This window comes from Pseudomonas sp. 3MAES_34.3B, from assembly GCF_058145875.1.
On sequence record NZ_CM176960.1, the window covers coordinates 4,774,857 to 4,829,243 of the forward strand.

Consider the following 54,387-nt stretch of genomic DNA (forward strand, 5'->3'; position numbering starts at 1 on the left):
GTATGTCTACCGTGCCACTGAGCAGCCGGTGGATCGGGCAGGCATTGGCCACCTGCAGCAGGCGTTGGCGCTGGGTATCGTCGAGGTCACCCTGCAGCGAGATCTGCCGTTGGATACGAGTAAGGCCAGCGGCGGGGTCTTCGACCGTGATCTCCAGCGCAACGTGAATGCCTTCAAGTGGTAGCTGCTTTCGCCGGGCGTACAAGCCCAGCGTAATCGCCGTGCAGGCACCCAGAGAGCTCAGCAGCAATTCATGAGGCCCGGGGCCTGCGTTTTCAGTGCCTTCCTGTGCGATGTCGGCAAGCCATTGGTGGGTGCCGTCCGACAGGGTGACCTGATAAGGCACGGAGGCGGAAGTGGCGGTGACCTGGGAGGGCATGACGGGCTCCGACAGAGGGAAACTGCGATGGCGCTGACTATGACCCATGCTGCCTTGAGACTTCTTGCACGGCTGTGCTCATTTGCCTGCCGATAAGCCTGCCGTCATCCCTGAGTATGATTGCCGGGGCGAAGTTCATGCACTACCGTTCACGGGATTGAACGAACTTCTCCCGAATGAATCGCATAGCGCGGAAAACCCATGATCCAGCTCGGTAATGCGTCGATTTCGCTCGAGCGCCGCGAGGCTTTCCTCGATGGCCAGGCCCTGCGCCTGGGAGGTCGCGCCTTCGATATCCTTGCACTGCTGCTTCAGGCGCCTGGGCGGCTGGTGACCAAGGACGAATTGCTGGAGCAGGTATGGCCCGGCATGGTGGTAGAAGAAAACAACCTTCAGGTGCACATCTGCACGCTGCGAAAGGTTCTGCGGGTAGGTACCCAGGTCATTGAAACGGTCCCACGACGCGGTTACCGCTTGAACCTGTCGGACGCACCGGTCACTCACCCGGTCCTTGCAAAGGCCCCGCCCCTTATGGCCGCGATCGACGCCGATCATGGCCTTATCCCATTGGTGCATATTGTCGACGATGATCCTGCCGTGTGCGCCGCCATTACGCGCCTGCTACGGTCCGAAGGGTTTGAAGCGGCGAGCTATACCGATGCCGCAGCTTTTTTGCGGCAAACCTCCGGCGAGCGCCCAGGTTGCGTGCTGCTGGACGTGAACCTTACACAAGGCACGGGCTTTGACGTGCAGGACGCGCTGCTGAGGCGCGGAGCCTGCCTGCCGATCATTTTCATGACCGGCTACGGCACTATCGCGATGTCAGTAAAAGCCATGAAAGCGGGCGCCGAAGAGTTTCTGACCAAACCCTTCAATGATGACCGCCTGTTGGATGTGGTCCGCAATGCCATTGAACAGGCCCGGCAAGCATTGACGCGCCGACGCCGCCATTCCCAGGTCGCACAGCGGCTGACATCGCTGACCATGCGCGAACGGGAAGTGCTCGAATGGCTCATCAAGGGCCGGCAAAGCAAGCAGATTGCAACGCTGCTCGGCACCCGGGAAGTGACGGTCAAGGTTCACAAAAAGCACGTAATGGCCAAAATGCGCGCTCGCACGTTGGTCGAGTTGGTGAACCTATGCACAATGCTCGGCATGGTGCCTGACGTCGCCGAGCTTGAGTTGATCTGAACGCTCGCGACGCACACACCGAGTGGCCCACGCCGCTGTCCCCTCTTGCCGCAAAGAGCCCTGCCCATGCATGTGGTGTGCGTCGTCGACGACGATTTTTCCGTGCGAAAAAGCCTCGCCAACCTGCTCAAGTCCGCAGGTTACCAAGCACTGTGTTACGACAGTGGCGAGGCTTTTCTCGCCTCGCCTTCCGTGGATACGGCGGCGTGCCTGGTACTTGACCTGTGCATGCCCGGGCTTTCCGGCCATCAGGTACAACAGGCGCTGCGCGCACGGGGCAACGCGTTGCCGGTGGTGTGCATCTCGGCCAATGGCAATGACGCCGACGCGCGCTCGCTGGCCGAAGGCGCCGTGTGCTTTCTCGCCAAGCCCTTCACTGGCGAGGCACTGCTGAACGCCATCGAAGCCGCCGTTCAGGGCCGGCCTTAAGCTTCAAGCTGTAAGCTACAAGCTTCAAGCGGCAAGAAGATTGAGGCGGCCAGCCATGCGCGGATTGTAGCTTGTTGCTTGTAGCTTGCCGTTTCGGCCCGCCGCCTGTTTAAGGTTCTCTAAAGTACTTCCTTCCCCCATCCCGCCACACTGGCTCCGTACCCCCTAGCCAGGAGCCCCGGGCATGAATGCATTCACGCAGCCGTCAACCCTCACCCTCGACGCGGTGTCCTACCGCCTCATCGAGTCTCTGCGCGAAGCCTTGTGCACAGCGGAAGGCGGCGCGCCACAGGCCGTGTACCAGAAGGGTTTGAAGCTATGCGCGCACTTGCTTGCGCAGTATGCGGCACCTGTCGTCGAGGCTCCGGTCAGGGTTGCCCTGGCTCCGTGGCAGGAGCGCAAGGCGAAGGCGTTGATGAGCCAGGGTATGGCCACGCCGTTGTCCATCGCCGAGGTAGCCCAGGCCTGTGCCCTCTCGCGAAGCCATTTTTCCCGCGCCTTCAAAAAGAATACCGGCGTGTCCCCGAGGGATTGGCTGTTAGGCGCCCGCGTAGACCGTGCCAAGCAGCTACTGGCCAGCAGCCCCCTGCCCATTGCCCAGATCGGTGAAGAATGCGGTTTCGCCGATCAATCCCACTTTACCCGTACGTTCAGCCGCCTGGCGGGCTGTACCCCGCTGAACTGGCGTCAGGCCCAGGCCGGTTCGATACCTGCGGCGCCGCGCCAGCGCGCCGGGAGTATTACCCCTGGGGATAATACCTTCAGGGATACGGTGGGCCCCTGGTCCCTGCCGAAACAAAGCACACCGATGCAAGCCACCCGGTGAAGGCTCACGGAACATGACCTTATCCTCTCCGGCGACCTGCGCGTGCTCTGGCCCGGGCCCTGCCGCCAACCGTTCAACCGCTCTACAGGAACGCCCATGTCCGCAGAACTGATTCTCCTCAACGGCAGTTTCCATACCGTCGACCGCCAACAGCCAACCGCAAGCGCGGTGGCGATCAGCGGCGGCAAGTTCGTTGCCGTAGGCAGCGAAGCCGAAGTGCTGGCCCTGCGCACCGATGCTACCCAGATCATCGACCTCAAGGGCCGCACGGCCATCCCGGGCCTGAACGACTCCCACCTGCACTTGATCCGGGGCGGCCTTAATTACAACCTGGAACTGCGCTGGGAAGGGGTGCCGTCGGTAGCCGATGCCTTGCGCATGCTCAAAACCCAGGCAGACCGCACGCCGTCACCCCAATGGGTACGCGTGGTGGGCGGATGGAACGAATTCCAGTTCGCCGAGAAGCGCATGCCCACGCTCGAAGAGCTGAACCAGGCCGCGCCAGACACCCCGGTGTTTGTGCTACACCTCTATGACCGTGCGCTGCTCAACCGCGCTGCGCTCCGTGTGGTCGGGTATACCAAAGACACGCCAAACCCACCCGGTGGCGAGATCGTTCGCGACAGCCGGGGTGAGCCTACTGGCATGCTGATCGCGCGGCCGAACGCAATGATCCTCTACGCTACCCTGGCCAAAGGGCCCAAGCTGCCGCTGGAATACCAGGTAAATTCCACCCGCCAGTTCATGCGTGAGTTGAACCGGCTGGGGCTCACCAGCTGCATCGACGCTGGCGGGGGCTTCCAGAATTACCCGGACGATTACGAAGTTATCCAGACCCTCGCACGCGAGCAGCAGCTGACCGTACGTATCGCGTACAACCTGTTTACCCAAAAGCCCAAGGAAGAGCTGGCTGACTTCAAGCACTGGACCGGCAGCGTGAAGCTTCATCAGGGCGACGATTTCCTGCGCCACAACGGCGCCGGCGAAATGCTGGTGTTTTCCGCGGCCGATTTCGAGGACTTCCTCGAACCCCGCCCGGACTTGCCGCAGAGCATGGAGGACGAACTGGAGCCGGTTGTGCGGCACCTGGTGGAGCACCGCTGGCCCTTCCGCCTTCACGCCACCTACAACGAATCCATTTCGCGCATGCTCGATGTATTCGAGAAGGTGAACCGGGACATTCCGTTCAATGGCCTGCCGTGGTTCTTCGATCACGCCGAAACCATTACTCCTCAGAACATCGAGCGTGTACGCGCGCTGGGCGGTGGTATCGCCATTCAGGACCGCATGGCGTTCCAGGGCGAGTACTTTGTGGAGCGCTATGGCGCGGCTGCGGCTGAAGCCACGCCACCTGTGAAACGTATGCTCGCCGAAGGAGTACCGGTTGGCGCCGGGACCGATGCCACACGCGTCTCCAGCTATAACCCCTGGACGTCACTGTACTGGATGGTCAGCGGTCGCACTGTGGGCGGGCTCGAGCTGTATCCCGAAGGGCTGCCACGGTCCACCGCGCTGGAGCTGTTTACCCACGGCAGCGCGTGGTTCTCGTCCGAACAGGGCAAGAAGGGCCAGATCAAGGTCGGGCAACTCGCCGACCTGGCGGTGCTCTCGGCGGACTTCTTCAGCGTGGACCCTGAAGCCATCAAGTGGATCGAGTCGGTGCTTACCGTGGTTGGCGGCAAGGTGGTGTATGCCGACGGTGATTTCCGCCAGCTGTCGCCGCCAGCGATCCCGGTGGTGCCAGAGTGGTCCCCGGTGGCGCTCGTACCGGGCCATTACCGCCCCGCTTCGGCACCGATGGCGGCTGTTCACCAATGCCAGGGGGCCTGCGCGGTGCACGCTCATAGCCACGACCGCGCCAGGCTTTCCAATGTACCTGTCAGCCGCTTCCAGGAGTTCTGGGGGGCGTTCGGCTGCTCGTGTTTCGCGTTCTAGGGCGTGCCTTTGCGCCCCTTTTTAACTACTTCGAGGAGCAACACCATGACGATCCCCTACAAGCGCCTGAACAAGGATGACGCCGTTGTATTGCTGGTAGATCACCAGACCGGCCTCATCTCGCTGGTGCAGGATTTTTCCCCAAACGAGTTCAAGAACAACGTGCTGGCCCTCGCGGACCTGGCCAAGTTCTTCAACCTGCCAACCATCCTCACCACCAGCTTCGAACAGGGGCCCAACGGCCCTCTGGTGCCTGAGCTGAAAGCTGCCTTCCCGGATGCGCCTTACATCCCTCGCCCTGGCCAGATCAATGCCTGGGACAACGAAGACTTCGTCAAGGCGATCAAGGCCACCGGCCGCAAGCAGTTGATCATCGCTGGCGTTGTAACCGACGTCTGTGTGGCCTTCCCGACGCTGTCGGCCATCGCCGAAGGCTTTGATGTGTTCGTGGTCACTGACGCCTCGGGCACCTTCAACGAAACCGTGCAGCAGGCGGCGTGGGCTCGCATGACCGCTGCCGGGGCACAATTGATGAACTGGTTCTCGGTCGCCTGCGAACTGCATCGCGACTGGCGCAACGATATCGAAGGGCTGGGCAACCTGCTTTCCGAGCGCCTGCCAAACTACCGTAACCTGATGAACAGCTACAACGTCCTCACCTCTCGCTGAGGGGCTTGAGCGTCGCCGTCTGCGATGACGGCGGCGCCCTGCTGCACTTTTGCAGCACTGGCGTGAGAAATCGCTGCGCGAAACCCTGCGCTTCGAAGCCTAGGATGGAGCCATCACGGTCGCTTGGGCCGTTCCTCCGACAGGATTCGAACATGCACGCCTCCTCCCCGCATTCAGCCCCCGCTACGCCATGGCTGGCCATTTTCGCCGGCCTTTGCGCGAGCCTGGTCAGCATCGGCCTGGCGCGCTTCGCGTATACCCCACTGATTCCATCGCTGATCGAAGCACACTGGTTCGCCGAAGCCCAGGTGGTGTACCTGGGCGCTGCAAACCTGGCGGGCTACCTGATCGGCGCGCTGGTGGGCCACCCATTGGCAAGGCGCTGGTCCAACACCTCGGTGCTGCGCTGGATGCTGCTGGGCGTGACCCTGTCGTTCTTCGCCTGCGCCTGGCCCCTCTCCACCACGTGGTTTTTTGCATGGCGGCTGCTCTCCGGCATTGCCGGTGGCGCGATCATGGTGCTGGTGGCCGCTACCGTGCTGCCTCATGTGCCGGCCGCACGCAGGGGCCTGGCCAGCGGCGCAATTTTCATGGGGGTGGGCGTAGGTATCGCCGCCTCTGGCACATTGGTGCCTGCCTTGCTCCAGTTCGGGCTGCAGGCGACCTGGCTGGGCCTGGGCGCATTGGCATTGCTGCTGACCGCCTTGAGTTGGTTCGGCTGGCCCGCGCCACACCGCGAAGCCGCGGCCAGCCATGGGCGCATGCCTGGCAACCCGGCGCTGCGCCTGCTGTTCGGGCAATACGCACTGATGGCCGCGGGGCTGGTACCGGCCATGGTGTTTCTGGTGGATTACGTCGCTCGGGGGTTGGGCGCTGGCACTCACCAAGCGGCGCTTGTGTGGGTGTTCTACGGCCTCGGGGCCATTGTTGGGCCAATGGTGTATGGCGCACTCGCCGACCACATGGGCGCTCGCCCGGCGATCCGGCTGGTGCTGATCGCGCAAGCGGCCGCCGTAGCCGTGTTACCCCTGGCGCAGGCGTTCTGGTTATTGGCCATGGTGGCCGTCGTCATTGGTTCGTTCCCGCCGGGCATCGTGCCGCTGGCACTGGCCCGGGTACACGAGCTGTGCCCCACACATGCCCAGCAGCAAGTGGCATGGAGCCGCGCGACGGTAAGCTTCGCCAGCTTCCAGGCGCTGTCGGGTATCGCTTACTCGGTGATATTCAACGCAACGGGCGGCCATTACCGCGTGCTGTTTGGCATCGCCAGTGCGGTTTTGGTACTGGCCTGGCTGGCTCAGGAAGGGGCGGCGCGCTGGCCGGTGCGGGCCAGCGATGTGCCGCCAGGCACGGCCAGCCCCGTGCGTGGCCGGTGAGCGCTACTTGAGCAACGGCACCTTGGCGGCGGGCTGGTAAGGCCCATAGAGCACTGGCGCCCAGTGAAAGACTTTGCCCGCCCGGGTGATGTGGCCTGTACCCGGGAATGGCAAGTGTGCCGCAGCAACCCATACGTGCTCGTCGGCCAACTGGCCAAACACTGCATTGCGCGCCTTGATCGCCTCCGGGCCGCTTACGTCGAAACGAATCCCCGCCTCGGGATGCTCGAACTGCACGGCCAGGCTATGCACCAGGTCTCCGATGAACACGATGGATTGCCCGCCCGAGGTAAACCGGTAGGTGGTACTGCCGGGTGTATGCCCCGCTTCGAGACGGGCCTGTACTTCGGGCACGGGGTTCGCGGGCGGGGTGAAGGTTTGCAAGCGACCGGCGGCCTGATAGGGCGCTACCGAGCGCTGCGCCACCTTGAAGTATTCCTGCGCAGCGGCAGGCGCCTTGGCCATCACCGCCGGGCTCAGCCAATAATCTGCCTCGGCCTGCTCCACATGCACAGTGGCCTGCGGAAACACCGCAGCCCCCTCTTTATCCACCAGCCCGCACACATGGTCCAGGTGCAAGTGGGTCAGCAGAATGGTGTCTACCTGGGCAGGCTCATATCCGGCCGCCTTGAGGTTGCCGACCAGGCTCCCCGCCGTTTCGCCGATGCACTGGCCGGCGCCTGTATCTACCAGTACCAGATGCGTGCCGGTGTTCACCAGAAACGCATTGAAGTGGGTGCGCATGCCCTGCCCGTCCATGCTCTGGCGAGCCAGCAGCTCACGGATGCGTGCCTTGTCCAGCCCCTGCAACAGGTCAGGGGACAAATCGTTATAGCCGTCGAACAGGGCGGTTACCTCGTAATCACCCACTGCCAGCCGGAAATACCCCGGCACCTGGGTTTTTACCGGCGGTACCGGTTGGGCCTGGACCAACCCTGCAACGGCCAGCGCCAGCAGGCCAAAGGCCAGATAGGGGAAGGGATGCGCACGCATTTAAATTGCCTCACTAAAGGTCACCATTGAAGTAGTGATCAGCATCGCGGCTCGGCGAGCCTGCGGCTTGAACAGGTGTGCCTGCATGGAATGCCCGTGCCGGGATCTTCGCGCCTATGTGGCGTTTGCGCGGTACACGCCGTAGGCTCACAGCTTGCCCACCAGACAAACCTTCACCATGCACAGCAGTTTCATCGGCGCTTTCACCTCATGAACTGGGACGACACTCGGGTGTTACTGGCACTCAGCCGCCACGGCACGCTGCGGGCAGCCGCCCGTGCCTTGAAGGTGGACCAGGCCACGATTGGTCGGCGCCTAGCCGCTCTCGAGCAGGCGCTGAACACCACGCTGTTCCTGCGCACCTCCCAGGGCTACGTGTTGACCCCCTCCGGCGAGGTTGCGCTGGACGCGGCGAGCAGCATGGAGAACGCCGCACTCGCCCTGCAGCGGCAGGTGGAAGGGCTGGATGAGCGGCTGCAGGGGGTGGTACGGGTAGCCTGCACCGAAACCATGGCCATGGATGTGTTGATCCCGGCCATGGCGCGCCTGGCAAGGCGGCATCCCGCGCTACGTGTACAACTGGATGCTTCTACGCGGATCGTGAGCCTGAGCCGGCGGGAAACGGATGTCGCCATCCGCAACGTCAAGCCAGACAACCCCGACCTTATCGCCAGGCGGCTGACGACCTGGCCGGTTGGTTTGTTTGCCTCGGCGGAATATCTGGAGCGGCAGGGTGAGCCCGTGGCTGGTAGCCGTTTCGCCGGCCACCAACTGGTGATGTACCAGCCCTACCTGGAGCGTGCCGGCGGCGCCACCCTGGCAGGTGAGGCCATTGATCACGGCCAACTGGTCGCAACCGTAAACTCGAGCCTGTTGGTACGTCGGTGTGTTGCGCTGGGCATGGGCCTTGGCGAGCTGCCTGTGATACCTGCGGAGCAGGCCGGCCTGGTGCGTGTATGGCCCGACCGCAGCACGGTACCTGGCTACGACCTGTGGTTGGTAACCCATGCGGACCTTCGCCATAGCGCCCGGGTACGTGCCGTTATCGATGAAGTGGCCAGCGCCTTTGCAGCGTGTGCGGCGCTGGCCTGAACTGCAGCATTCAGCCTTTGCTATGCGTGGGGGAGGACGGCCCGGGGTTCATCGCGCGTGGCCCCATGATGCCCCAGATCACCAGGCCTACCACCGGCAGGATAAAGATCAGTACAGTCCAGCCCACCTTGGTGCCGGAGGCTTTGTCACTGCGCCATACGCTGACGATCGCCCAGATGTCGGCCAGCAGAATCACGAGGCCTATCAGCCCGGAAAGTAATGAGTCCATGGTTGTATCCCTCATTGCTGAAAGCGCGGGCGACCCCTGTCGTCCGTTACTACTGTCGGTACTCAACACGGGCGATGGTTCCAGAACCAGGCGGCGACATCTGACGAGCGGCCTGCGTGTTCGCGAATGCGGAACGGTTTGCCCTCCACGCTGCTCAAAGGGCAAATCCGAGGACGCCGGCGACCATGGACAACGACGACGAGCTTGCCAACCGCACTTACCCCATTGTCGAGGACATGGGCAGGCAACGCCGCGCCTGGGCCATCGAGCATATCGGCTGGTGCCTGCTGATGCTGGTTGTGCTGTTGACCTTGCTAGGGCTGTTCTCCAAGGGCCCGTTATCGTCGATGGACGTTGCCAGCACGGATGGTACGTTACGGGTGGAATACGAGCGCTTCAGCCGCAACGGCGCGCAAGACAACATGGTGATCACGGCTAAGGGCCAACCCGGTCAACTGCTTGAAGTAACGCTGGGCGCAAGGCTGCTGGAAGGGGTAAGCATCGAAGCACTGTACCCTGAAAGCGGCCCGGCCCACAGCCGCGGCAGGGACCTGGTGGTTCCGCTTCTCACCGATGGAAACGGCACAGCCACGCTCTACCTCACCCTGCGCAGTGATGGCGCCTGGCTTTACCATGGCGACATCGCCCTCTCCACCGGCGCCCGTGTGGCGATACCCAAGTTTATCTACCCCTGACCCCCGGAGCTGCCATGGACGCTGCCTTGCGTGCAGGTGCGATGTATATCGCGCTGATCATCCTGTTCAAGATTGCCGGACGCCGCTCGTTGGTCGACCTCACTACCTTCGACTTCGTACTGCTGCTGATCATTGGCGAGGCCACGCAACAGGCGCTGTTGGGGGATGACTTTTCGTTTACCAATGCCGTGCTGGTGATCGCGACGCTTATCGCCATGGATGTAGGCTTTTCATTGGCCAAGCAGCGCTTCAACCGTTTGTCCCGGCTACTGGATGACGGCGCCATGATCCTCGTCGAAAATGGACGGCCGCTCGACAAGCGACTGGCAAAGGCCAGGCTTACCGAGGCCGACATCATGGAAACCGCACGGTCGAACCAGGGCGTTGAGCGCATGGAAGACATCCGCTACGCCATCCTCGAGCGCAACGGCAATATTTCGATCATCAAGAACTGAAGCGCTGCCTTGCCCCGGTTTGCCCCCCTTGCCCCGCTCTGCTAACGTCGCGCGGTTGATCAAGACTGCCGAGAATCCCGCCATGGCCCGTAAGAAAACCGCTCTGGACTTCGAGCAATCGCTCACAGACCTTCAAACGCTGGTAGAGCGCCTGGAGAACGGCCAGCTGTCCCTGGAAGATTCGCTGACCGCCTTCGAGCAAGGCATTCGCCTGACCCGCGATTGCCAGGATGCCCTTGCAGCGGCAGAGGTAAAGGTGCAGCAACTGCTTGAACGCGACGGCCAGCTTGTCGAAGCGCCGCTGGACGTGGACGAAACCGAATGATCGCAAGCTACCAAGCGCAGTGCCAGGCCCGCGTGGATGCGGCCCTGGAGCAGCTGTTCCGCCCTCACCTGGCTGAAGCGGCAAGGCTGTACGAAGCCATGCGCTACAGCGTGATGAACGGCGGCAAGCGGGTGCGGCCATTGCTGGTGTATGCCGCCTGCGAAGCGTTGGGAGGCCTGACGGCGAATGCCGACGGCGCCGCCTGCGCAGTGGAGCTTATCCACGCGTACTCGCTGGTACATGACGACCTCCCGGCCATGGATGACGATGACCTGCGCCGTGGCCAGCCCACAACGCACAAGGCATTCGATGAAGCCTGCGCGATCCTCGCCGGTGACGGCCTGCAAGCGATGGCCTTCAGCGCGCTGAGCGATGCCGGCGCAGACACGCTGAGCGACAGCACGCGCCTGCACATGGTACGTGCGCTCGCCACCGGGGCGGGCCCGGCCGGCATGGTGGGTGGCCAGGCCATTGACCTTGGCTCGGTGGGGCTCAAGCTCGACCAGGCCGCGCTGGAGCAGATGCACCGGCACAAGACCGGTGCGCTGATCGAAGCCAGTGTGGTGCTCGGTGCGCTGGCCAGCGAACGGGCCGGCCCCGCCGATCTCAAAGCGCTGAGGGTTTACGCCCGCGCCGTGGGGCTTGCCTTCCAGGTGCAGGACGACATCCTGGATGTGGAAAGCGACACCGCTACCCTCGGCAAGCGCCAGGGCGCCGACATCGCCCGGGACAAGCCGACCTACCCGGCGCTGTTGGGCATGGACGCCGCCAAAGCCTATGCACAGGAATTGTGTGACCAGGCGCTTCACGCCTTGCGCCCCTTCAACGCCAGCGCCGAGCCGCTGCGTGAGCTGGCCCGCTATATCGTTGAACGCCGCAACTGACGTCCTGGCTTGCCGCCGATATGCCATCAGCGGCAAGCCAGGCTCCTACAGCTCGGCGCCATAGGGTAAACTCTTGTCCTTTATGGCTTCCAAAACGATCCGCCCGATGCCTACGACGTTCCAAGAGATCCCCCGCGAGCGCCCGCTGACCCCGCTGCTGGACCGTGCCGACACGCCGGCCGGGCTGCGCCGGCTGGGCGAGGCCGAGCTGGAAAGCCTTGCCGATGAACTGCGCCTGGAACTGCTCTACAGCGTTGGGCAGACCGGGGGGCATTTCGGCGCCGGCCTTGGAGTGATCGAGCTTACTATCGCGCTCCACTATGTATTCGATACCCCCGAGGATCGCCTCGTATGGGACGTGGGCCATCAGGCCTACCCGCACAAGATCCTCACCGGGCGCCGCGAGCGGATGCACAGCCTGCGTCAGAAAGACGGCCTGGCCGCCTTCCCGCGCCGCAGCGAAAGCCCCTACGATACCTTCGGTGTAGGGCACTCCAGCACGTCCATCAGCGCGGCGCTCGGCATGGCCATCGCCGCCCGCCTGCAAGGCAGTGACCGCAAGGCGATCGCGGTAATCGGCGACGGCGCGCTAACCGCAGGCATGGCGTTCGAGGCCCTCAACCACGCGCCGGAAGTAAACGCCGACATGCTGGTTATCCTCAACGACAACGACATGTCCATTTCGAGGAACGTGGGCGGGTTGTCCAACTACCTGGCCAAGATCCTTTCCAGCCGCACCTATGCGAGCATGCGCGAAGGTAGCAAAAAGGTACTGTCGCGCCTGCCGGGCGCCTGGGAAATCGCCCGCCGCACCGAAGAGTACGCCAAGGGCATGCTGGTGCCCGGCACCCTGTTCGAAGAGCTGGGCTGGAACTACATCGGGCCCATCGACGGCCATGACCTGCCAACGCTGATCGCCACCTTGCGCAACATGCGTGATCTCAAGGGCCCGCAGTTCCTGCACGTGGTCACCAAGAAGGGCAAGGGCTTCGCGCCCGCCGAAGTCGACCCTATTGGCTACCATGCCATCACCAAGCTGGAGCCTGCCGCGCCCGCTGCGGTGCCGGTGAAAAAGCCCAGCGGGCCAAAATACTCCAGCGTGTTTGGCCAGTGGCTGTGTGACATGGCCGCCGCGGATGAGCGCCTGGTCGGCATTACGCCTGCCATGAAGGAGGGCTCGGACCTGGTTGCGTTCAGCGAGCGCTTCCCGAAACGCTATTTCGATGTGGCCATTGCCGAACAGCATGCGGTTACCCTGGCCGCGGGCCTGGCCTGCGATGGCATCAAGCCGGTGGTTGCGATCTACTCCACCTTCCTGCAGCGTGGCTACGATCAGCTGATCCACGACGTGGCCGTGCAGGGGCTGGATGTGCTGTTCGCCATCGACCGCGCCGGCCTTGTGGGTGAGGATGGCCCCACTCACGCAGGCAGCTTCGATCTTTCCTACCTTCGCTGTGTGCCAGGGCTGGTGATCATGGCGCCCAGCGACGAGAACGAACTGCGCCTGCTGCTCAGCACAGGGTTCCACTATCCAGGGCCGGCGGCCGTGCGCTATCCCCGGGGCACCGGGCCGAACGCGCCACTGGCCCCGGGCCTGGGTACCGTGGAAGTGGGCAAGGGCGTGATCCGCCGCCGTGGCGAAGGCGTGGCCATCCTGGTATTCGGCGTGCAACTGACCGAAGCGCTGGCCGTGGCCGAGCGGTTGAACGCTACCGTGGTGGACATGCGTTTCGTGAAGCCGCTGGATGAAAGCCTGGTGCGTGAGATGGCGAGCAACCATGGGTTGCTGGTCACCCTCGAAGAAAACGCCATCATGGGCGGCGCCGGGTCGGCCGTGGGCGAGTTCCTGGCCAGCGAAGGCACCGCCGTGCCGTTGTTGCACCTGGGCCTGCCGGATACCTATGTGGAGCACGCCAAGCCAGCGCAGATGCTCGCCGAATGCGGGCTGGATGAAGCCGGGATCGAAGCGGCAATCAGGGCGCGGCTGGCGTAGCCGCGTACCGCTCATTACATGGATGTGGGGGCAGGCGAAGCTCACGGAACTCTTCGCTTCGCTCCCGCCCTTCAGCTACCCATCATGTGCCCAAGCTTCCCGGCCTTGGTCGCCAGGTAATACTTGTTGTGGGGGTTGTGCCCGGTGTGCAGTGGCACTCGCTCAGCCACCGCAATGCCCATTTCGGTCATGGCTTTCACCTTGCGCGGGTTGTTGGTCATCAGCCGCAGCGACTTCACACCTAGGTGTTCGAGCATCGGCTGGCAAATGGAATAATCCCGCTGGTCGGCGGCAAAGCCCAGCCGCTCGTTGGCTTCCACGGTATCAGCCCCCTCATCCTGAAGCTCGTACGCGCGGATCTTGTTCAACAGGCCAATCCCTCGGCCTTCCTGGCGCAGATACAACAGCACGCCCCTCCCTTCGCGGGCGATCGCCTGGAGCGCAGCCTCCAGTTGCGAGCCGCAGTCACAGCGCTGGCTGAACAAGGCATCTCCGGTGAGGCATTCGGAATGAACACGGCCCAGCACGGGCTGCCCGTCGGCAACATCGCCCAGGCTGAGAATGACATGTTCGCGCCCGGTCGCCTTCTCTAGAAAGCCGTGCATGGTAAAGGTGGCAAATGGCGTGGGCAGCTTGGAAGCGGCGACAAAAGCGACGGGCACCTTGTGCTCCTATCTGTGTTAAAGCCGAAAACGTGCGCTGTGGCCTGGCAATAGGCGCAGGCCGCGGCGCCGGAGATGTCACATTGTAACATCTGTGCTTTGCGCTGACTCAGCTCGAATTTTCGACCTTACCTATCGAGCGGTTCTATCAAGGCGCCTTTGAAGCGGGTTCATGCTCGAAGGGATAGGGCATTTTCCACCGCCTGTAGAGCGGCCGCAGTTGCCCACTGGCCACCAGCTCGTCCATGCGCTTGTCGAACACATCGCGCAGTTCTCGCCCACGCGCGTTGTTGGCAAAGCCCAGGTACAGCGGCAGGTCGATCAGGTGCGTCAGCCGAAATGCGGAAAAGTCCGAGGCGTGCTCCCGGATATAGTCCATTTCCTGCTCGGCATCGATGTAGTAGTCGGCATGCCCCCGCTTGAGCATTTCCAGAATACCGTCGCGCCGGCGCACTTCTTCATATTGCTTGGCAGCCGGCAAGTAACGCTGGAACTCGTACCCGCGCACCCATGCCAGGCGATAGTCACCCAGGTTCGCCTGGGTAGGCACCGGGAGGCGGGCCAGGCTAAGCGCGTAGATATGGTCGGTATCGTAATGCCAGCGCGGATAAAGCGAGGTTTGCTCGTCCTTGTATGAGCCGACCCAGGCGTCGGCTTCGCCGCGCTGCACCAGCCCTACCGAGCGCAAATAGGGCTCTATCCGCCATACCAGCTTGTAGCCTGCCGGCTCGAAAATGATGCGCATCAAGTCCCAGCCAAGCCCGGTACCATCAGCCCCGGTATAGTCATTCCAGGCTTCGCTGACGATGACGACCGTGCCCGGCTCGGGCTCGGCAGCCTGCGCAGTACTCAGCCAGGCGGCCAGCAAGCCGCACAACAATGGCGATACCCACTTGAACATTGCCCCCTCCGTTTGGCGCAATTCATGTTTGCTGATGGCTCAGGTGAACAGCACCACCAGCCCTTGCATCGCCAGCCAGGCGAATACGCCCGCCAGTACGTCGTCCAGCATGATCCCGATACCCCCGTGTACATGCCGGTCAATCCAGCGAATCGGCCACGGCTTGAGAATGTCGAAGAAGCGGAACACGAGAAACCCTGCAAGCAGCCAGTACCAGCCTTCAGGTACCAGCCACAGGGTAATCCACATGCCCACCATTTCGTCCCACACGATACCTTCATGGTCGTGTACCCGAAGGTCATCGGCTACCTTGCCGCACAGCCAGAAGCCGAACAGCATGGTGACGCCCAGCATCAGCCAGTAGCCCCAGTCGGGAAGCATCTGCCATAGCGGGATGAACGGTACGGCCACGATCGAGCCCCACGTACCCGGGGCCTTCGGGAGGGTGCCCGAGCCAAACCCGAACGCGATGAAGTGCCACGGGTTACGCCACACCGATGGCGGTACGAACTCTGCGGGCACCTGGTTCGGATGGTCTGTCACGGTTGCTCCTGAAAATGTTGATAGCCGCGCTGCCTTGGCGTGATGTCCTGGCCCTGGTCATCCAGCACGTACACGCCTTGACCCTCCGCCACATGGCCAATCACCACAGGCTCATGGCCACGCTGACGCAGCGGCGACAGGTGATGAGGCGCCAGGGTGAAGGCAAGGACATAATCGTCGCCACCACTCAAGGCGGCCTCCATCGCAGCCTGACCGCCCGCGAAACCTTGCAAGGCATCTGACAGCGGCACGCTTGATTGTTCGATATGCAATGCCACTCCTGAAGCCCTTGCGATATGCCCACAGTCGGCGAGCAGGCCGTCGGAGATATCCAGGGCGGCGGAGGCCAGGCCGCGCAGCGCCAACCCCAGGCTGAATTGGGGGCGTGGCGCCCAATAATGCTCGAGCAATGGCTCGCTGTGTTCGGGGCTCGCGGTGCGTAGGCCAAGTACCAGAGGCAGCGCCCCGGCGGCGTTGCCCAAGTTGCCGCCTACGCATAGTAGATCGCCCGGCCGGGCGCCAGCCCGGGTCAACGCCTGCCCTGCGGGCACCGTTCCGAACACCGTGACCGTGAGGCTCAGGGGCCCGCGGGTAGTGTCACCGCCCACCAGCCGCAACCCACAGGTAGCAGCCATGGCGTCCAGGCCATCGGCGAAATCGCGCAGCCAGGCGGGGGACACTTCGGGCAAGGTAAGGGCCAGGGTAAAGCCGAGCGGCAATGCGCCCATGGCGGCAAGGTCGCTGGCGGCGACGGCCAGCGAGCGCTGGCCCAGCAGGCGCGGCGGCGGGCCATGCGGGAAGTGCACGCCCTCTACCAGCGTATCGGTGGAAACCGCCATCTGCTCCCCCGGCGCAAGGGCAAGCAGGGCACAATCGTCACCGATACCCAATGCCACCCCGTCGCTGGCGCGCGCGCATACCGCCGCCGCGAAATAGCGACGGATCAGCTCGAACTCACCGAGCGCCACGGCCACTCAGCGCTTGTTTGCGTTGACTTCCGGCGCGCGCAGGCGCGGCGCCAGTTTATCCAGCACACCGTTCACGAACTTGTGCCCGTCGGTTGCGCCGTAGATTTTCGCCAGCTCGATGCCCTCGTTGATGACCACCTTGTAAGGAACATCCACCCGCTTGAGCAGCTCGAACGTGGACAGGCGCAACACGGACAACTCGACCGGGTCCAGCTCGTCGAGGGTCAGCTCCATGCAGGGCTTGAGCTGATCGTCGATCTCGGTCTTGTTCGCGGCTACGCCGTGCAGCAGTTCGCGGAAGTAGGCACCGTCCACGTCGCTGAAGTCGTTGTCCACACGGAACTGCGCTTCGATCTCGTTGAGCGAATGCTTCGCGATGTGCCACTGGTACAGGGCCTGGGTAGCCATTTTCCGAGCTTCGCGCCGCTTGGCGCTCTTGCTCTTGGCGGTGGCTGGGTCCTTGGGTTCGCGAGGGTTGAAACGCTCGTTTTCGTCGTTGATCACTTGGCCTCCAACTGCGACAGCAGGCTGACCATCTCAAGCGCGCTCAGGGCGGCTTCGGCACCCTTGTTACCGGCCTTGGTACCGGAACGCTCGATGGCTTGTTCGATGGTGTCGACGGTCAGTACGCCAAAGGCGACTGGCACGCCAAACTCCATGGACACCTGGGACAGGCCCTTGGTGCATTCGCCTGCAACGTATTCGAAGTGAGGGGTGCCGCCACGGATCACCGCGCCCAGCGCGATGATGGCGTCGAACTCACTGCGCTGAGCGACTTTTTGGGCAACCAGCGGGATTTCGAACGCACCCGGCGCGCGAATCACGGTGATGTCGCTTTCGTTGATACCGTGGCGAACCAGGGCATCGACGGCGCCGCTGACCAGGCTCTCCACGACGAAGCTGTTGAAGCGGCCAACCACCAGCGCATAGCGCCCTTTGGGGGCAATGAAGGTACCTTCGATGGTCTTCAGGGTCATTCGGTGTTCTCGTATTTAAAGAGCCAGGCCGCACACGGCGGCCTGTAGGTAAGTTAAGTCGAAAAGCAGGCGCCGCGGCCTGTTTATTCGGAGGGCACGTATTCTACAACTTCCAGGTCGAATCCGGATATCGCGTTGAACTTCATCGGCGAACTCATCAGGCGCATCTTGCGCACGCCCAGGTCCCGAAGAATCTGCGAGCCCGCCCCTACGATGCTGTAGGTATTGGGCTTTTTCGGCGGCACGTGCTCGGCCACTTCGCGGATGTGCGCCAGCAATTGGTCGCCATCCAGCGGGTGGCCCAGCAGCAGCACCACACCGGCGCCCGCTTCGGCCACGTGGGTCATGGCGGCGCGAAGGCTCCAGCGGCCAGGCTGGCGCACCATCAACAGGTCGCGCAGCGGGTCCATGTTGTGCACCCTTACCAGGGTAGGCTCGTCGGGCTGAACCTTGCCCAGGGTAAGCGCCATGTGCACGTCGCCTTCGACCGAATCCCGGTAGGTCACCAGGTTGAACTGGCCCAGGTCGGTATCGAGCGGCTGCTCGGAAACCCGGGCCACGGTGCGCTCGTGGATCATGCGGTAGTGAATGAGGTCGGCGATGGTGCCGATCTTGATTCCATGCTCGGCGGCGAATGCTTCCAGTTCGGTACGGCGCGACATGGTGCCGTCGTCGTTCATCACCTCACAGATCACGCCCGCAGGCTCGAAGCCGGCCATGCGCGCCAGGTCGCAAGCAGCCTCGGTGTGCCCGGCGCGAGCCAGGGTACCGCCCGGTTGAGCCATCAGCGGGAAGATGTGCCCGGGGCTTACGATGTCTTCGGCCACGGCCTCCTTCGCCGCTGCGGCCTGAACGGTACGCGCGCGATCCGCGGCGGAGATACCGGTGGTCACGCCTTCGGCCGCTTCGATGGACACCGTGAACTTGGTGCCGAAGCCGGAACCGTTACGCGGCGCCATCAATGGCAGCTTCAGCGCCTCACAGCGCTCGCGGGTCATCGGCATGCAGATCAGGCCACGGGCGAAGCGCGCCATGAAGTTGATGTGCTCGGCCTGGCAGCATTCGGCGGCCATGATCAGGTCGCCTTCGTTCTCGCGGTCTTCGTCATCCATGAGGATGACCATCTTGCCCTGGCGGATGTCTTCAACCAGCTCTTCGATCGTGTTGAGCGCCACGCGGCACCCCCTTGCGTATTATTTGAGGTAGCCGTTGGCGGCCAGGAAGCTTTCGGTGATACCGCCCTGCCCCGGGTTGGCGGCCTTGTCGCCGAGCAGCAGGCGCTCCAGGTAGCGGGCCAGGAGGTCGACTTCGAGGTTTACCCGCCGGCCAGGCTGGTAGCTGGCCATGATGGTTTCGGCAAGGGTGTGGGGCACGATGGTGAGTTCGAACTCCGCGCCGTTTACCGCGTTTACGGTGAGGCTGGTGCCGTCTACGGTAATCGAGCCCTTGTGGGCGATGTAGCGGGCCAGTTCAGCCGGCGCCCGCAGGGTGAACTGCACGGCTCGGGCATTCTCGCTGCGGGCCACCACTTCACCCACACCATCCACGTGGCCGCTGACCAGGTGGCCACCCAGGCGGCTGCTGGGCGTGAGTGCCTTTTCGAGGTTCACCGGGCTGCCGGTTTTCAGGTCGTTGAAAGCGGTGCAGTCCAGGGTTTCGCGGCTTACGTCCGCCCAGAACCCATCGCCCGGCAGTTCCACGGCCGTAAGGCACACACCGTTCACCGCAATACTGTCGCCAAGTTTCACGTCGGTGAGGTCCAGCTTCCCGGTGCTCACATACACACGCACGTCACCGCCCTTGGGCGTGAGCGCGCGGATACTGCCAATGGATTCGATGATGCCGGTGAACATGGAGGACCTCCGGAAAACGGGGAATTATACGGGGCGAGCAGGCGCTGGCACGGCAATGACCTGCCAGTCGTCGCCCACCGCACGCATTTGAACGATTTTCAGCGCTGGCGCCTCGGCCATTGTCGCCAGGGGCCAGTCCAGCAAGGGCCGAGCACTGGAGCCCATGAACAAACCAGCCACGAACAAGCGGTACTCATCCACCAGCCCTGCCTGGGCCAACGCTCCCGCCAGGCGCGGGCCAGCTTCCACAAGCACTTCGTTCGCGCCACGACGGGCGAGCTCACGCAGCAGCCCGGGCAGATCGACCTGGCCGTTGGTACCTGGAAGCAGCAACGTATCGGCAGCCACCGCTTCGTAGCCTTCCGGGCTGGCGGGAGCCTGAGCGCAGACCACCAGCGAGGGCCCTGCAGCGAAGAAGGCAGCATTCGTAGGCACACGCAAACGGCCGTCAATCAGCACGCGCAACGGCGGCCGGCCGGCGGCCAGCGTGGCCATGGGTTCCGGCAGGCCCAGCTCGCCCGGGCGCACGGTGAGCCGCGCTGCATCGGTGAGTACCGTATCGGCCCCGCTGAGCACCACGCTGGAGCGGGCCCGCAACCGCTGTACCGCGCGGCGAGCATCGGGGCCGGTGATCCACTGGCTTTCGCCACTGGCCATGGCGGTACGGCCATCCAGGCTCATGGCCAGTTTTACCCGTACAAACGGCAAACCGTGCTCCATACGCTTGATGAAGCCGGGGTTGAGCGCCCGCGCCTGCGCTTCAAGCACACCCGAGCTTACAACAACACCCGCCGCTGCCAGGCGGGCCAGGCCTTGGCCGGCTACCTGAGGGTTAGGGTCCTGCATGGCTGCGACCACGCGCCCTACCCCGGCGGCCAGCAAGGCGTCGGCACAGGGCGGTGTGCGGCCATGATGGCTGCAGGGTTCAAGCGTCACGTACGCCGTGGCGCCACGAGCGGCTTCGCCGGCCTGGCGCAAGGCATGAACCTCGGCATGGGGCTCGCCGGCGCGCACATGCCAGCCTTCACCCACTACCTGCTCGCCCCGGACGATGACGCAGCCCACACGCGGGTTGGGGTCGGTGGAATAGAGGCCCTGCTCGGCCAGTTCCAGCGCACGGGCCATGAAACGGTGGTCGAGGGCGCTTTGCGCGGCGTTGCTCATTTGGTGGCGGGTTCCCGTGCGAGGCGGTCGAGTTCTTCACGGAACTCATCCAGTGCCTGAAAGCGCCGGTACACCGAGGCAAACCGGATATAGGCGACTTCGTCGAGCTTGCGCAGCTCGGCCATTACCAGTTCCCCTACTACCAGAGACTTGACCTCACGCTCGCCGGTGGCCCGCAGCTGGCCCTTGATATGGCCCAGCGCCGCCTCGAGCCGCTCGATGCTGACCGGGCGTTTTTCCAGCGCGCGCTGCATGCCGGCGCGCAGTTTCTCTTCATCGAATGGCTGGCGGCTGCCGTCTTGCTTGATCAGCCGAGGCAGTACCAGCTCGGCGGTTTCGAAGGTGGTGAACCGTTCGCCACAGGCAAGGCATTCGCGACGGCGCCGTACTTGTTCGCCTTCGGCGACCAGGCGGGAATCGATGACTTTGGTGTCGTTGGCACCGCAGAAGGGACAGTGCATGGTGGCCGGCATGTTCTGAAATGGACGCCAATGTTAGCGCATCGCCCGCCCAAGACACAGCCTTGGCCGCAAGACAGCGGCAGGCCTTTGCGGTATACAGGCCATGCGCGATGATGCGATTGCCCCATGCCTACAGGAACAGGCTTCCCATGACAGTACGTTCACTTGCCTTGCTCTGCTGCCTCGGCCTGCTTGCCGCCTGCGCCGGCGAGCCGCCCAAGCCACAGCCTGCGCCAGCACCCGTGACAAAGGCCGCGGCGCCGGACATTCGCGATCCCGAGCCCCTCGGCCCCTTGCCTGCATACCAGCGTGAACTCAGCGGCAACCTCACCGCGATCCCCGGCGGAGCCGAAGTGGAGCTCGCGTTACTGGTAGTCGACGAACGTGGCCGCCCACAACAGTTGCTGGCCAACACCACGCTGGCCGGCACCGGCCGACCGCTGCCATTCCGCCTGCGCTTCAACCCCGACGCCTTCCCTCAAGACGCGCGCGTAGAGCTGCGCGGCCGGGCAAGCCAGTCCGGGCAGTTGATTTTGCACCTCACGCCACGGCAGATCGGTGGGCCGACCACCCAGGCGCTCGGTACGCTGGAAATGACCAAGGCGCCTTGATCCATGCCCTTGGAATGCTTGCACGCCGCGCTGGGTGAACTACTGGGAGATGCGCGGTTGGCGCCGACGGCGTTACCTTCAAGCGACTTGCGCCTATGGCTGCTGGACCCCGCCCACATGGTGCGCCCCTTCAGCAGCGACGAAACCCGGCGCATTCTGGAGGCGCCGCCGTACTGGAGCTTCTGCTGGGCCAGCGGGCTGGCGATGGCGCGCTTTCTGGCGGAGCAGCCGCAGTGGGTGCAAGGCAAGCGCGTGCTGGATTTTGGCGCCGGCTCGGGCGTGGTAGCGATTGCCGCAGCCCGCGCGGGCGCTGCCGAAGTGATGGCCTGCGACCTGGACCCGCTGGCGCTGAGCGCCTGCCGCGCCAACGCGGCGCTGAACAACGTCACGCTGCGTTACTGTGACGATTTCTTCGGCGCACCCGATGATTTCGACCTGGTGCTGGTGGCGGATGTTTTGTACGACCGTGAAAACCTGCCGCTGCTAGACGCCTTCTTCGAACGCGCCGGCGAGGCACTGGTGGCAGATTCGCGCGTGCGGGACTTTCACCATCCTAGGTACACGCGACTCGCACAACTCCAGGGCCTCACCCTGCCGGACCTGGCCGAACCGGACGAGTTTCGCCACGTGAGCCTGTACCATGGGCGGCGCCAGTGACTTTCGGCCCGGCAGCGCAGCCTTTATAGTGTTGCCAACCTTGTCTTCTTTCGAGATTCACCATGAGTCAGGACACCCCGTACATTTTCGACGCCACCGATGCCAATTTTCAGCAAGTGGTTATCGAGAACTCGTTCCACAAGCCGGTATTGGTGGACTTCTGGGCCGACTGGTGCGCGCCCTGCAAAGCGCTGATGCCGATCTTGCAGAAGATCACCGAGGGCTATCAGGGCGAGCTGCTGCTGGCCAAGGTGAACTGCGACGTGGAGCAGCAAGTGGTCGCGATGTTCGGCGTACGCAGCCTGCCGACCGTGGTGCTGTTCAAGGATGGCCAACCGGTGGATGGCTTCGCTGGCGCCCAACCGGAATCGGCCATTCGCGCCCTGCTCGCTCCGCATGTCGCAGAACCTGCGCCCGCCGCGGCGGACCCGTATGAACAAGCGCAAGCCTTGTTTGCCGAAGGCCGCTACGGTGAAGCGGAGGGGGTGCTGCAAGGGCTGCTAAGCGTGGACAACAGCAACGCTGGGGCGCTGATCCTTTACGCCCGTTGCCTGGCTGAACGCAACGCGTTGACCGAAGCCGAAACCGTGCTCAATGCTGTTACCGGTGACGAACACAAGGCTGCACTGGCAGGTGCCAAGGCCCAGCTGACCTTCCTGCGCCAGGCTGGCGACCTGCCCGATGCCGCCGACCTGAAAACCCGCCTGGCGCAAAACCCCGGTGACGACGAAGCCGCCTACCAGTTGGCGGTGCGTCAGCTGGCACGGCAGCAATACGAAGCCGCGCTCGATGGCCTGCTGAAGCTGTTCCAGCGCAACCGTGGCTACAACGAGGGCTTGCCCCACAAAACCTTGCTGCAGGTGTTCGACGTGCTGGGCAACGATCACCCACTGGTAACCACGTACCGCCGCAAGCTGTTCGCCGCGCTTTACTGACCCGCCCAGGTGTAGAGCGGTGCATCGCCACCGCTCACCACGCGCACCTGATCACAGTGGCGCAAGCGCACCAACAAGCGCTTGCCCGCCGCCGGGCTGCCCGCCAGGCCTTCCAGTTGATCGAACAATGCCGGCCCGCTGATCTGCCCGCTGGTGCGTACCAGCGCCAGGGCGTTTTGCCATAGCGCATCGTTAGGCACTGGCCTTGAAGCAGGCGCTGCCTCAGAGGCGGAGCCCTCTGTGGCTGGCGTGATCGATGAGTGCTCAACGCTTCCTCGCAGGCGAGCCCAGTCGCTGGCGTCCAATTCAATATTGAGGTCTACCGGCCATTGGCCGATGGTGCCCGTGATTCTGATCATCCCTTCACCTCATCAGGTAGGCCGTGACCTTATCATGGGCGCACGGGGCCGGTTGATTCAGCAGGCGTCAACTGAGGGCTGGTTAGCCGGAAAAATTCGTTATAACATAACGAAACAACTTTCCTGGACGTTGATGCCATGCGCCACGCACTCCTTGCCCTTTCGTTTTCGCTCCTGCCTTTTGCCGTGCTTGCCCAAGCGGCCGTAGAGCCTGCCCATGCACACGGTAGCCTCGGCGCTCACGAACATGGCACGGCCCGGCTTGATGTTGCCTTGGACGGTAAAACCCTCGCACTGGACCTGGACAGCCCCGGCATGAACCTGGTGGGCTTCGAGCATACGCCTGGAAGCGATGCGGACCGCGCGGCTGTTGCCCGGGCACGCGAGCAACTGGCCGCCCCGCTGCAACTGTTCAGCCTGCCCACCGCGGCCCACTGTAGCGTGACCCATCAGGAACTGATCAGCCCATTGTTCGGCAATGCTGCCGCGGAACCCGCCGGGCACGACGAACATGACGACGGCGATGAACCCCATCATGAGCACAGCGATGTGGATGGCCATTTCCAGTTCACCTGTGAAAACCCCGGCGCGCTCGACGGGCTGGACCTGAGCACGTTCTTCGCAACCTTCCCGGCGACCCACAAGATCATGGTGCAGGCCATCACACCCAACGGCCAGGCAGGGCTGGACGCCACGCCGGACAACAGCAAGCTGGCGTTCTGAACATGGCAGCGCCACTGATCGAACTGCAGGGCCTGGGCTTTGCCTGGCCAGGCCAGCCCGAGTTGCTCGACCTCCCGGCCCTGCGCCTTTATGCCGGCGAAAGCCTGTTTCTGCGCGGCCCGAGCGGCAGCGGCAAAACCACGTTGCTTGGCCTGCTGGGTGGGGTACAGCTGCCCGGCCGCGGGCAGGTTCGGCTATTAGGGCAAGACCTGGCGCAGCTGCGCCAAGGGGCACGGGACCGGTTTCGGGTAGATCACACGGGTTACATTTTCCAGCAGTTCAACCTGCTGCCGTTTCTATCGGTGAGGGACAACGTGCGGTTGCCCTGCCAGTTCTCCCCCTTGCGCCTGGCTCGCGCCCAACAGCGCCACGGAAGCCTGGACCAGGCCGCCGACACCCTGCTTGGCCACCTGGGCCTGCCTGCAGCGCTGTACGACCGCCGCGCCGACGCCTTGTCCATCGGCCAGCAGCAGCGGGTGGCAGCCGCCCGCGCCTTGATCGGCCAACCGGAGCTGGTGATTGCGGATGAGCCCACTTCTGCCCTGGACAGTGACGCCCGCGAGGCATTTTTACGGTTGCTGTTCGAGGAATGCCAGGCCGCGGGTTCGGGGCTGCTGTTTGTGAGCCATGACCAAAGCCTGGCGCCCTTGTTCGACCGCGCCGAATCGCTCCTTGACCTCAACCGCGCCGCGCGCCCTTCGGAGGCTTGATGCCCTTGTTACGCCTTGCGTTGGCCAGCCTCGCCAACCGCCGCTTCACTGCCGCGCTCACGGCCTTTGCCATTGCGGTTTCGGTATGCCTGCTGCTGGCCGTGGAGCGCGTGCGAACCGAGGCACGCGCCAGCTTCGCCAGCACCATCAGCGGCACCGACCTGGTTATCGGCGCCCGCTCGGGCTCGATCAACCTGCTGCTGTACTCGGTGTTCCGGATTGGCAACGCCACCAACAACATCCGCTGGAGCAGTTACGAGCATTACGCCCAAGACCCCCGTGTGAAGTGGGCCATTCCCATCTCCCTTGGGGATTCCCACCGCGGCTACCGCGTGATGGGTACGGACCATAACTACTTCGAGCATTACCACTACGGCCATGGTCAGGCGCTGGAGCTGGCCCAGGGCCGCCCTTTCGCCAGCGACCCCTTCGAAGTGGTGCTGGGCGCAGAAGTGGCGCAAGCACTGCACTACAAGCTGGGCGACCAGCTGGTGCTGGCCCATGGGGTTGCCACCATCAGCCTGGTGAAGCACGACGACAAGCCCTTTACCGTGGTGGGGATTCTCAAGCGCACGGGCACGCCGGTCGACCGCACGCTGCACATCAGCCTGGCGGGCATGGAAGCGATTCATGTGGACTGGCACAACGGCATGCCGGCCCGCGGCGCCGAGCGCGTCAGTGCCGACCAGGCACGGGCGATGGACCTCACGCCCCAGGCGATTACCGCCATGTTGGTGGGCCTGAATAACCGTGTGACCACCTTCGCCCTGCAGCGGGAAATCAACGAGTACCTGGACGAGCCGTTGTTAGCGATCCTGCCCGGCGTGGCCTTGCAAGAACTGTGGAGCTTGATGGGCACGGCGGAGCAGGCACTGTTCGTGGTCTCGTTGTTCGTAGTGCTTACCGGGTTGATCGGCATGCTGACCGCTATCCTCACCAGCCTCAACGAGCGGCGGCGGGAAATGGCGATCTTGCGCTCGGTCGGGGCTCGGCCCTGGCAGATCGCGGTGCTGTTGATTGCCGAAGCAGGCGCGCTCGCGTTGGCGGGCATCGTGGCCGGGGTGGCACTGCTATATGTGGGCATAGCCAGCGCACAAGGCTTGGTGCAAGCCAGCTACGGTTTGTATCTGCCCCTGGCGCTACCCAGCGCTTATGAATGGTCCCTGCTGGGGCTGGTATTCGCGGCGGCTGTGCTGATCGGTGCGATTCCCGCCTGGCGTGCCTATCGGCAATCCCTGGCCGACGGCCTTACTGTCCACCTGTAATCTTCGATCATTCAGGAGCGCTCATGCGCCTGTTGTTAGCCTTGATGCTGGTGGTTGCCAGTACCGCCCACGCCGACGCCACCCGAGTGCTTACCTGGGAAGCACTGGTGCCACCCGATGCACCGAAGATCGCCCCGGTAATGACACCGATGCACGACCTGGCGACCCTCGGCACCGGCCTGGCCGAAGCCGCCCCGGCCGCGCACCAGTTGGCGACCCATGCGCCGGTGGTGAAGGCGCTGGACGGCCAGCATGTGCGGCTGCCCGGTTATATCGTGCCGCTGGAGGTGAACGAGGACGGCCGCACCACGGACTTTCTGCTGGTGCCGTATTACGGCGCCTGCATCCATGTGCCGCCGCCGCCTTCCAACCAGATCGTGCACGTGGTGACCGAGCTGGGGGTGAAGGTGGAAGAGCTGTATCAGCCGTATTGGGTAGAGGGCGCCATGCAGGTAAAAACCACCAGCAGCGAGCTGGCCGAAGCGGGGTACCAGATGGAAGCGGAGAAGATTTTCGCCTACGAACTGCCGGACTGAGCCGCCCGGTGCGGCACCCCGTCGCAGGGGCGCGGCAGGCGTTTATTGAGCTGGATCAATAGTTGCTCCGCGGCGGGCGTTCAGGATTGAACGCATTCGTCCGCCAATGGAGCTTTCATGAAAACGTCTGTATTCGGTGCCGCTACCCTTGCCCTGGCACTGGCTGCCCCCGCCGCGTTCGCCCACCAGGCCGGGGACTTCATCATCCGCGCCGGTGCCGCGAAAGTATCGCCCAACGAGGACAGCGGCGAGCTGAAGCTCGATGGCGCGCGAATCAGTGGCACACGCGCCACACTGGATGGGGATACCCAGCTGGGCCTGGCCTTCGCCTATATGCTTACGGACCATATCGGCGTGGAGCTGTTGGCGGCCACGCCGTTCCAGCATCGTGTAGGCGTTAAAGGCATCAGCGCGGCCACCGGCATCGACGGGCTGGATGGCAAGCTGGGGGATATCCGCCAACTGCCGCCCACCCTCTCGCTGCAGTATTACCCGATGGCGCCCACCTCTCGCTTGCAGCCCTATGCCGGTATCGGTGTGAACTACACGCTGTTCTTCGACGAAGACTTGAGCAGCGAACGAAAAGCCCAGGGCTTCAGCCACTTCAAGCTGCAGGATTCCATCGGCCTGGCCGGCCAGGTGGGCGTGGATTACATGCTGACCGACCATGTGATGTTCAACGCCGCCGTGTGGTACGCCGATATCAATACCAAAGCCAGCGTTGACGGCCCCACGGCCCTTGGGGTGGGCCGTACCAAGGTCAACGTGGACGTTGACCCCTGGGTGTACATGGTGGGGCTGGGTTACAAGTTCTGATCGCCTAACAGGCGGCGCAGGCCGGTTTCCAGCGGGGTAACGCTACCCAGCTGGAAATGCCCCAGCAGCCGGGTGTTGTCCGCCCGCGAGTGTTTGATATCGCCAGCCCGCGGGGCGAGGTGGCTCACGGGAGGCAAGCTGCCCAGCACCGAACCCAGCGCTTCGAGCAGGCGGTTGAGCGACGTGGCCTGGTTCAGCCCCACATTGAACGCTCCGCCTTTCACGTATTCACCCTCGAGGGCCTGCACCAAAAGGCCAACCAGGTCTTCTACATAGAAGAAATCCCGGGTTTGCTCGCCATCGCCGAACAAGGTGATCGGCAAGCCGGCCCGAGCCCGTTCCGCGAAGATGCTGATCACGCCTGAATAAGGCGAGGAAGGGTCTTGCCGCGGGCCGTAGATATTGAAGAATCGAAACACCACCGGCTCCAGGCCGTGCTCGCGCCGGTAGAAGTCCAGGTAATGCTCGCTTGCCAGTTTGTCCGCAGCGTAGGGGGTGAGCGGCGCCTTGGGCACGGATTCGCTGATGGCCTGGCCTTCACCGTTATTGCCGTACACCGCCGCGCTGGACGCGAAAATCACCCGGCGGACACCGTTGGCGCGCAGGGCTTCGCACAGGTTGAGCGTGGCCATGAAGTTGCTTCGGTGGGTGCCGACCGGATCCTCTACCGAGGCCTGGACCGACGCGACCGCGGCCAGATGCACCGCAGCGCTACAGCCCTTGGCGGCCTCGGCGAGCAAGGCGGGATCGGCCGCGTCACCTACGCACAGTTGCAGGCCGGGATGGCCCATGGGCAGGTTTTCGCGCTTGCCGGTGGACAGGTTATCGAGCACTCGCACGGCGTGCCCGCGTGCAAGCAGTGCGTCTACCAGGTGCGAGCCGATGAAACCGGCGCCCCCGGTGATCAGTACGGGGCGTTCAGCCATGGCGGTAATACCGGTCCAGCAGGGTGTGCAAACCGGCGCGCCAGGCGCGGGGCTTGATACCAAAGGTGTGGAGGATTTTCTTGCAGGCCAGCACCGCATGCTGCGGCTCGTCCGCGGCATCGGCACGGGCGGCATGTGCTTGCGGGGTGGGTGCTTGAACACTCAACTGCCGCATACCGGCGGCCTCTGCCAGAATGGCCTGGCCCAGTGCCAACGCAGTGGTAGCCTCGTTACCGGCGTAATGATAGGTACCCCATAGCGGCGCAGTGCAATCCAGTTGCTTGAGCACCGACAGAATGACGCGGGCGGCGTCGTCCACCGGCGTAGGGTTACCGCGCCGATCGTCGGCCAGCAATACCTGCGAAGCGGTTTCGGCGCGGCTGAGGAAGCGGCCAAGCAAGCCGTCGGGGCTGTCATCGAGCAACCAGCCGAAGCGCACCAACACATGCTGCGGGCAAATGGCGCGTACGCTTTGCTCGATGCGCCACAGGGCCTGCCCACGGGTACCCAGAGGCAAGGGTTCGTCCTTTTCGCTGTAGGCCGTGGCACGCGAGCCGTCGAACACCCGGTAGCTCGACGGCTGCACCAGCACGATACCGTGGTGCTGGCAAAGTTCGGCCAGCCGCTCCACGGCCCGTTCCTGGCCAGCCAGCCGGGCTTCGCTTACTTCCCCCGCCTGGAACCAGTCGAAATAATAGGCAAGGTTAACCAGTGCATCCGGGCGGGTATCGTCGAGCAGTTGGGTCAGGCTCGGGGCGTCCCAGCCGGTGTCCGGTGGGCGCGGGGCAAGGAAGCCGATGTCTTCCTCCGCCCCTTGGCGAATCAGCGCTTGACCAAGGGCGCTACCGCCGCCCAACAGCATTAGGCGCATTCGCATAGAGTCAACAGGTCCAATCCGAAGGGTTCAGCATGGCCAGGGCCACGAAAAGACTGACCATTTTGCGGGTTTATCGCACGTTAGTCACCCTTGCGGCGCAAGTTTCCCCTTCCCTTCTTCACTCGAACAAGGGGTAGCGCTGCGCGGCAAGCCCCGACCATGCCCGATCCAGCTCTGGCAGGCCCCAGGCTTCTGCGGTTTCAATCCGCACGATACGGTCCTCGCCGGTGGTGAGATCGATGCTTTGCGGCGCCAGCAATTGCCGCCGTTTGCAGTCCAGCAGCAGTACGACACGGGGCGCCAGCAGGGCGCCTTCGTTCTGCTCCGCCACTACCGCCAGGCGATCACTGGCCAACCGCACCAGGGCGCCTACGGGGTAAATGCCCACAGTGCGCACAAAGGCCTGGAACAGGTGGGTATCGAAATGCCCCTTCCAGGAGGCCATCTCTTTGAGCGAATGCGCCGGCCCCCAGGCCTTTTTGTACGGGCGAGCGGAGGTTACCGCGTCGTACACGTCGCAAATGGCCGCCATCCGCGCCATCGGGCTGATGGCCTCCCCTTGCAGCCCATGGGGGTAGCCGGTGCCGTCGTATTTCTCGTGGTGATGCAGGCAGACGTCGATCGCTGCCACGCTCAGAAAGCCGCTGCGGCGCAGAATGTCCAGCCCGCCAAGGGGATGCGCGCGAATAACCTGAAACTCTTCGTCCGTGAGGCGGCCGGGCTTGTTCAGAATATCCAGCGGGATGGCCATCTTGCCGATGTCATGCAACAGGCCAGCGGTGCCGGCTTCGAGCACATCGGCATCGGCCTGCCCAAGCTGGCGGGCCAGGGCAACCATCAGGCCGCACACGGCCACCGAGTGCATGTAGGTGTACTCGTCCGCCGTCTTGAGGCGGGCGAGGCTGATCAAGGCGTGAGGGTGGCGCATGACCGATGCGGCAATCTCTTCGACAACCGCAACGGCAGCCTCGTTACTGATGGCCTGCCCGAGGCGAGCGTCGTTGAACATGCTGGCCACTGCCCGCTTGGCCCGGGCACACACGGCGAGCGCCTGGTCCACTTCAGCCTGCAAGCCAACGGCTGGAGCAGGCGCAGGCAATACGGCTGCCACGCGCGGCTCCACATCCAGGCCCTTGGACGTGTCGATATACACCTGGGCAATACCGCTGGCAAGAATACGCTCCAGGTCCACAGGGTGCTGGACCTTGAAACCTACCTTCCACAGCGACTGGGTAATGCCACTGCCCGCGGCCTCATGTAAAAACATGCCGACGGTCAGTTCGGTGACTGAAATTTTTCGAATCATAGCGGGCACCACGTGGTCTCTTCGCTGTATCGGCCACTCAAGGCGTTTTAATAGCATTTGCTGCCACGCTCCGACGAGCCGCAGCCCTTTGGGCGGGCAACCCCGATACGCGACCTCCTGGCTGTGAAACAATCCCGGGCCAAGCACCGTGGAGGCTTTGATTCCAGGGTTCACTTCACCGCCATGCACACCACAGCTGTGCCGAGGTTCATGATGTCCGCAATGCTGGGTGCTGAAATTCAGCACGCTGAACAGGCCAGGCTCGCCGCGCTTCGCGGCTTCGGTATTCTGGACACGCCGCGCGAAGCCGATTTCGACGACTTGGTGGCCTTGGCGTCCCGCATCTGCGCCGCGCCCATTTCGGTAGTGAACCTGATCGAAGAGCACCGGCAGTGGTTCAAGGCCGAAGTAGGCCTTGGCATTCGCGAGACCCCGCTGGATGTTTCCATTTGCCGTCATGTGCTGCTGCAACCGGGCGTTACGGTAATCCGCGACCTGCGCGAAGACCCACGCATGCGGGAAAATCCACTGGTGACCGCCGAAGCCGGGCTGCGCTTTTACGCCGGCTGCCTGCTGGAAACCTCAGACGGGTATGGCATCGGCACCCTGTGCATTCTGGATACCGTTCCGCGCGAACTCACCGACGACCAACGCTTTGCGTTGAAAACCTTGGCCAACCAGGTGATGACCCAGCTGGAGCTACGCCGCACGCTGCGGGTGCAGGCAGACGTGCTGCGGCGTAACGAAACCTTGCTGGCCGAGGTGAACCACCGCACGAAGAACAACCTGCAATTGATCAGCAGCCTCATCCAGCTTCAACAGCGCCGCGCGACTCACGCGGAAACCCGTTCGGCGCTGCTGGACATGTCCGCGCGGATCGCCAGTATCGCCAGCGTTCATGAAAAGCTGTACCGCGCAGACGAAGCCGAGGCCGTGGATGCCGCCGCCTATATCGAAGGTGTGATCGACAGCGCCCGCGCGACGGCCCCTCAGGTGGCGTTCAACCTTCAGGCGCAACCCCTGCCGCTGTCGTTGGACAACGCCACGCCCCTGGCGCTGATCGCCAACGAGATGATCACCAATGCGTTGAAGTACGCTTACCCCGACGCACTTGCGGGGGTGGTGGATGTTTCACTGACGGCTGTTGAAGGGGGTTTCTGCCTGCAGGTGCGCGATTACGGGCCGGGCCTGCCCCAGGGCCTCGACCCTCGCAAGGGCCGCTCGCTGGGCATGACGATCATGCGTTCACTCAGCCGCCAACTGAACGGTACGCTGCGTTTCGAGGCAGCGTACCCTGGTGTAGCAGCGTGCCTGGATTTTCCAGCGCCTGCCCCGGCATGCAGCGTTTACCACTCGCCCGCGGTATCGAACTGACCTTCAAGCCACGCCTTCAGCGCAAGCGTAGCGGCGGAGGCGAATTTGGCCGATGGCCGCACGAGGTAGATCCCACCCCGGGCGCCCAGCTCCCATTCGGGTAACACCCGGACCAACGCCTTGCTGGCCAGGCCCCGGCTGAACAGCCAGGCGCCCGCGCCCAGGATGCCCGTACCGGCCAGCGCCGCGCTGAGCAGCGACTCACTGTCGTTGGACACCAGCGAGCCTTGCGGCCGTACCACACAACGCTCGGCGCCTTTGAACAATTGCCAGTCGGGGTAGGCTGCAAGCCCACTGAACGCCAGGCAGTTATGCTCAGCCAGCGCGGCCGGCGTGTGCGGCCAGCCGTGGCGCTCGATATAGAAAGGGGCGGCGCAAAGGATACGACGGTGCTCGCCAACTCTGCGGGCTACCAAGCGGTTATCGTCCAGGTCGCCGATACGAATGGCCAGGTCAAAGCCTTCGCCAATCACATCCACAAAGCGCTCGCTGTAATCCACCGTCACTGTCAGCCCGGGGTGCGCAGCGAGAAAGGCTGGCAAACGAGGCGCCAGCCAAAGCCGCCCCATGGCGGCAGGCACGGCCAGGCGCAAATGGCCACCCACCTGCGCGGCGCCACTGGCGGCTTCCTGCTGCGCTTCGATCATCAGCTCCGTGGCCAGCCGCAAGCGTGCCACCAGCCGTGCGCCGGCATCGGTGAGGTGAACCTGGCGAGTGCTGCGTTCTACCAACCGAACGCCAAGCCGCGCCTCCATGGAAGCCACGCGTTTGGACACAATGGTGGCGTGCCGTTGCAAGTGCCGGCCGGCCGCCACGAACGAGCCTTGCGCCGCCACCGCGAGCAGCGCGGCAATTTCATCCGTATGGCGGCTGTCGGGCGTGAGCACAGGGCGGTTCCTTACCAGGTGGAGGCTGGCGGACTATACCCCAGCCTCGCTCAGGGGATCAGCAGCAGCGTCCCCGACGTGCGCCTGCTTTCCAGGTCGGCATGGGCTTGTGCCGCCTCACGCAGCGGGTAGGTACGGCAAACGCGCGGCTGGATGGTCCCCGCTTCCAAGGCCGCGAGCACGTCTTGGGCGCGAGCCTGATATTCGGCCGGGGTCGCCGTGTGGGCCACGATGGAGGGCCGGGTGAGGAATAGCGAACCCTTGGCGTTCAAGGTGCTGACTTCCACTGCCGCCGGCGCGCCGGACGACGCCCCGAACGAAACCATGAGGCCGCGTGGCTTGAGGCAATCCAGGGAGGCTGCAAAAGTCTCGCGGCCGATCGGGTCGTACACCACATCAGCCTTTTGGCCCTGAGTGAACGCCGACACCTGCTCGGCGAGCGACGCGGCATCGAATACCAGCACCTCGTCACAACCCAGCGCTTTGGCCTTGGCCACGCTCGCTTCGCGCGAAACCACCCCAATCACGGTCGCGCCCAGATGTTTGGCCCATGAGGCCATGATTGCCCCAAGGCCACCGGCCACGCCATACAGCACCATGACGGTACCCGGACCAACGGGATACGTGCTTTTGAGCAAGTACTGCGCGGTAATGCCCTTGAACAGCACGGCGGCGGCATCTTCACAGCTGACTGAAGCCGGCAGCGGCACCAGCTTTTCCACCGGCAGCACTCGGCTGCTGGCATAGGCGCCCAAGGGGCCCGTGGCATAGGCCACTCTATCGCCGACCTTGGCCGAGGTAACGCCCTCGCCCACTGCGGCGACCACACCCGCGCCCTCCAGCCCCAGGCCCGAAGGCAGGGCTACCGGCACGGCGCCGTTGCGCTGGGTGACGTCCAGGTAATTGATGCCGATCGCCTGTTGGTCGATCAGCACTTGGCCCGGGCCTGGTGTGGGAAGGTCCTGCTCGCGGGCTTCGAGTACTTCAGGCCCGCCCGGGGTGGAGAACGTAATGACGGTGACCATGAGTCGGCTCCAATCAAGTGATACCGACAGCATGATTGCTACGTACCAGCCACGCTATTCCCTCCGGATGCAGTTCATTGCTGCATGAAATGCAAGGGGCACCGCTGCTGTTAGATCAGCTCTTTGCAGCGGTACCACAGCATCCCTAGCGCCAACAGTGGCGAGCGCAGCCGTTTACCCCCTGGGAACGTCCGGTGCGGCACCCGCCCGAACAGGTCGACCGCGCGGCTTTCCTGCTCGGCGATGGCCTGGGCAATGATCCGCGCGGCAAAGTGCGTCACATTAAGGCCGTGCCCCGAATAACCCTGCGCGTAATACACATTTGGCGCGCTCGGTAACCGGCCGATCTGCGGGAAGCGGTTGGCGCTGATGCCGATCATGCCGCCCCAGTCGAATTCGATGCCCACACCCTTGAGCTGCGGGAATACCCGCTCCATCTTCGGCCGCATGTAATCGGCGATGTTCGCCGGGTCGCGACCCGAGTAATGGCATGCCCCGCCAAACAGAAGCCGATGATCAGCCGTAAGCCGGTAGTAATCGAGCGCAACACGTTGGTCGCACAGCGCCATGTTCTGCGGAATCAGCGCACGGGCACGCTCCTCACCCAAAGGCTCGGTCGCGATCACATAGCTACCTGCCGGCAGCAGCTTGCCTTCGAGGGCCGGCTCAAGGTTTTCAAGAAATGCGTCACAGCCCAGCACCAAGTGGCTGGCCGTAACCTGGCCGTGGTCGGTGAACACCTGAACCTTCGGGCCTTTTTCGATACGGCGCACAAAGCTGCCTTCGTAGATGCGCACACCTTGCTTCTCGGCCAGCGCCGCCTCGGCCTGGATCAGCTTGAGCGGATGCAAATGGCCCGACCCCATGTCGATCAGCCCACCTTCGTAAACGTCGGAGGCCACCACTTCATGCAGGTTGCGCTTTTCCACCAGCCGCAGGGCATGTGGATAGCCCTGCGCCTGAAGATCATCCAGCTCCTCTTGCAGCCCCTGCCAATGGCGCGCGGTGTTCGCAAGGTCGCAATAGCCCCAGCGCAAGTCACAGGCCAGGCCATTACGCTCCACACGCTGGCGCACGATATCCACCGACACAGCGCCAGCATCGTGCAGGAAGCGTATGCCGTCCTGGCCGAGCAAATCGGAGAAGCGGCTCACATCGTGGCCCAGGCCGCGGATCAGTTGCCCGCCGTTCCGGCCACTGGCGCCCCAGCCGATTCGCTGAGCCTCCAGCAGCACTACAGACAAACCACGCTCTGCAAGCTCCAACGCGGTGTTCACGCCGGTAAAGCCGCCGCCGATCACGCAGACATCGGCGGTAACGTGGTTTTGCAAAGCCGCACGCGGCGCTGCTGGCGGCACGGAGGCCGCGTAGTAAGAGCCGGTGTGCGGCAATGCGGTAGACATGAGCGATTCCTTCAACGGCCCGTGCGTTTTATGTCGATCCACTCACGGGTCATCAAGCGCATGACGTCCTTGGGCAGTTCTTTGGAGATGTACAACTTGGCCATCACTTCAGGCGGCGGGTAGATGCCCGGGTTGCCGGTAATCTCTTCGCCCATCAGAGGATTGGAGGCCGGGTTGGGGTTGGCATAGCCCACGGTTTCGCTGATGTTGGCGATCACTTTCGGGTCCAGCACGTAGTTGATGAACGCCATGGCCTGGTCCGGGTGCTCGGCGTCCTTGGGAACGGCCAGCATGTCGAACCACACATTGCCGCCTTCCTTGGGCACCGCGTACGCCACGTTCACCCCGTTGTTCGCTTCCTTGGCGCGGTTCGCGGCCTGGATCACGTCGCCGGAATAACCGAACGCTACGCAGATGTCGCCGGTGGCCAGGTCGCTCACGTATTTGGACGAGTGGAAGTAGGTCACATAAGGCGCAACGGTCTTGAGCTTCTCCGCCGCGCGTTTGTAATCGGCGGGCGATTCGCTGCGCGGGTCCAGGCCCATGTAATTGAGCATGGCCGGGAACAGCTCATCCGGAGAGTCCATGAAGGACACGCCACACTGCTTCAGCTTCTTGATGTTCTCGGGCTCGAACAGCACGGCCCAGGAGTCGATCTTGTCGACGCCCAGCACTTTCTTCACCTTGTCCACGTTGTAGCCGATGCCGTTAGTGCCCCAGAGGTAAGGCACGGCGTACTGGTTGCCCGGGTCGTTGGCTTCCAGTTGCTTCATCAGCTGCGGGTCGAGGTTTTTCCAGTTGGGCAGCTTGCTGCGGTCCAGCTTCTGGAAGGCGCCGGCCTTGATCTGCCGCCCCAGGAAGTGGTTGGACGGCACCACCACGTCATAGCCGGTGTGCCCGGTAACCAACTTGCCTTCGAGGGTTTCGTTGGAGTCGAACACGTCGTAGGTCGGCTTGATGCCGGTGGCTTTCTCGAAGTCTTCGAGGGTGGTCGGGCCGATATAGTCCGTCCAGTTGTAAATCTTCACGGTGCCGCCCTCGGCATGGGCCTGGGCAATCGCGCCGATCAATACCGCCGGCAAACAAAACGCAGCAACAACTGACTTCATGGTGCCTCCAACAAGGGTAGGAAGGTGGGCCCGGTCAAACACTCATCATCAGGAACTCACGCTCCCACGAACTGATGACCCGCTTGTAGTTTTCGTGCTCCGCGCGCTTTACCGCGGCGTAGCCCTGAACGAATTTAGCCCCTAGTACGCTGATTAGCGCGGCGCTGCCTTCCATGCGCTCCAGGGCGTCTTCGATGGTCAGCGGCAGGCGCAGGTTGCGGCGCTCATAGCCTCGGCCTTGCACAGGCGCGCTTGGCTCACAGCTTTCCATCATGCCCAGGTAGCCACACAGCAGGCTGGCCGCAATCGCCAGGTAGGGGTTGGCATCGGCGCCCGGCAAGCGGTTTTCTACCCGGCGCGCCTGTGGCGTAGAACCCGGCACCCGCAGGCCCACGGTACGGTTTTCCTCGCCCCACTCCACGTTCACCGGCGCGGACGTATCCGGCAGGAAGCGGCGGAACGAGTTGGCGTTCGGCGCGAACAGCGGCAACACTTCGGGGATGTAACGCTGCAGGCCACCGATGTGGTGAAGGAACAGGGCGCTGGCCTCGCCTTCAGCGGTGCTGAACACGCTTTCTCCGGTGTTGATGTCCACCACGCTCTGGTGGATGTGCATGGCGCTGCCCGGCTCGTCGGTGATCGGCTTGGCCATGAAGGTAGCGGCGACGTTGTGCTTGAGCGCCGCCTCACGCATGGTGCGCTTGAACACGGTGATCTGGTCCGCAAGGTCGAGGGCATCGCCGTGACGGAAGTTGATTTCCATCTGCGCCGGGCCGTCTTCGTGGATCAGCGTGTCCAGGTCCAAGCCTTGGGCTTCGCACCAGTCGTAGACGTCTTCGAACAACGGGTCGAACTCGTTGGCCGCCTCGATCGAGAAGGATTGCCGCCCGCTTTCCGGCCGGCCGGAACGGCCCAATGGCACTTGCAGCGGCAAGTCCGGGTCATCGCAACGCTGAGTGAGGTAGAACTCCATCTCAGGGGCCACCACTGGGCGCCAGCCTTGCTCGGCGTACAGCGCCAATACCTTTTTCAACACGTTGCGCGGCGACAGTTCAATGGGGTTGCCATAACGGTCGAAGGTGTCGTGAATCACCATCGCGGTCGGCTCGATGGCCCAAGGCAGCACATACGCGGCCTGGGGATCGGGGCGGCAGGTCATGTCGATGTCGGCCGGGTCCAGCAGGCTGTAATAGATGTCATCGTCGACATAGTCGCCGGTCACCGTTTGCAGCAGCACGCTTTCAGGCAAGCGCATGCCGTGCTCATCGAGAAACTTGTTGGTGGGCAGGATCTTGCCGCGGGCAATGCCGGTCAGGTCGCTGACCACGCATTCCACTTCGGTGATGCCGTAAGTTCTTAACCACTCGGTGAGGGGGGCTTTGACGCTGCTGTTCATGTGGCCTCTGCCATCTTCTAGGCGATTGTGCGGGTGCGCCGGCGCGCTGCCGGTTCGCTGAGGCCATGCTGGGGGATGGGCGCGCAAGCGGTCTATCCACTTTCGCCGTTTGCGTTCGCCCTTTTTTGGTGCGCCATGTGGAGTGCGTAGCATCGTCCGCTTAGCGGTGGGTAACACCTTGTGGCGAGCAAGCCCGGCTGCTACGGTGACGGCCTCTCCTTTCAATACAAAATGTGTCTCCATGTCGGTCAAGGTCGTAGATACCGTTGCCGCGGACCAACAAGGCGCCTCCAACACCGGCTGGCACCTGCACTACGCGCAGATGTCGGCGGGCCAGTTCAAGGGCCGCCTGATCGAAGCCGAACTCGGCGGCGTTCAGGTATACGAAGAGCACATGAACACCCGCATCGAGCAGTACTACAAGGCACCCGGCGATGCCTTGGTGTTCAGCTTCGACATGGCCGATGCCGCGCTATACCTGCTCGATGCGAGCACCCAGAACCTGTGGATCACGCCAGAGAACTACCGGGAAATCGCAGTGGTAGTGCCCACGGGCCAGCTACGCGCGCTCAACCTGCACCGCACCTTCGAAGACCTGCTGCTCACCCCGCTCAAATCCAGCCACGGCGCCGTGTTCATGGGTTGGCTGAGCGCCATGCTCGGGCGTATCGCCGCCACTGCCGACGAAAACGTCGAGACCAGCGCACTGCTGGGAGAGCAATTGGCCGACGATTGCCTGTTCGTGCTGGAGCAATCCGCCCAGGCGCAGCAGTCCTCGACCATCCATCGGGTGCGAAAGCACAGGCGCATCGTGCAGCAGGTGTTCGACCGCGTAAGCGCTTACCCCACCGAACAGTTCAGCGCGGTGGAACTGGCCGAAACCGCGGGCGCCTCCTTCCAACAACTGCGCCTGGCCTTCGCCGAATGCGTAGGCATGCCGCCTACGGTGTGGTTGCGGATGCGCAGGCTCAACCTGGCGCGCCAAGCGCTGTTGGCAGCGGGGCCGGGAGATACCACCGTGGCCGAGGTTGCGATGAGCTATTCGTTTTGGCACTTGGGTAGGTTTGCGCAGGCGTATCGGGAGTTGTTTCTGGAGTGCCCGGGAGAGACGTTGGGGCGGGTTAGGTGAGTGGTTCGCTAGGTAGGTGGGCCTGCTTGTAGCCTCAGAATATATTGCGTCTAACACTGTGCTGGGCTAGCGATGGCGTCGCAAAACGGCGCCCCTTGGGACGGCCGCTTTCGACCCAAAGCTGCCGTTCGCTACCGGCCAAAAGCTGACAACTAGAGCGTATGAAGCTGGTCATTCACTCTTTCGGAAATCTATGATTGGCCGATTCAGCCTGGGACGAGGGCTGAAAACGGCCAGGCGGCTGCGCACACGAGTCAGTACTACTTGGAGCCAGCGCTGTGGTGGTCGGTAGCCCGGCGGGCGTTGGCAGAGCTGTGCCTTGATGCAACCTACACCATCAAATAATATGGTCTCACAGGCTCATTTTTCTGGTGTGCGAGCCGATTTTCTAAATATTTTGGATATTTTAATTGAATTATAAAGACAGGCTAATAGAAGCCATCACCTACACTCAGAGCTTAGGGCTACATATCGACAAGTCAGAGTTGTCATTAGATGTTGAATTGGCGGATAACAGTAAGCAGAAAATTTTCCAGCTCTGTGGAGACGCTTTATATCAGGCCGGATTGCTAAGTTCCTCTCACCTGGCTTTTAAATGCGCTCCTATTCACCTAATGCTCAAGAGGCGTTTGAAAGCTGAGCTTGGTATAGAAAGCATGATCACGATTGGCGACAGATTTTGGGATGATTATATCTATTGCGAGATGACTAAACAGTCCGTCGAGAACGAACTCAACAGCACCAATACCTTTGAGCCCATCAAAGCCCACGTTTGGTTGACTCTTTCCGATGGGACAATCCTAGACTGCACTGCCGAAGCTCATGCAGACATACTTTTTGGCCGGGGTGAACACCCAGCTCACCAATGCATAATGATTGTTTCGCCAAACAAAGCAGAAGATGCTAAAACCGGTTACCACCGCCCGGTACTGGTGGGCTCGGGATTCATAGAGAAAACCGGGATGGTTAAAATAGTGCCGCTACCGACCTAAAGCAGCCCGCCGCAATTCATATATTGGCCTCGATGGCTGCGACGGCGGCCAGGTAAGCATCATTGCCAATTCCGACTTGACTCCATACCGGACGCGCCTCCCCGCCGTCTCGGTCATACTGTTCATCCGCATCCCAAAGCGTAAGGATCTGGTTCGGGAAGCAATATTCATAGCTGTTGAACTCGTGCGGGCCAGAATCATCAGCCTCGGCCATCAGAGAATAGATCGACAGCAGCTAGGTTAAAAACATCGAAGCCTTTGAATATCACCTTGAAAGTCGCACTCCCAGATACGCCAATGAAGATCACTGCGCCGGCGATGTCATACGAAATTTGTATAGCATTGCTCGAGAAATAATCGAGAGGACCACGAGCAACTTCCAGCGGGAATCCAATGGCGGCCATTACCTCCCTCGTTTCCATACGTGTAGCACCAAGCCGTACTGGACCTATGGCTTGCAATGGCAAAATTTCAAAAATAGGCATTTAGAGTTCATTCTGAAAGTAGCAAAGCTGGCTATGAATAGATAGGTCCGAGGGCTGCATTGGCTGGATGGAGTGTATCAAGTAGCTGGCCGCAAAGGGTCGGTAACGGCCGCTTGGGTCGATTGCGACTGGTGGTAACAGGCAGGATCCGACCCATAGCTGCCGATGGCGACAGGCAGAGATTGGTCAGAAGCGGTAACTATCGGTCAAATTTAGCGCTAGCTTTAGCGAGTCGGCGGGGAGGATGTGTTCACCATTAGCCCCGCCTTCGGGGCCTCATTATCCGCCAGACAATTGATGCGGTGATAAATGCACCGATTACGGCTCCTGGCATTACAACCAAGAGGCCCGGTTTTTACCCATCCGAGGACATCCATTTCTGCAATTTTTCGACGGCCGCGATCAGCTATCACTCTATCTTCATCTAAATACGCGGTCACGGTATATGTCATAAGAAAATTACGCTTCACGCTCATTTCGCGTTATCCCTTTATAGATTCAAAATCTAAAACATTTATTGGCCGAATAGTTTCTACACTCGGATTACCGAATGCCATTAACGCCGACCGGATTAAGTGGGTTCGGCGCTGCCGCAAAGCTACCGTTTAAAGTACCGTTACGTAGCGGCAGCGTCTTTCTCAGCTAGTTTTCTCTTCCGGGGCGTTAAACAACGTACCAAGGCGATTCATGGTTTCCATAGCCGCCTCAACATGAGGTTCAGCTCGGTACCTGCAGTAGCCGGCGGTACTCATAGATTTCAGTTTACGCCCGCGCTCATATGCGATGCTTAGATGTACATCATTCTTTAGGCTCTCGAACTCCTCAGTTGGGACTAATTTGTGCTTATTGTTTAGGTTTCGCAACGTGTCGGTAACGTCTATGGCGAGGCCGGTTTCTTGGACGGCTATCATATCCAAGGCAATTTTTTTGAGCGCGCTATCAAGAAACGCACCTTTCAAGTTTTTCACTTTCCACTCTCCGCGAGGTTCAATGGCTTGTTGTGCTCACGCGTTACCGGTGAGGCCAAGCGCTGGTGACCGCGAGCTGAGGTATGATGCCGCCACCTAGGTAGGTCGTCTCGCCGGATTTTTAAGGAGCCTCTGTCATGGACCGATCGCATACAGCATTCCCCACCATCACCCTCCCCTCAGTGGATAAATTCGTCGAGAGGATCGGCGACATCTTCTGCGTAGGACGCACCCAGTTGGAAAAGCTATCTCTCGCTCGCAGCTACTCCACCAAGCAGGATCGCTATCAAGAGCTGATCAAGGGACGCCATTCGCTTCTTGACGCTATGATCGGACGCTCGATTTACGAGACCGAAGAAAACGTTGAATTAAAAAGCATTCTCGAGCGCCATTTCGGCCACATGCAACAATTGGTATCTTGGATTCGCTCAAGTCCTGTATATGAGAGCGAGACCCAAGGAGAAGTTAACCAACAGCTAACGATTGCGTTTGCAGCTCCTCAACTAGCAATGCTGCTGAGCCAAATTGAGCCCATGCTAAAAGATTTTAGCCCATTAAAACATGTAGGTGATTGTCTTAGCTTAATTGCTCATGCGAACAACGAACCTATTCGAGCCTGCCAGATAGCATTTCGAGATTTGCTAGGCCGTGCACTAAAAGACAAAAAAGCACCAGACCTTAGCATTAGAAAGAGCCTTAACTCTCTTGATTTTAAAACCTCAAAATTCCCCGCCACGCAAATTTCCGAACTTATAACACTGGATCGAGAGCTTGTACAAATCTTAAACTCTGAGGAGCGAAAGAAGCTAGTCGACACTTTGGCAGGATTTTACTCAGCAACGATGGCACTGAATCGGCTAAAAAAGATAATGGACGGCTGGTCGCCGGATGCTTTTTCAGAGTTTGTTGCCGAAATGTCTGAGTTTATGTCGATATATAGCAAAATAGACAGTGACAACGTGCTAGCAATTTTCAATGATCAGCTACTCAGTGAGCTCTATGGTGCTGAAGATCCTAGCAAATGTCTGAATTTTACTCCCGAAACGTGCAGCCCTTACATTAATATACTCAGCCTGAGTAGAGCTTTCTCACCACCTAGCGGAATCAGTGGTCTAGTTAAACTCCTAGAGAAAGGAGCTCTAATTTCGGATAGCCGCGAACACTTTAAAAGATTGCAGCTCACCCTGCTTAATCTTAAGCGAAGCCCATTTTTTGAGGGGGCATCTAATTTCTTAGATGGGATATTGGCTTTATATGATGAGGATAGGGAGCGCGCTCAGTCGAGCTTTCAAAATTGCTTAACTGTCGCACGTCGTTGGCCCCTCGGCGTTCTAGAAAACCAGGCGGCGCTTTTTTGTATTGGTCTAGCCATGTCGGATGATCCGGGACGATCAGTAGCAAAAGTAAATCCGCTTCTGGCCATCTATTTGGAAAGTATGCCTCAGCTGTATACCATTCAGTTAGCCAACTTTACGAATGACATTGTTGATTATAATCTTAAGAGGACGCTTACCGAATACAATCAGTACTGTCTCAAGCTAGAGCTTGACCAAGAATTTATCTTCAATCCTTTAGAGAATATTGAAAAATTCTTTAAGAGAATATTTGGCTGGATCGACGAAAAGGGATTGGACGATGAGGACACTAATATTGTTGAGGCAACTCGGGAAGTCGCTAACAAACGGGACATACAGCGTGTGCGTCCCTATCTGATATCCGAAAATAGTCTTATCGACTGGCTAACCTCCGATTCACCAGCCGGAGCGTTTGATTTTTTTCCGACTCCTGAGTCCCTCAAAATAATCCCTAACGTGTGTCGTTTATTTAGTAGGGGATGCCACTATCCTTCCCTTATTGCTCGCGAGCTCAATAAAAAAATGAGCGAGTAGTCATGCTTTACTTCGAAGGATCTGAATCGTTTCTTATTCCGTAGGCGCTTTCGAATGGACACTTCTGGCCATTAGTTGCCTGTCGCGAAAGGCGGCTATGGGTCGATAGCTGACGGCCCGGGTGACCGATATCGCCCCATAGCTGCCCTTCACCAAGTACAGATATCGGCCAAAAGCATCCACTTATTTCTCTTGAAGCTGGATCTACTTCCTGATTTTTTTTAGAAACTTAGTAGATACATACCCGTCCATTAGAAATCCTTCATGCTCATATCTGACGTAGAGCCAAGTACGGTCTTCCTTCCCCAAGACAACTACAGGAGCATATTTGGGCAGGGTTAAAATCACATCCGATTTCATCCCGGGTGCTACTCTCAGCCGAACGCTAGAACCCGTGACAAGACGAACATCTCCCGGCTTGCCAGCGAGGTTGGAGCTTATGAAACGCCTTAGGTTGGCGAAAGAATGCGTTTGCGGCATGCGTCCATTTATATCTACCAAGCCCGTTCGTATGGCCTCCCAATTAGCCAGCACAGTCAACATCGGCGCGATGCAAATCAGCCATAAATATAATAGCCAAGTAGGTATCTCAGAAAATTTTCGCCCCGTACTAGAGTCGGGATATATTTCTACGGTAAACAAGTCCGCCGTCGATACCGTATTTTCACTGCCAGCAACAACTGTGCCCGGCCTGCCCGCTGATCCGTGTACATCTTCGTTCTTATTAGAGCGAGCGACAAGCTCGCCTACCAGAACGTCGAAAGTCAGACTTGCAGGTAGCGTCTGTTGAGCGAACCGGCTCAAATGAATGTTGTTACTCCAAGCTTTGGCCTGTTCAGCGATTTGCTTCAGTTGTGCACTGTCACCGAAAGCCTTAGCCTGTTCGGCGATCTGCTTCAGTTGAGCACTGCCACCGAAAGCCCCGGCCTGTTCAGCGATCTGCTTCAGTTGAGCACTGTCACCGAAAGCCTTAGCCTGCTCGGCGATCTGCCTCAGTTGAGCGCTGCCAACGAAAGCCCTGGCCTGTTCAGCGATCTGTTTCAGTTGAGCGCTGCCAACGAAAGCCCTGGCCTGTTCAGCGATCTGTTTCAGTTGAGCGCTGCCAACGAAAGCCCTGGCCTGTTCAGCGATCTGTTTCAGTTGAGCGCTGCCATCGAAAGCCCTGGCCTGTTCAGCGATCTGTTTCAGTTGAGCGCTGCCCTCGAAAGCCCTGGCCTGTTCAGCGATCTGTTTCAATTGAGCGCTGCCATCGAAAGCCCTGGCCTGTTCAGCGATCTGTTTCAGTTGGGCGCTGCTGCCGAAAGCCTTGGCCTGTTCAGCGAACTGCTTCAGTTGAGGGCTGTCACCGAAAACCTTGGCCTGTTTAGCGAGCTGCCTCATCTGATCACCGCTACTGGGGTCATCATTTGAGCCTGAGGGAGATGTACGCTCATCGACCATTTCGTTCATGCCAAGTCGCTCGTTGGGAGTCGCAAGAGCCTACGGTATCGCAGATCATTCATTTTTCGTAGACGGATATAAAGTGTCCGCTATGGGTCGGTTGCTGCCTGTGGCGACGGGCCGCCACCGACCCTTAGCGGTCATTGACCGTCCAAGGTGTCAGACCTAATGATCAGCCGCCCTGATGAGCTGCCTGATGGAGAGGGAGCGCGTTGACGAGCCTATGCAATTCATCTACTACATGACAGCCACAGTCGTGCTGGTCTAGCCCGGTGGGCTACTGCCTGAATTGCCGACCCAAGCCCAGCAATTCAACCCACTCAGGATCAATACTGTGCCTACAGCTTCCAAAACTGCCCTACAAGCCGCGCTCGACAAGCAGGTTACCTATCACCATCGATATACGTTCGAAACCTACACCGGTACGGCGGGCGATGACGTAATTAACGGCACCTACAAGACTGATCATTTATTCGGCGGCGCCGGGAACGACACCCTGAATGGCCAGCGCGGCAATGGCGACACATTGGTAGGGGGCGCTGGAGTCGATACCCTCACAGGCGGCGCAGCCGGCGGAGGCTCGGTGAAATTCGTGTTTACGTCGCTTACCGACAGCTACGCCAATGCCGAGGGTTCCCACTCCGACCTGATTACCGGTTTTGTCGGCTCAAACGATGTCCTGGACCTGACCGCCCTTGGCCTGGAGCGGATCGGTAACGGCCACAATGGCGACTTGGCCGTCAGCTATGATGCTGCCACGGACATTACCTACGTGCGTTCGCTGGACAAAGACGTCAGCGGCAATTTCTTCGAGGTGCGCCTGGCAGGCGACTTTCAAGGCCAGCTAAGCACGTCCAACTTTGTGCTTAGCCACGATGGCACAGCCGGCAACGATACCTTGGACTACAGCTTCAGCACCAAGCAATACGTGCTCAATGGTCTGGACGGCGACGATACACTGTATGCCGGGAAAAGAGCCAACGTACTAGATGGCGGCGCAGGTGCTGATCACCTGATGGGCAATGCCTACAGTGTCGGTACTGAAACCTACCTCTATCACCGGGTCAACGATAGTTTTGTGAACGACGCCACGAGCGTATCCAGCGTTGACGTGATCAGCGAATTCGACCTGTTCCGTGGGGATGTATTGGACGTTTCAGCCCTTGGCTTCACCGGCTTGGGCAATGGCTACGATGGCACGTTGGATTACGCCTATGACAAAACCGTAGGGCACATCGTGGTGCAGTCGTTCGAAACAGATGCGGAAGGTAACCGCTTCAAGGTGTATATCGACCAGGCCTGGCGCCACACTGGCAGCGTTTCTCAAGATGCGGATGGTTTTATCTTCGCCGGCGATAACAGCCATGTCGATGCCGAGCAGACCCTAACCGGGAGGCCGACTTGGGATTCACTCGGTACAGGAGGTGACGGCGGCATCCTGATTGGCGGCGGTGCGGGCGATGCGCTGAGGGGCGGTGAGGGGCTAAATGGGTTAGATGGGTTAGATACCTTCCGATATTTAGACACTAGCGACAGCTTTCATGGCTATGGTACTACTGACCTGATCACGAATTTTGACGTTACCCAAGATAAAATCGACGTGGCGGCCCTCGGCTATACAGGGCTAGGCAATGGCCACAACGACACCTTGAAGCTGATCTACGACACAGACCTGCACCGCACCTACCTCAAGGACTACGACCTGAATGCCGAGGGTCAGCGCTTCGAAATCGCCTTTGAAGGCGGCTATACCAGGACATTCACCGCAGACAACCTAGTCGTTGCGAGCACTGTTTCTGCAGCTGAACATACCGCCGATGCTCCTATTGAATTAGTAGGTGTTGCTCCTAGTGATATCCATGCAGCTTAGGTGAGAGACGCTTAGGTAGTCGTCAGTAGTCCTTCCCTGCTGCGGCTACCGTTCTAAGGTTGCCGTTAGCGAACGGCTGCTAAGGGACGGCTGCGGCCGGTGGCGACAGGCAGCAACCCATTGCAGCCTTTCGTATAGCACGGCAATTGACTGAAAGCAGCCTTAGGGTCAATCGCTTGAAGTTTGTCGACAGACAAGCCTACGTGCCCCGTGGCGTCGAGACTGAGACAGCGTCCGATCCTCGGCGCAATCAGTCAAAAGCGTGGTCAGCTCGGGATCCATAGGGAACCCTTCCTCTAACCATTTGAGCGCCAACCCCGACCAATAGTCGGAGTGTGACGTCAGTGCTATAACGACCAGCGGCTGCAACGCTATGTTTGCAGGCAGTGTGTATTTTTCTCCAAGGGCTTTTACCGCGTGGGGCAACTCTTGCGCAGCCTCTTCTAATGGCTTTTCCAGCAGCGGTAGTAACCATACATAGGTGAATTCCTCGCTCATCCTCTCCCCACTAGCACTGATTGGTGGGCTTAGTATGACAGGGGCTGCATTGACCGACTTCTGCCTACCGTCACCTGTGCTGCCCGGCTACGTGCCAAAGCACCTTACACAGTGAGTGCTGATTTTCGTGGCTCTTGCGAGCGGCAGCTAAGGGTCGATTGCCGCCGCTCGTACAGCTCTTTACCGACCCGCCAAGCCGTCCTAAGGATCGGCTATGATCGTAAGCTGAGGCGGAGAGCGATGTCCCTGTATCCCCCAAATCGCTAAGGGATAAACAGTCGAGCCAAGGATACCGGTCACGTTTTTCGAAGGAGCACACCTTGGATAGGCTCGTTACTGCTGACGCGCGTATAGAGCGTTGGAAAAGATGGTGGTGCATGGACGATCCCTACATTCGCTGTATGCGATGTCGAGCTGGCCAGCCGCTGGGAGACGCTGGGCAGCCATTCAATCCTCTCCATTTGGCAAATTGCCCCCTGCGCAGCGATTTGCCTCAATATCCATGGCAGGCTTTGAGCGCGCTATTGAGGGATTGGCAGCATAGCCAGGATTCAGATACGGGAGCATCCTAGAATCCCTAAGATGGTCCCGCCTTCGAGGCGTCGAGTCGGCCCCACACGAATGAAAAAGGCCCCCACGCTTTACAGCGATGAGGGCCTCTAGTACTGCTTCGTAGGTTTATTCTAAAGGCCGAATCCGCTGCGATTCTCTCCGCACCTTAGATAAACGCACTGCAATTTAGAACGGCAGTTGGGACCCAAGGACGTTTATTACGTCAAAACCATATTCGAATCAGGTACATACGAGAAAAAAAGCTCAAAAGTGTAAAGATTCGTGGAACATTCGTGAAGCTACGCAGCTTTCCTATCCGTTTGAATGGCAAACCCTGCATACGCAGCTCATGGACCCGGGGTCGGCTCAGTTGCTTCCGGGTCATATGCAACCTTTGGTCAATCGGCGAAGCCCCTTACGGTTATCAGCTTCGCTGAATACCCCAGTGAGGGTTAGGACTCCTCCTCGTGCATGCCGCACCTGGTCCGCATCCATCCGCTGCTTGTGACCAGTCTTCCCGGACTACCACAAGCCTCGCATATCTTGCCGCTCAGCTCTTCAGCGAAAGTCGCATAAGCCCGTACCACCGGGTTGCCTCCAACGTAATAGACTCGAAGAGTTCCAAATTTTTCTTTTATCTGCACGAAGCACAGCTCTTCGAGGCCTTCTGATTCCTTTTCACGTGCAGCCAAATCGCAAAGTGTTTTGATCAGCCCCTCCCAACCAGATTGGCATTCGAAGCCAAACGTCCCGTCCCGTCCAACCCTGAGCAAACCGGGATACGCGGCACAAATTTGCTTATCGGTATCTTCGTTAATCATCACTACCTCAGTTATTGATGAGCAGCACTAAACATTACTCGGGGCACTACAGCTACTTGGATATCCTCGCGCGCGCTTATCGAGCCGCGTGATAAACTCACCTGAGTAAAGTCGTCTGAATGCGATTCGGCTGCCTTCTCCCCAGCCCAGCGCTTCAGCTGCGCCGGGCTTCAAAACTATGGCCAGCCTTTTGTTCGGCTGTCTCTCAACGTATCCATGATGCACGTCCTTTGCCGGGTGCTCTAGCGCGGCACGCATGATCCTTATTTCTTCTGCGGATACTGCCTGCCTGTATGCGGGATCGATTACGAAATACGCCGCGCTGCGGAGCAAATTATTTTCGTCAGACCAATGAACATCATGGACGTCACGATGCAGTGCTCCATTCGGCGTAATCATAAGGCCCAAATCGCGCAAGGCCCGATCACGGAAGAATCTGTCAATCCGACCACGTGCACGCAACCACAAATCAATCGTATTCATCATAAGCCTCATCATTTTCCTCACCCCACAACAGCCGTCCCCCGTGCTTCTTAACAGCTTCGGAAGAGGTGTGATGCACGCTTCCATCGGCCAAGTGATATCGGTGCTCTGAGGCTGTAATTGACTCGTCACTTCCCACAGATTGTTTGAGATTTGGAGTGAAGCTTATTATTTTCACAACATCTTGAATTGTGTACCCATCCGAAATATCTGGATCGTGGTAGGAGTATTGAATGCTTGCAATGTTTACGGATGCGTTCCACGTGTCGTGAAGGAAGAAATCAAGCTCGCCGGGACTCATCGTGATGATTGAAAATTGATCAACTGCCCTGCTGCCAGAAGCGCAGACTTCTAGGTTTATTATCAGATAGGGCTGAATTCCTTCGCTTTGCTCAATATGCACTGTCGATATGTAGTTTCTTGCCCTGACCAGCTTGCCGGTTTTAGGGTGCGTTCGGGTTCGATTGACAAAAAACATAGCGATTCCTTGAGCTAGCACCTCCGGCTTGCACGCCAGGGAGAAGGCATTCTGATGAGGAACTATAGTTCCTACGTATCTCGTTACGCAAGTGCTCCAATAGCGTTTTGGGGTGCAAGCGATGGATCGAAATCAAGCTTTTTCTAGGGTTTTCAAGCGCTTACGATTAGCTAAGGGGATTGCGCAAGCTGATTTTGAAGGGGTCGCGACGTCTCGTTATGTTCGGAAATTGGAAAAAGGGCTTGCGACACCAACCCTGCAAATGCTCGCGAGCCTGTCCGGCGAGCTTGGTCTCAGCGCTGCGGCATTTGTAGCATTGACACTTGCAGAGACTGAAGACGGTACGGATCCACGCGTTCTAGCGGACCTCATTGTCGAGCTTGAGACACTCGTAAAGGCGGTAGCCCAAAAAAGGTAGGTGGTTCGTTAGGAACAGAGCCGGTCTTGGGAAAACAGGCCGTAGTTTATGCAATTGGTTGCATCGCATAACGAGGCTCACGTGATGTCGATACGCCTCCAGTACGATCTCAGTTTAACTCGCTCCAGCAGAGTTAGGATCTTGACCCCTTTCCTAGCCTGTCAAAGTGCTAAGGCATTGCCAGGAATCAAGACAATGAAGCTGCCGCATTTTGGGCTGCTCCTTGATTACATTGTGCTAGGCTGGCCAAAATGGAAGTCGATACTAGATTGGTTGAGTGGCGTTGCATATGTTCAAAGTTGTGCGACGAACTTTGCATTTGCTGATATCGGTGTTTTTATCGCCGCTTTAGTTTTCAAATCATGTTTAGTCTGGAATATAACGTGCTACACCAGATAATTATTCGGCTTATCACTAATCTACGGAGCTGATATAGTGGTTTTCCTACTGGCCGCGATGGTCGAAAGCTGCCTCTGTCCGTTGCTTATAGGGCGTGAACTGCGTCAACCACGATGATCCCTTCCACCTCTTCAAAGCTTAATAGATCACCCGGCATGAGCTTCATGCGGTCAACGACATCTTGGGGGATATCGATGATGAGGTCACCGCTGCCATCACCCGCCTCTTGGCATATCGCACTCTTTCTGAATGGTTCACTCATTTAGCGCCCGCTCCACGCTCGACTGAATTATTCAGACGATACCCTACTCCGAGAATTGGTGGGCGTCAGCTGTCGGCCAAAAGCAGCCCGTGGCCATTGGCAGAAGTCAGCCAGAAGTAAACTCTACCCCCTAGACGTCCGGGCGAGGGGTCTGACAAAGTTTCCAGAACACTCGAACAGGACTTCCTGCAATGGATTGCACGCCGACGCTAGATACCCCGCGCCTTATCCTCACACTCCTGCAACTGGCCGATGCCACGGCGATACAGCAGCTATTTCCCCACTGGGAAGTGGTCAGATACCTAGACAGCCGCGTGCCTTGGCCATACCCGCAGGATGGCGCGCTGGTTTACGTGCGTGATGTCGCCCTTCCAGCGATGGCCGAAGGACGCGAGTGGCATTGGATGATTCGTACCCGCGCGCAACCTGAGCACGGCATCGGCAGCATCAGCCTCTATGACCAGCCCGGCAACCACCGAGGCTTTTGGCTAACGCCCCAGTGGCAGGGCCACGGCTACATGCGTGAAGCCTGCAAGGCGATCAGTCACCACTGGTTTGAAACTTTGCGGCGCCCTCTTATGCAGGTGCCCAAGGCTATCGCCAACCAGGCTTCACGCAAGGTGTCCCAGCATGAGGCATGCGCATGATCGGGACACGGGACACGGGACACGGGACGGAGAGTTTGTCTCGGGGCCCATGCAGATCGAAGTGTGGGAGATTTCGCGGGGCGAATGGCTTGCTCGCAACACGTGAGTTTCGCCTGGGCTCACCAGTTACCAGCCATAGATTGCTATCGACGATATTCTTAAACCCAAACGGGCCCTGTGAGCAATTGCGAGTGAACTACTTCCTAGCGCAAGCACAAAATAACCAGTGGGCGAATCGGCGATTACTTTCGGTATGTCTTGCGTTAAGTTATGGGGAATACGTCGCCACGCGGACAGGCTTTATTCCTTCCATAGAGCGAACACTGCTGCATATCCTCGACGTGGACCGGTTCTACCTGGCGGCGTCGAATTCTGATTTGGAGGCGCAAAATCAAGTGCTGCCTGAGAACCTGTCACCGGCGCAGATCATAAGGCTTCAATCGGCCTTGGACGATCAACTGATAGCGTTTTGTGAGCGCTTGGATCAGCCTGCATTAAGCCAACGTATAGGCGTCGCAAGGCCCCAAGGAATCGTCATGGAGCACATGAGACCGCCTGCTACTGCACGTGTTTCAACATCAGATCCATCACCGGGGACAGGTTCACACCATGCTGTCGGGCACCCGTGTCGCACCGCCGCAATTAGATGAGTTCTACCTGGACGGAGATGCTGAGTTACGAGAAGGCGATGAGGTGCAGCTAACGCTCCTCCGAATAGCATGCTCAGGTGAGTGAACGCTATCGGCTAATTTTGCCAGTCGGCACGGGCTGCTTTGGGTCGGAAGCGGCCTCACCCCGGATGCCCCCCTTTCGACCCAAAGCTGCCGATGGCGACAGGCAGAGATTGGTCAGAAGCGGAAACTATTAGTCAAATTTAGCGCTAGCTTTAGCGATTCGGCGGGGAGGATGTGTTCACCATTAGCCCCGTCTTCGGGGCCTCATCATCCGCCAGACAAGTGATGCGGTGATAAATGCACCGATTACGGATCCTGGCATTACAACCATGAGGCCCAGTAAGCCAAGACCAAAGTCATCCGATAACTCAGCTCTGGACTTGGCTCCCGTGCTCACCATTTCAAACATTACGTCTGCTTCACCCAGCAACCATTCGCCTGACGGGAGTGCGATTAGAAAAGCCAGTATAGTGATTGCCACACGCTTATACATTTTGAATGCCTAAACCTTAAGGGTGTACTGAATTCAGTGTAAATCAGATAGCTCCTGGCCGACGGTAGCGACTCGCGAATGGCCGCTATGGGAAGCTGCCGGTTGCAACGGGCCGCTACCGACCCTTTGCGGACCTTCACGGTGTTGCTTTCGAAGCCATTTCGCCGGCAGGCGCTGCTCTCCGGCCGCTTGGCGCTTTATGCTAGCTCCGTTTCTTCCTGTCCTCCGAAACCGATCAGCACAACGAGGTATCCACATGCTGGACAGTACGGCGGTGCTCACTGTTTTCTGGGTTTATCTAGCGGGCGTTGTGATTCCTGGGCCCAATTTCGTCGCCGTTGCTCATAAGGCAGTAGCCGCGACACGAGCCGAAGCGCTGGGCTTGGTTGCAGGTGTCGTAGCAGTGAACCTGTTCTGGTCGACCTGCGCAATCACCGGCCTGGGCTTTGTGTTTGCGGCCTTTCCATGGATAGCCGAAGTCGTGAAGGTTCTCGGCGCGGCCTACCTGATGTGGTTTGGCATACGCTTGATCATCAACGCGGGCAAGCATCCCGCGCCCCAGGCGGGTGAAGGCTCGAGGGGCAACGTCCGAAGGTCGTTCTGGGAGGGAATCGTGACCAACATCGGTAACCCAAAATCCATGGCTTTCTACGCAGCTGTCTTTTCAGCCGCAGCCCCGGCCCATGTTTCGGTGAGCACGTTTGCCTCCATGCTCGCCGTAGTGGTGGTCGTTTCGTTGAGCTGGTATAGCCTTGTGGCCCTTACCTTGGCGCAATCCAGGATTTCGTTGGCTTACCGGAAGGCGAAGAGGCTCATCGACCGTCTGTGCGGCGCCCTGATTCTCGGTTTGGGTCTGCGACAATTGGCCTGAGCGCTGATAAAGAGCGCAAGCGCAAGGACTCTACCGACCCATAGCAGCCGTTCGTTAACGGCAACCTTGGACGGTAGTCGGCAGTAGGGAAGGCCTACTGACGACTACCTAAAGCGGTTCCTCACCTAAGCAGCATGGACATCACTAGGCGCAACACCTACTAATTCAATAGGTGCATCAGGAGTGTGCTCGGCTGTTGAAACAGTGCTCGCAACAACCAGGTTGTCTGCGGTAAATGTCCTGGTGTAGCCGCCTTCCAAAGCGACCTCGAAACGCTGACCTTCGGCATTCAGGTCGCAGTCCTTGAGGAAAGTGAGGCGGAGGTCTGTGCTGTACACCAGCTTCAAGGTGCCATCGTGGCCATCGCCCAGGCCCGTATAGCCGAGCGCCGCCACATCTATCTTGTCCTGGGTCACATCGAAATCCTCGATCAGGTCAGCGCCGCCAATCGCATGAACGCTGTCGCTGCCGCCTAGGTAGCGGAAGGTATCTACCCCGGCATGGCCCCTCAGCGTATCGCCGTCACTGCCGCCGATCAGAATACCGCCATCTGCTGGAGTACTGATGTGATCCCGGCCAGGCGTCCCCGTTAGGATCTGGTCGGCATCGACATGGCTGTTATCCCCGGCGAAGATAAAACCGTCCGTATCTTGAGCAGGAATACCTTTGTGGTCCTCGGCTTGGTCTATATACACTTTGAAGCGATTGCCCTGCGTATCGGTTTCGAACGACTGCGCCACAAAATGCCCTACGGTTTTGTCATAGGTATAATTCAGCGTGCCGTTGTAGCCATCGCCCAGGCCAGTGAAGCCCAGCGCGGAAACGTCCAATACGTCCCCACGGAAGAGGTTGAACTTGCTGATAAGGTCAACGCTGGACACACCCGAGGTATCGTTGACAAAACTGTCGCTGAGCTGGTGATAGAGGAAAGTCTGCTCACCGTAATTGCCGATCAGGTGGTCAGCGCCCGCGCCGCCATCCAGTACGGTGGCCGATTTCCCGGCAGTTAGCGTGTCGTCGCCGTCCAGGCCATTCAGCACGTACTGCTTGGTGCTGAATTTGAAGTCCAGGGTATCGTTGCCGGCTGTGCCATCGTGGCGCAG

60 protein-coding genes and 1 pseudogene (2 of these 61 running past the window's edge) are annotated in these 54,387 nt (G+C 60.4%); 30 read left to right on the top strand and 31 right to left on the bottom strand.

Features of this window, described 5'->3' with window-relative positions; translation table 11 throughout:
* On the bottom strand, positions 1–379 hold the 5' portion of the coding sequence (locus AC3Z8Y_RS21320) for an OsmC family protein (RefSeq protein WP_490087473.1). It extends 23 nt beyond the left edge of the window; only the first 379 of its 402 coding nucleotides appear in the window; its start codon is at positions 377–379; its stop codon lies off the left edge, out of view.
* A gap of 201 nt (positions 380–580) precedes the next feature.
* On the opposite strand from AC3Z8Y_RS21320, the gene AC3Z8Y_RS21325 reads away from it, so the two are divergent.
* From AC3Z8Y_RS21325 to AC3Z8Y_RS21350, 6 genes are all read left to right on the top strand, one after another.
* A complete protein-coding gene (locus tag AC3Z8Y_RS21325) occupies positions 581–1,570 on the top strand; it encodes a response regulator (RefSeq protein WP_490087474.1) in 990 nt (329 codons plus the stop codon).
* A 66-nt stretch (positions 1,571–1,636) separates the two neighbouring features.
* The gene (locus tag AC3Z8Y_RS21330; RefSeq protein WP_490087475.1) at positions 1,637–1,999 is read left to right on the top strand and encodes a response regulator transcription factor; all 363 of its coding nucleotides are present in this window, start codon (positions 1,637–1,639) and stop codon (positions 1,997–1,999) included.
* A 184-nt stretch (positions 2,000–2,183) separates the two neighbouring features.
* On the top strand, positions 2,184–2,825 hold the full coding sequence (locus AC3Z8Y_RS21335) for a helix-turn-helix domain-containing protein (protein WP_490087476.1): 642 nt from the start codon (positions 2,184–2,186) through the stop codon (positions 2,823–2,825).
* Positions 2,826–2,921: 96 nt separating this feature from the next.
* Positions 2,922–4,760 (top strand): amidohydrolase, encoded by a 1,839-nt coding sequence (locus tag AC3Z8Y_RS21340; protein WP_490087477.1) that lies wholly within the window; start codon positions 2,922–2,924, stop codon positions 4,758–4,760.
* A 45-nt stretch (positions 4,761–4,805) separates the two neighbouring features.
* Positions 4,806–5,429 carry an isochorismate family cysteine hydrolase YcaC gene (gene ycaC, locus AC3Z8Y_RS21345; RefSeq protein WP_490087478.1) on the top strand — a complete coding sequence of 208 codons (624 nt, stop codon included), beginning with the start codon at positions 4,806–4,808 and terminating at the stop codon, positions 5,427–5,429.
* 152 nt (positions 5,430–5,581) lie between these two features.
* Entirely contained in the window at positions 5,582–6,805 is a 1,224-nt protein-coding gene (locus tag AC3Z8Y_RS21350; RefSeq protein WP_490087479.1) for a YbfB/YjiJ family MFS transporter, read from the top strand.
* A 3-nt stretch (positions 6,806–6,808) separates the two neighbouring features.
* Here AC3Z8Y_RS21350 and AC3Z8Y_RS21355 read toward each other — a convergent pair whose 3' ends face one another.
* Complete coding sequence (locus AC3Z8Y_RS21355) at positions 6,809–7,798, bottom strand: MBL fold metallo-hydrolase (RefSeq protein ID WP_490087480.1); 990 nt, start codon at positions 7,796–7,798, stop codon at positions 6,809–6,811.
* A gap of 210 nt (positions 7,799–8,008) precedes the next feature.
* Between AC3Z8Y_RS21355 and AC3Z8Y_RS21360 the strand changes: the two genes are divergently transcribed.
* Positions 8,009–8,890, top strand: coding sequence for a LysR family transcriptional regulator (locus AC3Z8Y_RS21360; RefSeq protein WP_490087481.1), 882 nt, complete (start codon positions 8,009–8,011; stop codon positions 8,888–8,890).
* A 10-nt stretch (positions 8,891–8,900) separates the two neighbouring features.
* On the opposite strand, the gene AC3Z8Y_RS21365 is transcribed toward AC3Z8Y_RS21360, so the two are convergent.
* Positions 8,901–9,119: a PLD nuclease N-terminal domain-containing protein gene (locus tag AC3Z8Y_RS21365; RefSeq protein ID WP_490087482.1), complete on the bottom strand. Its 219-nt coding sequence runs from the start codon at positions 9,117–9,119 to the stop codon at positions 8,901–8,903.
* Positions 9,120–9,304: 185 nt separating this feature from the next.
* Here AC3Z8Y_RS21365 and AC3Z8Y_RS21370 point away from each other — a divergent pair, with 185 nt between their 5' ends.
* The 5 genes from AC3Z8Y_RS21370 (at position 9,305) to dxs (ending at position 13,471) form a co-directional block, all read left to right on the top strand.
* Positions 9,305–9,814 carry a hypothetical protein gene (locus tag AC3Z8Y_RS21370; protein WP_490087483.1) on the top strand — a complete coding sequence of 170 codons (510 nt, stop codon included), beginning with the start codon at positions 9,305–9,307 and terminating at the stop codon, positions 9,812–9,814.
* Positions 9,815–9,828: 14 nt separating this feature from the next.
* Entirely contained in the window at positions 9,829–10,269 is a 441-nt protein-coding gene (locus tag AC3Z8Y_RS21375; protein WP_490087484.1) for a DUF421 domain-containing protein, read from the top strand.
* A gap of 82 nt (positions 10,270–10,351) precedes the next feature.
* Positions 10,352–10,594, top strand: a complete 243-nt coding sequence (locus AC3Z8Y_RS21380; RefSeq protein ID WP_181117558.1) for an exodeoxyribonuclease VII small subunit — start codon at positions 10,352–10,354, stop codon at positions 10,592–10,594.
* Positions 10,591–11,478: a (2E,6E)-farnesyl diphosphate synthase gene (gene ispA / locus AC3Z8Y_RS21385; RefSeq protein ID WP_490087485.1), complete on the top strand. Its 888-nt coding sequence runs from the start codon at positions 10,591–10,593 to the stop codon at positions 11,476–11,478. The genes AC3Z8Y_RS21380 and ispA overlap by 4 nt, the downstream gene beginning before the upstream one ends.
* A 106-nt stretch (positions 11,479–11,584) precedes the next feature.
* The gene (dxs, locus tag AC3Z8Y_RS21390) at positions 11,585–13,471 is read left to right on the top strand and encodes a 1-deoxy-D-xylulose-5-phosphate synthase (RefSeq protein ID WP_490087486.1); all 1,887 of its coding nucleotides are present in this window, start codon (positions 11,585–11,587) and stop codon (positions 13,469–13,471) included.
* A 71-nt stretch (positions 13,472–13,542) separates the two neighbouring features.
* On the opposite strand, the gene ribA is transcribed toward dxs, so the two are convergent.
* The 10 genes from ribA to nrdR all read right to left on the bottom strand — a co-directional run bounded on the left by ribA (position 13,543) and on the right by nrdR (position 21,000).
* Positions 13,543–14,133, bottom strand: a complete 591-nt coding sequence (ribA, locus tag AC3Z8Y_RS21395; protein ID WP_490087487.1) for a GTP cyclohydrolase II — start codon at positions 14,131–14,133, stop codon at positions 13,543–13,545.
* 148 nt (positions 14,134–14,281) lie between these two features.
* A complete protein-coding gene (locus tag AC3Z8Y_RS21400) occupies positions 14,282–15,034 on the bottom strand; it encodes a substrate-binding periplasmic protein (protein WP_490087488.1) in 753 nt (250 codons plus the stop codon).
* Positions 15,035–15,073: 39 nt separating this feature from the next.
* Complete coding sequence (locus AC3Z8Y_RS21405; protein ID WP_181117470.1) at positions 15,074–15,577, bottom strand: phosphatidylglycerophosphatase A family protein; 504 nt, start codon at positions 15,575–15,577, stop codon at positions 15,074–15,076.
* Positions 15,574–16,545 (bottom strand): thiamine-phosphate kinase, encoded by a 972-nt coding sequence (thiL, locus tag AC3Z8Y_RS21410; RefSeq protein WP_490090062.1) that lies wholly within the window; start codon positions 16,543–16,545, stop codon positions 15,574–15,576. The genes AC3Z8Y_RS21405 and thiL overlap by 4 nt, the downstream gene beginning before the upstream one ends.
* 6 nt (positions 16,546–16,551) lie before the next feature.
* A complete protein-coding gene (nusB, locus tag AC3Z8Y_RS21415; RefSeq protein WP_181117471.1) occupies positions 16,552–17,049 on the bottom strand; it encodes a transcription antitermination factor NusB in 498 nt (165 codons plus the stop codon).
* Positions 17,046–17,522: a 6,7-dimethyl-8-ribityllumazine synthase gene (ribH, locus tag AC3Z8Y_RS21420; protein ID WP_181117472.1), complete on the bottom strand. Its 477-nt coding sequence runs from the start codon at positions 17,520–17,522 to the stop codon at positions 17,046–17,048. Before ribH ends, nusB begins: the two co-directional genes overlap by 4 nt.
* A gap of 83 nt (positions 17,523–17,605) precedes the next feature.
* Positions 17,606–18,697, bottom strand: coding sequence for a bifunctional 3,4-dihydroxy-2-butanone-4-phosphate synthase/GTP cyclohydrolase II (gene ribBA, locus AC3Z8Y_RS21425; protein ID WP_181117473.1), 1,092 nt, complete (start codon positions 18,695–18,697; stop codon positions 17,606–17,608).
* A gap of 18 nt (positions 18,698–18,715) precedes the next feature.
* Positions 18,716–19,375, bottom strand: a complete 660-nt coding sequence (locus tag AC3Z8Y_RS21430) for a riboflavin synthase (RefSeq protein WP_181117474.1) — start codon at positions 19,373–19,375, stop codon at positions 18,716–18,718.
* 24 nt (positions 19,376–19,399) lie between these two features.
* Positions 19,400–20,539: a bifunctional diaminohydroxyphosphoribosylaminopyrimidine deaminase/5-amino-6-(5-phosphoribosylamino)uracil reductase RibD gene (gene ribD, locus AC3Z8Y_RS21435; RefSeq protein WP_490087489.1), complete on the bottom strand. Its 1,140-nt coding sequence runs from the start codon at positions 20,537–20,539 to the stop codon at positions 19,400–19,402.
* Positions 20,536–21,000, bottom strand: coding sequence for a transcriptional regulator NrdR (gene nrdR / locus AC3Z8Y_RS21440; protein ID WP_490087490.1), 465 nt, complete (start codon positions 20,998–21,000; stop codon positions 20,536–20,538). Before nrdR ends, ribD begins: the two co-directional genes overlap by 4 nt.
* 149 nt (positions 21,001–21,149) lie before the next feature.
* On the opposite strand from nrdR, the gene AC3Z8Y_RS21445 reads away from it, so the two are divergent.
* The 3 genes from AC3Z8Y_RS21445 to trxA all read left to right on the top strand — a co-directional run bounded on the left by AC3Z8Y_RS21445 (position 21,150) and on the right by trxA (position 23,203).
* Positions 21,150–21,611, top strand: coding sequence for a YbaY family lipoprotein (locus AC3Z8Y_RS21445; RefSeq protein ID WP_490087491.1), 462 nt, complete (start codon positions 21,150–21,152; stop codon positions 21,609–21,611).
* 3 nt (positions 21,612–21,614) lie between these two features.
* On the top strand, positions 21,615–22,268 hold the full coding sequence (locus AC3Z8Y_RS21450) for a class I SAM-dependent methyltransferase (protein WP_490087492.1): 654 nt from the start codon (positions 21,615–21,617) through the stop codon (positions 22,266–22,268).
* Between the two features lie 62 nt (positions 22,269–22,330).
* Positions 22,331–23,203, top strand: a complete 873-nt coding sequence (trxA, locus tag AC3Z8Y_RS21455; RefSeq protein WP_490087493.1) for a thioredoxin — start codon at positions 22,331–22,333, stop codon at positions 23,201–23,203.
* On the opposite strand, the gene AC3Z8Y_RS21460 is transcribed toward trxA, so the two are convergent.
* Entirely contained in the window at positions 23,197–23,562 is a 366-nt protein-coding gene (locus AC3Z8Y_RS21460; RefSeq protein ID WP_490087494.1) for a hypothetical protein, read from the bottom strand. The two genes, trxA and AC3Z8Y_RS21460, sit on opposite strands and share 7 nt — an antisense overlap.
* 138 nt (positions 23,563–23,700) lie before the next feature.
* Here AC3Z8Y_RS21460 and AC3Z8Y_RS21465 point away from each other — a divergent pair, with 138 nt between their 5' ends.
* The 5 genes from AC3Z8Y_RS21465 (at position 23,701) to AC3Z8Y_RS21485 (ending at position 27,612) form a co-directional block, all read left to right on the top strand.
* Entirely contained in the window at positions 23,701–24,285 is a 585-nt protein-coding gene (locus tag AC3Z8Y_RS21465) for a DUF2796 domain-containing protein (RefSeq protein WP_490087495.1), read from the top strand.
* Positions 24,286–24,287: 2 nt separating this feature from the next.
* Positions 24,288–24,995, top strand: coding sequence for an ATP-binding cassette domain-containing protein (locus tag AC3Z8Y_RS21470; RefSeq protein ID WP_490087496.1), 708 nt, complete (start codon positions 24,288–24,290; stop codon positions 24,993–24,995).
* On the top strand, positions 24,995–26,260 hold the full coding sequence (locus tag AC3Z8Y_RS21475; protein WP_490087497.1) for an ABC transporter permease: 1,266 nt from the start codon (positions 24,995–24,997) through the stop codon (positions 26,258–26,260). The genes AC3Z8Y_RS21470 and AC3Z8Y_RS21475 overlap by 1 nt, the downstream gene beginning before the upstream one ends.
* Positions 26,261–26,283: 23 nt before the next feature.
* Positions 26,284–26,796, top strand: a complete 513-nt coding sequence (locus AC3Z8Y_RS21480; RefSeq protein ID WP_490087498.1) for a DUF3299 domain-containing protein — start codon at positions 26,284–26,286, stop codon at positions 26,794–26,796.
* A gap of 117 nt (positions 26,797–26,913) precedes the next feature.
* Complete coding sequence (locus AC3Z8Y_RS21485; protein WP_225771471.1) at positions 26,914–27,612, top strand: OmpW/AlkL family protein; 699 nt, start codon at positions 26,914–26,916, stop codon at positions 27,610–27,612.
* On the opposite strand, the gene AC3Z8Y_RS21490 is transcribed toward AC3Z8Y_RS21485, so the two are convergent.
* The 3 genes from AC3Z8Y_RS21490 to AC3Z8Y_RS21500 all read right to left on the bottom strand — a co-directional run bounded on the left by AC3Z8Y_RS21490 (position 27,600) and on the right by AC3Z8Y_RS21500 (position 30,721).
* Complete coding sequence (locus tag AC3Z8Y_RS21490; RefSeq protein WP_490087499.1) at positions 27,600–28,538, bottom strand: NAD-dependent epimerase/dehydratase family protein; 939 nt, start codon at positions 28,536–28,538, stop codon at positions 27,600–27,602. The two genes, AC3Z8Y_RS21485 and AC3Z8Y_RS21490, sit on opposite strands and share 13 nt — an antisense overlap.
* Entirely contained in the window at positions 28,531–29,415 is an 885-nt protein-coding gene (locus AC3Z8Y_RS21495; protein WP_490087500.1) for a sugar nucleotide-binding protein, read from the bottom strand. Before AC3Z8Y_RS21495 ends, AC3Z8Y_RS21490 begins: the two co-directional genes overlap by 8 nt.
* A gap of 118 nt (positions 29,416–29,533) precedes the next feature.
* The gene (locus AC3Z8Y_RS21500; protein WP_490087501.1) at positions 29,534–30,721 is read right to left on the bottom strand and encodes a cyclic di-GMP phosphodiesterase; all 1,188 of its coding nucleotides are present in this window, start codon (positions 30,719–30,721) and stop codon (positions 29,534–29,536) included.
* A gap of 222 nt (positions 30,722–30,943) precedes the next feature.
* On the opposite strand from AC3Z8Y_RS21500, the gene AC3Z8Y_RS21505 reads away from it, so the two are divergent.
* Positions 30,944–32,095, top strand: coding sequence for a sensor histidine kinase (locus tag AC3Z8Y_RS21505; RefSeq protein ID WP_490087502.1), 1,152 nt, complete (start codon positions 30,944–30,946; stop codon positions 32,093–32,095).
* Here AC3Z8Y_RS21505 and AC3Z8Y_RS21510 read toward each other — a convergent pair.
* The 5 genes from AC3Z8Y_RS21510 to AC3Z8Y_RS21530 form a co-directional block, all read right to left on the bottom strand.
* Positions 32,068–32,982, bottom strand: a complete 915-nt coding sequence (locus AC3Z8Y_RS21510) for a LysR family transcriptional regulator (RefSeq protein WP_490087503.1) — start codon at positions 32,980–32,982, stop codon at positions 32,068–32,070. The two genes, AC3Z8Y_RS21505 and AC3Z8Y_RS21510, sit on opposite strands and share 28 nt — an antisense overlap.
* A gap of 50 nt (positions 32,983–33,032) precedes the next feature.
* Positions 33,033–34,007, bottom strand: coding sequence for a quinone oxidoreductase family protein (locus tag AC3Z8Y_RS21515; protein WP_490087504.1), 975 nt, complete (start codon positions 34,005–34,007; stop codon positions 33,033–33,035).
* Between the two features lie 110 nt (positions 34,008–34,117).
* Positions 34,118–35,410, bottom strand: a complete 1,293-nt coding sequence (locus AC3Z8Y_RS21520) for an NAD(P)/FAD-dependent oxidoreductase (RefSeq protein ID WP_490087505.1) — start codon at positions 35,408–35,410, stop codon at positions 34,118–34,120.
* An 11-nt stretch (positions 35,411–35,421) separates the two neighbouring features.
* Positions 35,422–36,519: a polyamine ABC transporter substrate-binding protein gene (locus AC3Z8Y_RS21525; protein ID WP_490087506.1), complete on the bottom strand. Its 1,098-nt coding sequence runs from the start codon at positions 36,517–36,519 to the stop codon at positions 35,422–35,424.
* A 34-nt stretch (positions 36,520–36,553) separates the two neighbouring features.
* Positions 36,554–37,915 carry a glutamine synthetase family protein gene (locus AC3Z8Y_RS21530; RefSeq protein ID WP_490087507.1) on the bottom strand — a complete coding sequence of 454 codons (1,362 nt, stop codon included), beginning with the start codon at positions 37,913–37,915 and terminating at the stop codon, positions 36,554–36,556.
* Between the two features lie 241 nt (positions 37,916–38,156).
* On the opposite strand from AC3Z8Y_RS21530, the gene AC3Z8Y_RS21535 reads away from it, so the two are divergent.
* On the top strand, positions 38,157–39,044 hold the full coding sequence (locus AC3Z8Y_RS21535; protein ID WP_490087508.1) for a helix-turn-helix domain-containing protein: 888 nt from the start codon (positions 38,157–38,159) through the stop codon (positions 39,042–39,044).
* A 410-nt stretch (positions 39,045–39,454) separates the two neighbouring features.
* Entirely contained in the window at positions 39,455–40,036 is a 582-nt protein-coding gene (locus AC3Z8Y_RS21540; protein WP_490087509.1) for a hypothetical protein, read from the top strand.
* A gap of 16 nt (positions 40,037–40,052) precedes the next feature.
* On the opposite strand, the gene AC3Z8Y_RS21545 is transcribed toward AC3Z8Y_RS21540, so the two are convergent.
* The 3 genes from AC3Z8Y_RS21545 to AC3Z8Y_RS21555 all read right to left on the bottom strand — a co-directional run bounded on the left by AC3Z8Y_RS21545 (position 40,053) and on the right by AC3Z8Y_RS21555 (position 41,489).
* Positions 40,053–40,250 (bottom strand): hypothetical protein, encoded by a 198-nt coding sequence (locus AC3Z8Y_RS21545; RefSeq protein ID WP_490087510.1) that lies wholly within the window; start codon positions 40,248–40,250, stop codon positions 40,053–40,055.
* Positions 40,237–40,521 carry a hypothetical protein gene (locus AC3Z8Y_RS21550; protein WP_490087511.1) on the bottom strand — a complete coding sequence of 95 codons (285 nt, stop codon included), beginning with the start codon at positions 40,519–40,521 and terminating at the stop codon, positions 40,237–40,239. The genes AC3Z8Y_RS21545 and AC3Z8Y_RS21550 overlap by 14 nt, the downstream gene beginning before the upstream one ends.
* Before the next feature lie 638 nt (positions 40,522–41,159).
* On the bottom strand, positions 41,160–41,489 hold the full coding sequence (locus tag AC3Z8Y_RS21555) for a hypothetical protein (protein ID WP_129933803.1): 330 nt from the start codon (positions 41,487–41,489) through the stop codon (positions 41,160–41,162).
* 137 nt (positions 41,490–41,626) lie between these two features.
* Between AC3Z8Y_RS21555 and AC3Z8Y_RS21560 the strand changes: the two genes are divergently transcribed.
* Positions 41,627–43,378 (top strand): hypothetical protein, encoded by a 1,752-nt coding sequence (locus AC3Z8Y_RS21560; protein WP_490087512.1) that lies wholly within the window; start codon positions 41,627–41,629, stop codon positions 43,376–43,378.
* Positions 43,379–43,582: 204 nt separating this feature from the next.
* On the opposite strand, the gene AC3Z8Y_RS21565 is transcribed toward AC3Z8Y_RS21560, so the two are convergent.
* Positions 43,583–44,827, bottom strand: a complete 1,245-nt coding sequence (locus AC3Z8Y_RS21565) for an SH3 domain-containing protein (protein ID WP_490087513.1) — start codon at positions 44,825–44,827, stop codon at positions 43,583–43,585.
* Between the two features lie 325 nt (positions 44,828–45,152).
* On the opposite strand from AC3Z8Y_RS21565, the gene AC3Z8Y_RS21570 reads away from it, so the two are divergent.
* Positions 45,153–46,688 carry a calcium-binding protein gene (locus AC3Z8Y_RS21570; RefSeq protein WP_490087514.1) on the top strand — a complete coding sequence of 512 codons (1,536 nt, stop codon included), beginning with the start codon at positions 45,153–45,155 and terminating at the stop codon, positions 46,686–46,688.
* A 168-nt stretch (positions 46,689–46,856) separates the two neighbouring features.
* Here AC3Z8Y_RS21570 and AC3Z8Y_RS21575 read toward each other — a convergent pair whose 3' ends face one another.
* The 3 genes from AC3Z8Y_RS21575 to AC3Z8Y_RS21585 all read right to left on the bottom strand — a co-directional run bounded on the left by AC3Z8Y_RS21575 (position 46,857) and on the right by AC3Z8Y_RS21585 (position 49,520).
* Positions 46,857–47,186, bottom strand: coding sequence for a hypothetical protein (locus AC3Z8Y_RS21575; RefSeq protein WP_490087515.1), 330 nt, complete (start codon positions 47,184–47,186; stop codon positions 46,857–46,859).
* Positions 47,187–48,190: 1,004 nt separating this feature from the next.
* Positions 48,191–48,559 carry a hypothetical protein gene (locus AC3Z8Y_RS21580; protein WP_490087516.1) on the bottom strand — a complete coding sequence of 123 codons (369 nt, stop codon included), beginning with the start codon at positions 48,557–48,559 and terminating at the stop codon, positions 48,191–48,193.
* A 469-nt stretch (positions 48,560–49,028) separates the two neighbouring features.
* Positions 49,029–49,520, bottom strand: a complete 492-nt coding sequence (locus AC3Z8Y_RS21585; protein WP_490087517.1) for a hypothetical protein — start codon at positions 49,518–49,520, stop codon at positions 49,029–49,031.
* Positions 49,521–49,641: 121 nt separating this feature from the next.
* Between AC3Z8Y_RS21585 and AC3Z8Y_RS21590 the strand changes: the two genes are divergently transcribed.
* A complete protein-coding gene (locus AC3Z8Y_RS21590) occupies positions 49,642–49,938 on the top strand; it encodes a helix-turn-helix domain-containing protein (RefSeq protein WP_490087518.1) in 297 nt (98 codons plus the stop codon).
* 484 nt (positions 49,939–50,422) lie between these two features.
* On the opposite strand, the gene AC3Z8Y_RS21595 is transcribed toward AC3Z8Y_RS21590, so the two are convergent.
* Complete coding sequence (locus AC3Z8Y_RS21595) at positions 50,423–50,599, bottom strand: AbrB/MazE/SpoVT family DNA-binding domain-containing protein (protein WP_490087519.1); 177 nt, start codon at positions 50,597–50,599, stop codon at positions 50,423–50,425.
* A 191-nt stretch (positions 50,600–50,790) separates the two neighbouring features.
* On the opposite strand from AC3Z8Y_RS21595, the pseudogene AC3Z8Y_RS21600 reads away from it, so the two are divergent.
* The 4 genes and pseudogenes from AC3Z8Y_RS21600 (at position 50,791) to AC3Z8Y_RS21615 (ending at position 53,284) form a co-directional block, all read left to right on the top strand.
* A pseudogene (locus AC3Z8Y_RS21600) lies at positions 50,791–51,352 on the top strand (GNAT family N-acetyltransferase).
* Entirely contained in the window at positions 51,243–51,896 is a 654-nt protein-coding gene (locus tag AC3Z8Y_RS21605) for a DinB family protein (protein ID WP_490087520.1), read from the top strand. Before AC3Z8Y_RS21600 ends, AC3Z8Y_RS21605 begins: the two are co-directional and overlap by 110 nt.
* Positions 51,829–51,981 (top strand): hypothetical protein, encoded by a 153-nt coding sequence (locus AC3Z8Y_RS21610; protein WP_490090063.1) that lies wholly within the window; start codon positions 51,829–51,831, stop codon positions 51,979–51,981. The genes AC3Z8Y_RS21605 and AC3Z8Y_RS21610 overlap by 68 nt, the downstream gene beginning before the upstream one ends.
* Positions 51,982–52,669: 688 nt before the next feature.
* Entirely contained in the window at positions 52,670–53,284 is a 615-nt protein-coding gene (locus AC3Z8Y_RS21615) for a LysE family translocator (RefSeq protein ID WP_490087521.1), read from the top strand.
* A 125-nt stretch (positions 53,285–53,409) separates the two neighbouring features.
* On the opposite strand, the gene AC3Z8Y_RS21620 is transcribed toward AC3Z8Y_RS21615, so the two are convergent.
* Positions 53,410–54,387, bottom strand: partial view of a calcium-binding protein gene (locus AC3Z8Y_RS21620; protein WP_490087522.1) — the 3' portion only. The gene runs 525 nt beyond the window's last position; the window shows 978 of its 1,503 coding nt (coding positions 526–1,503); the start codon falls outside the window, past its right edge; its stop codon occupies positions 53,410–53,412.

Bases quoted from the DNA above. Each gene is read 5' to 3' on its own strand.
- nrdR (WP_490087490.1), bottom strand. From the start codon at position 21,000: ATGCACTGTCCCTTCTGCGGTGCCAACGACACCAAAGTCATCGATTCC.
- AC3Z8Y_RS21465 (WP_490087495.1), top strand. From the start codon at position 23,701: ATGCGCCACGCACTCCTTGCCCTTTCGTTTTCGCTCCTGCCTTTTGCC.
- AC3Z8Y_RS21370 (WP_490087483.1), top strand. From the start codon at position 9,305: ATGGACAACGACGACGAGCTTGCCAACCGCACTTACCCCATTGTCGAG.
- AC3Z8Y_RS21615 (WP_490087521.1), top strand. From the start codon at position 52,670: ATGCTGGACAGTACGGCGGTGCTCACTGTTTTCTGGGTTTATCTAGCG.
- AC3Z8Y_RS21340 (WP_490087477.1), top strand. From the start codon at position 2,922: ATGTCCGCAGAACTGATTCTCCTCAACGGCAGTTTCCATACCGTCGAC.
- AC3Z8Y_RS21470 (WP_490087496.1), top strand. From the start codon at position 24,288: ATGGCAGCGCCACTGATCGAACTGCAGGGCCTGGGCTTTGCCTGGCCA.
- AC3Z8Y_RS21330 (WP_490087475.1), top strand. From the start codon at position 1,637: ATGCATGTGGTGTGCGTCGTCGACGACGATTTTTCCGTGCGAAAAAGC.
- AC3Z8Y_RS21580 (WP_490087516.1), bottom strand. From the start codon at position 48,559: ATGATTAACGAAGATACCGATAAGCAAATTTGTGCCGCGTATCCCGGT.
- AC3Z8Y_RS21460 (WP_490087494.1), bottom strand. From the start codon at position 23,562: ATGATCAGAATCACGGGCACCATCGGCCAATGGCCGGTAGACCTCAAT.
- AC3Z8Y_RS21530 (WP_490087507.1), bottom strand. From the start codon at position 37,915: ATGAACAGCAGCGTCAAAGCCCCCCTCACCGAGTGGTTAAGAACTTAC.
- AC3Z8Y_RS21350 (WP_490087479.1), top strand. From the start codon at position 5,582: ATGCACGCCTCCTCCCCGCATTCAGCCCCCGCTACGCCATGGCTGGCC.
- ycaC (WP_490087478.1), top strand. From the start codon at position 4,806: ATGACGATCCCCTACAAGCGCCTGAACAAGGATGACGCCGTTGTATTG.
- ribH (WP_181117472.1), bottom strand. From the start codon at position 17,522: ATGACCCTGAAGACCATCGAAGGTACCTTCATTGCCCCCAAAGGGCGC.
- AC3Z8Y_RS21525 (WP_490087506.1), bottom strand. From the start codon at position 36,519: ATGAAGTCAGTTGTTGCTGCGTTTTGTTTGCCGGCGGTATTGATCGGC.
- ispA (WP_490087485.1), top strand. From the start codon at position 10,591: ATGATCGCAAGCTACCAAGCGCAGTGCCAGGCCCGCGTGGATGCGGCC.
- AC3Z8Y_RS21565 (WP_490087513.1), bottom strand. From the start codon at position 44,827: ATGAACGAAATGGTCGATGAGCGTACATCTCCCTCAGGCTCAAATGAT.
- dxs (WP_490087486.1), top strand. From the start codon at position 11,585: ATGCCTACGACGTTCCAAGAGATCCCCCGCGAGCGCCCGCTGACCCCG.
- AC3Z8Y_RS21325 (WP_490087474.1), top strand. From the start codon at position 581: ATGATCCAGCTCGGTAATGCGTCGATTTCGCTCGAGCGCCGCGAGGCT.
- AC3Z8Y_RS21400 (WP_490087488.1), bottom strand. From the start codon at position 15,034: ATGTTCAAGTGGGTATCGCCATTGTTGTGCGGCTTGCTGGCCGCCTGG.
- ribD (WP_490087489.1), bottom strand. From the start codon at position 20,539: ATGAGCAACGCCGCGCAAAGCGCCCTCGACCACCGTTTCATGGCCCGT.
- AC3Z8Y_RS21595 (WP_490087519.1), bottom strand. From the start codon at position 50,599: ATGAGTGAACCATTCAGAAAGAGTGCGATATGCCAAGAGGCGGGTGAT.
- AC3Z8Y_RS21375 (WP_490087484.1), top strand. From the start codon at position 9,829: ATGGACGCTGCCTTGCGTGCAGGTGCGATGTATATCGCGCTGATCATC.
- AC3Z8Y_RS21485 (WP_225771471.1), top strand. From the start codon at position 26,914: ATGAAAACGTCTGTATTCGGTGCCGCTACCCTTGCCCTGGCACTGGCT.
- AC3Z8Y_RS21585 (WP_490087517.1), bottom strand. From the start codon at position 49,520: ATGTTTTTTGTCAATCGAACCCGAACGCACCCTAAAACCGGCAAGCTG.
- AC3Z8Y_RS21520 (WP_490087505.1), bottom strand. From the start codon at position 35,410: ATGTCTACCGCATTGCCGCACACCGGCTCTTACTACGCGGCCTCCGTG.
- AC3Z8Y_RS21515 (WP_490087504.1), bottom strand. From the start codon at position 34,007: ATGGTCACCGTCATTACGTTCTCCACCCCGGGCGGGCCTGAAGTACTC.
- AC3Z8Y_RS21490 (WP_490087499.1), bottom strand. From the start codon at position 28,538: ATGGCTGAACGCCCCGTACTGATCACCGGGGGCGCCGGTTTCATCGGC.
- AC3Z8Y_RS21545 (WP_490087510.1), bottom strand. From the start codon at position 40,250: ATGGCCGAGGCTGATGATTCTGGCCCGCACGAGTTCAACAGCTATGAA.
- AC3Z8Y_RS21480 (WP_490087498.1), top strand. From the start codon at position 26,284: ATGCGCCTGTTGTTAGCCTTGATGCTGGTGGTTGCCAGTACCGCCCAC.
- AC3Z8Y_RS21430 (WP_181117474.1), bottom strand. From the start codon at position 19,375: ATGTTCACCGGCATCATCGAATCCATTGGCAGTATCCGCGCGCTCACG.
- AC3Z8Y_RS21505 (WP_490087502.1), top strand. From the start codon at position 30,944: ATGCTGGGTGCTGAAATTCAGCACGCTGAACAGGCCAGGCTCGCCGCG.
- AC3Z8Y_RS21380 (WP_181117558.1), top strand. From the start codon at position 10,352: ATGGCCCGTAAGAAAACCGCTCTGGACTTCGAGCAATCGCTCACAGAC.
- AC3Z8Y_RS21575 (WP_490087515.1), bottom strand. From the start codon at position 47,186: ATGAGCGAGGAATTCACCTATGTATGGTTACTACCGCTGCTGGAAAAG.
- AC3Z8Y_RS21500 (WP_490087501.1), bottom strand. From the start codon at position 30,721: ATGATTCGAAAAATTTCAGTCACCGAACTGACCGTCGGCATGTTTTTA.
- AC3Z8Y_RS21560 (WP_490087512.1), top strand. From the start codon at position 41,627: ATGGACCGATCGCATACAGCATTCCCCACCATCACCCTCCCCTCAGTG.
- trxA (WP_490087493.1), top strand. From the start codon at position 22,331: ATGAGTCAGGACACCCCGTACATTTTCGACGCCACCGATGCCAATTTT.
- AC3Z8Y_RS21535 (WP_490087508.1), top strand. From the start codon at position 38,157: ATGTCGGTCAAGGTCGTAGATACCGTTGCCGCGGACCAACAAGGCGCC.
- AC3Z8Y_RS21445 (WP_490087491.1), top strand. From the start codon at position 21,150: ATGACAGTACGTTCACTTGCCTTGCTCTGCTGCCTCGGCCTGCTTGCC.
- AC3Z8Y_RS21360 (WP_490087481.1), top strand. From the start codon at position 8,009: ATGAACTGGGACGACACTCGGGTGTTACTGGCACTCAGCCGCCACGGC.
- AC3Z8Y_RS21605 (WP_490087520.1), top strand. From the start codon at position 51,243: ATGATCGGGACACGGGACACGGGACACGGGACGGAGAGTTTGTCTCGG.
- AC3Z8Y_RS21450 (WP_490087492.1), top strand. From the start codon at position 21,615: ATGCCCTTGGAATGCTTGCACGCCGCGCTGGGTGAACTACTGGGAGAT.
- AC3Z8Y_RS21590 (WP_490087518.1), top strand. From the start codon at position 49,642: ATGGATCGAAATCAAGCTTTTTCTAGGGTTTTCAAGCGCTTACGATTA.
- AC3Z8Y_RS21475 (WP_490087497.1), top strand. From the start codon at position 24,995: ATGCCCTTGTTACGCCTTGCGTTGGCCAGCCTCGCCAACCGCCGCTTC.
- AC3Z8Y_RS21335 (WP_490087476.1), top strand. From the start codon at position 2,184: ATGAATGCATTCACGCAGCCGTCAACCCTCACCCTCGACGCGGTGTCC.
- AC3Z8Y_RS21355 (WP_490087480.1), bottom strand. From the start codon at position 7,798: ATGCGTGCGCATCCCTTCCCCTATCTGGCCTTTGGCCTGCTGGCGCTG.
- AC3Z8Y_RS21365 (WP_490087482.1), bottom strand. From the start codon at position 9,119: ATGGACTCATTACTTTCCGGGCTGATAGGCCTCGTGATTCTGCTGGCC.
- AC3Z8Y_RS21495 (WP_490087500.1), bottom strand. From the start codon at position 29,415: ATGCGAATGCGCCTAATGCTGTTGGGCGGCGGTAGCGCCCTTGGTCAA.
- AC3Z8Y_RS21550 (WP_490087511.1), bottom strand. From the start codon at position 40,521: ATGCCTATTTTTGAAATTTTGCCATTGCAAGCCATAGGTCCAGTACGG.